The sequence below is a fragment of the Variovorax sp. GW821-FHT09A10 genome (genome assembly GCF_059418385.1).
This window is the reverse complement of sequence record NZ_JBWKPT010000013.1, coordinates 53895-108813: the sequence shown is the minus strand read 5'-3', so window position 1 is coordinate 108813 and position 54919 is coordinate 53895. Positions and strand designations below refer to the sequence as shown.

Annotated in this window: 53 protein-coding genes (2 of these 53 only partly in view); 30 read left to right on the top strand and 23 right to left on the bottom strand. The window is 69.8% G+C overall.

All coding sequences use genetic code 11. The features are described 5' to 3' along the window. Both AC07Q9_RS29930 and AC07Q9_RS29925 read left to right on the top strand, forming a co-directional pair. A protein-coding gene (locus tag AC07Q9_RS29930; RefSeq protein WP_495312779.1) for a DUF3829 domain-containing protein crosses the window boundary here: on the top strand, nt 1-908 show its 3' portion. The gene continues 88 nt to the left of window position 1, outside the view; 908 of the gene's 996 nt are visible here — the last part of the coding sequence; the start codon falls outside the window, past its left edge; the stop codon is at nt 906-908. A gap of 8 nt (nt 909-916) precedes the next feature. Further along, nucleotides 917-1264, top strand: coding sequence for a hypothetical protein (locus AC07Q9_RS29925; RefSeq protein WP_495312778.1), 348 nt, complete (start codon nt 917-919; stop codon nt 1262-1264). A gap of 19 nt (nt 1265-1283) precedes the next feature. Here the strand turns inward: AC07Q9_RS29925 and AC07Q9_RS29920 are convergent, their stop codons facing one another. Continuing rightward, nucleotides 1284-2495, bottom strand: coding sequence for a hypothetical protein (locus tag AC07Q9_RS29920; RefSeq protein ID WP_495312777.1), 1212 nt, complete (start codon nt 2493-2495; stop codon nt 1284-1286). A gap of 236 nt (nt 2496-2731) precedes the next feature. Here AC07Q9_RS29920 and AC07Q9_RS29915 point away from each other — a divergent pair, with 236 nt between their 5' ends. The 10 genes from AC07Q9_RS29915 (at nt 2732) to kdpE (ending at nt 12330) form a co-directional block, all read left to right on the top strand. Further along, on the top strand, nt 2732-3382 hold the full coding sequence (locus AC07Q9_RS29915) for a hypothetical protein (RefSeq protein WP_495312776.1): 651 nt from the start codon (nt 2732-2734) through the stop codon (nt 3380-3382). A 214-nt stretch (nt 3383-3596) separates the two neighbouring features. After that, entirely contained in the window at nt 3597-3737 is a 141-nt protein-coding gene (locus AC07Q9_RS29910; protein WP_169805043.1) for a hypothetical protein, read from the top strand. Then, nucleotides 3734-3832 (top strand): K(+)-transporting ATPase subunit F, encoded by a 99-nt coding sequence (gene kdpF, locus AC07Q9_RS29905; protein WP_056576794.1) that lies wholly within the window; start codon nt 3734-3736, stop codon nt 3830-3832. The genes AC07Q9_RS29910 and kdpF overlap by 4 nt, the downstream gene beginning before the upstream one ends. A 1-nt stretch (nt 3833) precedes the next feature. Then, nucleotides 3834-5633, top strand: coding sequence for a potassium-transporting ATPase subunit KdpA (gene kdpA / locus AC07Q9_RS29900; protein WP_495312775.1), 1800 nt, complete (start codon nt 3834-3836; stop codon nt 5631-5633). A 13-nt stretch (nt 5634-5646) separates the two neighbouring features. Continuing rightward, nucleotides 5647-7755, top strand: a complete 2109-nt coding sequence (gene kdpB, locus AC07Q9_RS29895) for a potassium-transporting ATPase subunit KdpB (RefSeq protein WP_495312774.1) — start codon at nt 5647-5649, stop codon at nt 7753-7755. Nucleotides 7756-7768: 13 nt separating this feature from the next. Further along, complete coding sequence (kdpC, locus tag AC07Q9_RS29890) at nt 7769-8368, top strand: potassium-transporting ATPase subunit KdpC (protein WP_495312773.1); 600 nt, start codon at nt 7769-7771, stop codon at nt 8366-8368. Between the two features lie 14 nt (nt 8369-8382). After that, nucleotides 8383-8739 carry a hypothetical protein gene (locus tag AC07Q9_RS29885; RefSeq protein WP_062473825.1) on the top strand — a complete coding sequence of 119 codons (357 nt, stop codon included), beginning with the start codon at nt 8383-8385 and terminating at the stop codon, nt 8737-8739. Next, entirely contained in the window at nt 8729-8860 is a 132-nt protein-coding gene (locus AC07Q9_RS29880; RefSeq protein WP_495312772.1) for a hypothetical protein, read from the top strand. Before AC07Q9_RS29885 ends, AC07Q9_RS29880 begins: the two co-directional genes overlap by 11 nt. Before the next feature lie 12 nt (nt 8861-8872). After that, the gene (locus tag AC07Q9_RS29875; protein WP_495312771.1) at nt 8873-11620 is read left to right on the top strand and encodes a DUF4118 domain-containing protein; all 2748 of its coding nucleotides are present in this window, start codon (nt 8873-8875) and stop codon (nt 11618-11620) included. An 8-nt stretch (nt 11621-11628) separates the two neighbouring features. Continuing rightward, nucleotides 11629-12330 (top strand): two-component system response regulator KdpE, encoded by a 702-nt coding sequence (gene kdpE / locus AC07Q9_RS29870; RefSeq protein ID WP_495312770.1) that lies wholly within the window; start codon nt 11629-11631, stop codon nt 12328-12330. A gap of 246 nt (nt 12331-12576) precedes the next feature. Here the strand turns inward: kdpE and AC07Q9_RS29865 are convergent, their stop codons facing one another. The 6 genes from AC07Q9_RS29865 to AC07Q9_RS29840 form a co-directional block, all read right to left on the bottom strand. Continuing rightward, the gene (locus tag AC07Q9_RS29865; RefSeq protein ID WP_159274788.1) at nt 12577-13698 is read right to left on the bottom strand and encodes a zinc-binding dehydrogenase; all 1122 of its coding nucleotides are present in this window, start codon (nt 13696-13698) and stop codon (nt 12577-12579) included. A gap of 89 nt (nt 13699-13787) precedes the next feature. Beyond that, nucleotides 13788-14327 (bottom strand): dual specificity protein phosphatase family protein, encoded by a 540-nt coding sequence (locus AC07Q9_RS29860; protein WP_495312769.1) that lies wholly within the window; start codon nt 14325-14327, stop codon nt 13788-13790. Next, nucleotides 14324-14824, bottom strand: a complete 501-nt coding sequence (locus tag AC07Q9_RS29855) for a hypothetical protein (RefSeq protein WP_307637607.1) — start codon at nt 14822-14824, stop codon at nt 14324-14326. The genes AC07Q9_RS29860 and AC07Q9_RS29855 overlap by 4 nt, the downstream gene beginning before the upstream one ends. Next, entirely contained in the window at nt 14821-15963 is a 1143-nt protein-coding gene (locus AC07Q9_RS29850) for an MGDG synthase family glycosyltransferase (RefSeq protein ID WP_492686938.1), read from the bottom strand. The genes AC07Q9_RS29855 and AC07Q9_RS29850 overlap by 4 nt, the downstream gene beginning before the upstream one ends. A gap of 84 nt (nt 15964-16047) precedes the next feature. Next, on the bottom strand, nt 16048-17493 hold the full coding sequence (locus tag AC07Q9_RS29845) for a nicotinate phosphoribosyltransferase (RefSeq protein ID WP_139700490.1): 1446 nt from the start codon (nt 17491-17493) through the stop codon (nt 16048-16050). Between the two features lie 65 nt (nt 17494-17558). After that, entirely contained in the window at nt 17559-18635 is a 1077-nt protein-coding gene (locus AC07Q9_RS29840) for a bifunctional nicotinamide-nucleotide adenylyltransferase/Nudix hydroxylase (RefSeq protein ID WP_070063035.1), read from the bottom strand. A 163-nt stretch (nt 18636-18798) separates the two neighbouring features. Between AC07Q9_RS29840 and AC07Q9_RS29835 the strand changes: the two genes are divergently transcribed. The 5 genes from AC07Q9_RS29835 to AC07Q9_RS29815 all read left to right on the top strand — a co-directional run bounded on the left by AC07Q9_RS29835 (nt 18799) and on the right by AC07Q9_RS29815 (nt 23333). Next, complete coding sequence (locus AC07Q9_RS29835) at nt 18799-19632, top strand: pseudouridine synthase (protein ID WP_495312768.1); 834 nt, start codon at nt 18799-18801, stop codon at nt 19630-19632. Nucleotides 19633-19642: 10 nt separating this feature from the next. Beyond that, nucleotides 19643-20755: a winged helix DNA-binding domain-containing protein gene (locus AC07Q9_RS29830; protein WP_495312767.1), complete on the top strand. Its 1113-nt coding sequence runs from the start codon at nt 19643-19645 to the stop codon at nt 20753-20755. 87 nt (nt 20756-20842) lie between these two features. Further along, nucleotides 20843-21499: a response regulator gene (locus AC07Q9_RS29825; RefSeq protein ID WP_495312766.1), complete on the top strand. Its 657-nt coding sequence runs from the start codon at nt 20843-20845 to the stop codon at nt 21497-21499. Next, nucleotides 21496-22854 carry a sensor histidine kinase gene (locus tag AC07Q9_RS29820; RefSeq protein ID WP_495312765.1) on the top strand — a complete coding sequence of 453 codons (1359 nt, stop codon included), beginning with the start codon at nt 21496-21498 and terminating at the stop codon, nt 22852-22854. Before AC07Q9_RS29825 ends, AC07Q9_RS29820 begins: the two co-directional genes overlap by 4 nt. A gap of 140 nt (nt 22855-22994) precedes the next feature. Beyond that, a complete protein-coding gene (locus AC07Q9_RS29815; protein ID WP_492683621.1) occupies nt 22995-23333 on the top strand; it encodes a hypothetical protein in 339 nt (112 codons plus the stop codon). A gap of 24 nt (nt 23334-23357) precedes the next feature. On the opposite strand, the gene aqpZ is transcribed toward AC07Q9_RS29815, so the two are convergent. Further along, complete coding sequence (gene aqpZ, locus AC07Q9_RS29810) at nt 23358-24062, bottom strand: aquaporin Z (RefSeq protein ID WP_095747097.1); 705 nt, start codon at nt 24060-24062, stop codon at nt 23358-23360. 188 nt (nt 24063-24250) lie between these two features. Beyond that, the gene (locus AC07Q9_RS29805) at nt 24251-25264 is read right to left on the bottom strand and encodes a zinc-dependent alcohol dehydrogenase family protein (RefSeq protein WP_495312764.1); all 1014 of its coding nucleotides are present in this window, start codon (nt 25262-25264) and stop codon (nt 24251-24253) included. A gap of 101 nt (nt 25265-25365) precedes the next feature. Between AC07Q9_RS29805 and AC07Q9_RS29800 the strand changes: the two genes are divergently transcribed. Then, nucleotides 25366-26274: a LysR substrate-binding domain-containing protein gene (locus AC07Q9_RS29800; RefSeq protein ID WP_495312763.1), complete on the top strand. Its 909-nt coding sequence runs from the start codon at nt 25366-25368 to the stop codon at nt 26272-26274. A gap of 67 nt (nt 26275-26341) precedes the next feature. Next, nucleotides 26342-27391: an ABC transporter substrate-binding protein gene (locus AC07Q9_RS29795; protein ID WP_495312762.1), complete on the top strand. Its 1050-nt coding sequence runs from the start codon at nt 26342-26344 to the stop codon at nt 27389-27391. Nucleotides 27392-27427: 36 nt separating this feature from the next. On the opposite strand, the gene AC07Q9_RS29790 is transcribed toward AC07Q9_RS29795, so the two are convergent. Beyond that, nucleotides 27428-27925 (bottom strand): DUF3761 domain-containing protein, encoded by a 498-nt coding sequence (locus AC07Q9_RS29790; RefSeq protein ID WP_495312761.1) that lies wholly within the window; start codon nt 27923-27925, stop codon nt 27428-27430. A 224-nt stretch (nt 27926-28149) separates the two neighbouring features. On the opposite strand from AC07Q9_RS29790, the gene htpG reads away from it, so the two are divergent. From htpG to AC07Q9_RS29750, 8 genes are read left to right on the top strand one after another with little or no spacing between them, the layout of a single operon-like run. Further along, entirely contained in the window at nt 28150-30186 is a 2037-nt protein-coding gene (gene htpG / locus AC07Q9_RS29785) for a molecular chaperone HtpG (protein WP_492683626.1), read from the top strand. Next, entirely contained in the window at nt 30183-30737 is a 555-nt protein-coding gene (locus AC07Q9_RS29780) for a hypothetical protein (protein WP_495312760.1), read from the top strand. The genes htpG and AC07Q9_RS29780 overlap by 4 nt, the downstream gene beginning before the upstream one ends. 58 nt (nt 30738-30795) lie before the next feature. Beyond that, a complete protein-coding gene (locus AC07Q9_RS29775) occupies nt 30796-32142 on the top strand; it encodes an SWIM zinc finger family protein (RefSeq protein WP_495312759.1) in 1347 nt (448 codons plus the stop codon). Next, nucleotides 32139-33698, top strand: coding sequence for a DUF5691 domain-containing protein (locus AC07Q9_RS29770; RefSeq protein WP_495312758.1), 1560 nt, complete (start codon nt 32139-32141; stop codon nt 33696-33698). The genes AC07Q9_RS29775 and AC07Q9_RS29770 overlap by 4 nt, the downstream gene beginning before the upstream one ends. Then, a complete protein-coding gene (locus tag AC07Q9_RS29765; RefSeq protein WP_495312757.1) occupies nt 33695-34774 on the top strand; it encodes an AAA family ATPase in 1080 nt (359 codons plus the stop codon). Before AC07Q9_RS29770 ends, AC07Q9_RS29765 begins: the two co-directional genes overlap by 4 nt. A gap of 13 nt (nt 34775-34787) precedes the next feature. Further along, complete coding sequence (locus AC07Q9_RS29760; protein WP_495312756.1) at nt 34788-37136, top strand: DUF5682 family protein; 2349 nt, start codon at nt 34788-34790, stop codon at nt 37134-37136. After that, nucleotides 37133-38347, top strand: a complete 1215-nt coding sequence (locus tag AC07Q9_RS29755; protein ID WP_062482648.1) for a VWA domain-containing protein — start codon at nt 37133-37135, stop codon at nt 38345-38347. The genes AC07Q9_RS29760 and AC07Q9_RS29755 overlap by 4 nt, the downstream gene beginning before the upstream one ends. Beyond that, nucleotides 38344-39333: a Bug family tripartite tricarboxylate transporter substrate binding protein gene (locus AC07Q9_RS29750; RefSeq protein ID WP_495312755.1), complete on the top strand. Its 990-nt coding sequence runs from the start codon at nt 38344-38346 to the stop codon at nt 39331-39333. The genes AC07Q9_RS29755 and AC07Q9_RS29750 overlap by 4 nt, the downstream gene beginning before the upstream one ends. 12 nt (nt 39334-39345) lie before the next feature. Here AC07Q9_RS29750 and AC07Q9_RS29745 read toward each other — a convergent pair whose 3' ends face one another. The 5 genes from AC07Q9_RS29745 to AC07Q9_RS29725 are packed head-to-tail and all read right to left on the bottom strand — an operon-like array spanning nt 39346 to nt 44690. Then, nucleotides 39346-40491 carry a CaiB/BaiF CoA transferase family protein gene (locus AC07Q9_RS29745; RefSeq protein ID WP_492745703.1) on the bottom strand — a complete coding sequence of 382 codons (1146 nt, stop codon included), beginning with the start codon at nt 40489-40491 and terminating at the stop codon, nt 39346-39348. Then, a complete protein-coding gene (locus AC07Q9_RS29740) occupies nt 40488-40934 on the bottom strand; it encodes a PaaI family thioesterase (protein WP_495312754.1) in 447 nt (148 codons plus the stop codon). Before AC07Q9_RS29740 ends, AC07Q9_RS29745 begins: the two co-directional genes overlap by 4 nt. A gap of 16 nt (nt 40935-40950) precedes the next feature. Continuing rightward, complete coding sequence (locus AC07Q9_RS29735; RefSeq protein ID WP_390348097.1) at nt 40951-41919, bottom strand: tripartite tricarboxylate transporter substrate binding protein; 969 nt, start codon at nt 41917-41919, stop codon at nt 40951-40953. 37 nt (nt 41920-41956) lie between these two features. Beyond that, nucleotides 41957-42946, bottom strand: a complete 990-nt coding sequence (locus AC07Q9_RS29730) for a Bug family tripartite tricarboxylate transporter substrate binding protein (protein WP_495312753.1) — start codon at nt 42944-42946, stop codon at nt 41957-41959. Nucleotides 42947-42980: 34 nt separating this feature from the next. Next, nucleotides 42981-44690, bottom strand: a complete 1710-nt coding sequence (locus AC07Q9_RS29725) for an acyl-CoA dehydrogenase family protein (RefSeq protein ID WP_495312752.1) — start codon at nt 44688-44690, stop codon at nt 42981-42983. Nucleotides 44691-44780: 90 nt separating this feature from the next. On the opposite strand from AC07Q9_RS29725, the gene AC07Q9_RS29720 reads away from it, so the two are divergent. After that, nucleotides 44781-45677 (top strand): LysR family transcriptional regulator, encoded by an 897-nt coding sequence (locus tag AC07Q9_RS29720; RefSeq protein ID WP_447747786.1) that lies wholly within the window; start codon nt 44781-44783, stop codon nt 45675-45677. Here AC07Q9_RS29720 and AC07Q9_RS29715 read toward each other — a convergent pair whose 3' ends face one another. From AC07Q9_RS29715 to AC07Q9_RS29685, 7 genes are all read right to left on the bottom strand, one after another. Continuing rightward, nucleotides 45678-46721: a serine/threonine protein kinase gene (locus AC07Q9_RS29715; RefSeq protein WP_487847447.1), complete on the bottom strand. Its 1044-nt coding sequence runs from the start codon at nt 46719-46721 to the stop codon at nt 45678-45680. It abuts the gene before it with no gap. Between the two features lie 33 nt (nt 46722-46754). Then, on the bottom strand, nt 46755-47873 hold the full coding sequence (locus AC07Q9_RS29710) for a DUF2855 family protein (RefSeq protein WP_495312751.1): 1119 nt from the start codon (nt 47871-47873) through the stop codon (nt 46755-46757). 179 nt (nt 47874-48052) lie between these two features. Beyond that, nucleotides 48053-48478 (bottom strand): organic hydroperoxide resistance protein, encoded by a 426-nt coding sequence (locus AC07Q9_RS29705; protein ID WP_495312750.1) that lies wholly within the window; start codon nt 48476-48478, stop codon nt 48053-48055. Between the two features lie 81 nt (nt 48479-48559). Continuing rightward, a complete protein-coding gene (locus AC07Q9_RS29700; protein WP_095950280.1) occupies nt 48560-49012 on the bottom strand; it encodes a MarR family winged helix-turn-helix transcriptional regulator in 453 nt (150 codons plus the stop codon). 777 nt (nt 49013-49789) lie between these two features. Further along, nucleotides 49790-50641, bottom strand: coding sequence for an ABC transporter permease (locus tag AC07Q9_RS29695; protein ID WP_495312749.1), 852 nt, complete (start codon nt 50639-50641; stop codon nt 49790-49792). Nucleotides 50642-50652: 11 nt separating this feature from the next. Then, nucleotides 50653-51618, bottom strand: coding sequence for an ATP-binding cassette domain-containing protein (locus AC07Q9_RS29690; RefSeq protein WP_495312748.1), 966 nt, complete (start codon nt 51616-51618; stop codon nt 50653-50655). Between the two features lie 38 nt (nt 51619-51656). After that, nucleotides 51657-52547, bottom strand: coding sequence for a LysR family transcriptional regulator (locus tag AC07Q9_RS29685; protein WP_495312747.1), 891 nt, complete (start codon nt 52545-52547; stop codon nt 51657-51659). A gap of 105 nt (nt 52548-52652) precedes the next feature. Between AC07Q9_RS29685 and AC07Q9_RS29680 the strand changes: the two genes are divergently transcribed. Together AC07Q9_RS29680 and AC07Q9_RS29675 are read left to right on the top strand one after the other, a co-directional pair. Continuing rightward, nucleotides 52653-53318 carry a glutathione S-transferase family protein gene (locus AC07Q9_RS29680; RefSeq protein WP_495312746.1) on the top strand — a complete coding sequence of 222 codons (666 nt, stop codon included), beginning with the start codon at nt 52653-52655 and terminating at the stop codon, nt 53316-53318. Continuing rightward, entirely contained in the window at nt 53315-54280 is a 966-nt protein-coding gene (locus AC07Q9_RS29675) for a flavin-nucleotide-binding protein (RefSeq protein WP_495312745.1), read from the top strand. The genes AC07Q9_RS29680 and AC07Q9_RS29675 overlap by 4 nt, the downstream gene beginning before the upstream one ends. Here the strand turns inward: AC07Q9_RS29675 and AC07Q9_RS29670 are convergent, their stop codons facing one another. Then, nucleotides 54281-54919, bottom strand: the 3' portion of a protein-coding gene (locus AC07Q9_RS29670; protein WP_495312744.1) for a cytochrome P450. It continues 525 nt past the right edge of the window; the window shows 639 of its 1164 coding nt (coding positions 526-1164); the start codon falls outside the window, past its right edge — the gene reads right to left on this strand; its stop codon occupies nt 54281-54283.

The following is a 54919-nucleotide window of genomic DNA, read 5'->3' as shown; positions in this document are numbered from 1 at the left end:
ACAGCAAGCCGACGCCGGCGGCGGCCTCGCCATCGCCATCCGCATCGGGCAAGACCCAGCCCGCCAAGGACCCGGCCCGCGTGCAGGCCGCGGCCCGCACCACCTACAGCCAGGGCTACAACCGGCTCATCGACGACAACCGCAGCGTGGGTGCCAAGTACAAGAGCTACGTGCAGATGAACGTGAACGGCAAGTCGCCGAGCGGGAACTCGTTCTATGGCAGCCCTTCCGATGTGCAGTCCATCGTGGACGACCTGAAGAAGGCACGTGCCGACGGCTCGGGCGACGCGGCGCTCGACGCGGCCGTCGACGGCGTGGTGGCCACGGGCGAGAAGCTCGTCGCCGTCTGGACGCCGATGGACCCGTACTACCGGTCCAAGAGTTTTCTCGAAGACAAGTGGGTCAAGGGCCGCGCGGCCGACGCCGACATGAACGCCGGCTTCAAGGGCCTGCTGGCCAGCATCGACAAGCTGGGCAGCGAGCTGGACCGCGTGCAGGAGGCGTCGCGCACCGAACGCATGGCCAAGCTCAAGGCCGAGGGCGACATGCTCAACTACCACACGCTGGCCTCGATGGCGGTGGCCAAGAAGTTCGTCAACGGCCTCGACCAGATCGACGGCCTGAAGAACAAGGACGCCGTCGCCAAGGTCGATGCAGCGGCCAGCGAGTTGCAGGCCTCGCTGGAAGAACTCTCCAAGGCGCTGGAAGAAGCCAAGGCCGCAGCCAAGGCCAAGGGGGAAGCAGGCAAGGCGCCCAACTACAACTACGAGTCGCTGCACGGCAGCCTGCTGAACATGATCGGCCAATGGCGCACGTTCAAGGACAGCAAGTTCCCGTCGACGTACAAGAACATCGTGAGCTACTACAACTCCGCCGTGGGTTCGTACAACCGCGGCTTCGGCCGCTGACCCGGGCCATGGGCACCGCGCGGGTTCTTTCGCGCGGCGGCGTCGCGGCCCTGGCGGTCGCGGCGCTTCTCGTTGCGACGGGGTTGGCGGGATGCGGCAGCGCCCGCGAGACGCAACAGATTCCCGTCACCGCATTCCGCAACTACGGCGCGTCGCCGCTGCAGCACACCTTCTACATCGGCTCCGACGCGCGCTTCCACCGCTTCCAATGGTCCAACGGCAAGCAGGGCGGCACCTGGCTGATCGCGCGGGCCGAGATGGACATCGTCAACGAAAAATCGGCAGACGACCCGCGCGCCGCCCGCGCCGGTTACTTCGTCAGCCGGCGTGACGACGGGCGGTGGATGGCGCACTGAGCCTGTCGCTCGCCCGGAATCATCGGGGCATCACGTCCATGACCACCGGGTAGTAGATGTCATAGACAGGGCCTCCGTCCGGGGTGTAGCGGAACTGAACCTGTGCGCTGTAGCGTCCAGGCGGCAGGCATCGGTCGTTGTAGCAGGCCTGCACCTGCGTACTCCAGCTGTAGCTCTTCGTCGCGTACCTGGGCAAGCCCGCTTCGTTGTAGAAGTAGTCATAGAGCCACAGGTTCGGCCCTGGGTACATGCTGGTGTCCACGCCGGGCGGTGTGTTCATCACCATGCCCATGTAGCGCATCTTGTCGCTGGTGTTGCCCGGGAAGAAGACCGCGTTGTCCTGTGCGGGCGCCAGGGTGGGCGTTCCTTCCTTGACCACGAAGTGCGCCTCCGGTTTGGCCAGGACGTAGGGCGCGTTGGAGGGGTTGGTCAGCACGCTCACTTCGAGCAGCCTGGACAGTTTCTGCCCGTCCGAGGTGATGGCGCTCACGCTGAAGCTGGCCTTGTACGACGTGGCGCTCGGCAGCAGCGCCGGCAGCGAGACCACGAGGTTCGGCGAGTCGTCGCCCGCCTTCTCGACCTTGAAGGTATCGGTCGACCCGATCGCCGGCGCGACGGCCCATGAGGCGGCGCCCTCGGGCAGCGTGACCGGAACCGTCACAGGCGCCACGGCGGCGCCGAAGGGGGTGACGAAGTCGACGTTCTTGCTGCCCAGGACCAGTCCGGTCTTGACGGTGATCGCATACGGAATCTGCGGATTCTCGACCCGGATTTCCGACTGGCATGCCGTGTCCAGGCAGGCCTTGATCGTCATGTTGCCCTTGTAGGTCTTGGGGCCGTCGGGTGCGATCTTGCCGGTCATGTTCAGCGAAGCCGACTGTGCCGCGGCATTGATGGCGATGGCGGGCTTCTCTTCGAACAGCGGATCGGGCATGACGACAAGGAGCACCAGCACCTTGCCGCTGAGCAGATTCACATCGCCCGACAGCGTGCCCGACACCAGGACGCTCGGGACCATCTGCCCTTCGTAGACCGTCTTGTCGATGCTGGCCGGCTGGTTGATGCGGATGGACAGGCCATTGACATAGTTCACAGGGGGTGCGACGGGCGCGATGCCGATCGGAAAACCGCCACCACCGCCTCCTCCTCCACCACCTCCGCCGCCACAAGCGGCGATCACCAGGGACGCAAGGCCGGCCGCAGCCGCCTGAAAGACACGCTTCAGTTTCATCTCTTCCTCTCAGTGGATTGCACTTTTTTGCGGGCCCGATCGATCGCTCTTTCGGTCCGCACCCTCTTTGGTTGGCGCTGGCTTCCTGCGCGCTCGTTTTCAGAGATTGTTGTCGATTCCACCTGGCGGCGGCAAACAACCTGACAGGCGTCACCGATCGCGCTGTCTTGGCAGACATGCACCCGACCCGATCGGCAGATAGCATGCGCGTTCATCCCCACCAACTTCGCCCCCGCATGACCCTCTCGACGAGAAACCTGAAGGCGCTTCCAGACATTCCAACGTTGAAGCGACTGACCCAGTCTCTTGCAATGCTCGACGCCATGCTCTCGCCGGAGTGGGAGTACCGGTACTACGCGTTCAACGCCGCGTGGTCGGATGAGGCGGCGATGGCATCGATGCGCAATGGTTCGGGCGATCATTGGTTTGCCATCTTCTGCCAGGCCGGCGCCGCGCTCCACGGGCTTGCGCACGAGGCTCCGGCATTCCGGCCGGGGACGCCATGGCCCGGAATCTTCGAACGGCTGCCGGCGGAGTTCCGCGCCAACCTGCTGGAAGAGCCGGCGTTCACAACCAGCGACAGCACCTTCTGTCTCTGGCGCCTGAGCCATGAAGAACGCTGGACTTGCGGACCGGTCGAGCTTCCGCCGGGTGAAGATCCGGATGGCTCCGCCGAGCTGCTTGGCATCCTCGCCGGCCGGCCCGAGCAGTACGTCGAATTCGCGACCGACTACTACGAATGCGACCTCGACCTGGGCGATGTCGAGGCGATCTATCGGCACCAACCGCTCAGCGACGCGCTCGTCCGGCGATTCAATCCCGACCTCGACATGGTGTCGCTCGGAAATGACATCGCCGAGATCGGGTATCCCCGGCAGGTGGACTGACAGGGCCGCGCCATCGGCAACAGCCTCGGCTGTTGGAACGGCCCCGGCCCCCTTGCTGGTGCTCGCCGAGACATTCGACGCGACGCACCAGGCGGGCCTCATCCTCTGCGTTGCCCGCGTTTTTACGCTTTCTTTACGCCCCCCCACCCACTCTTTCCCCCGGTTTTACGCACGCCTGCCGAGACTCGTTTCATCTTGTTTGCAGGAGTGATGAATGGACATCGTCTGGATGGGCGCCTTGCTGGCGCTGTGGGTCGTGGTGGCGGCCATGGTCGTCGGGTTGAACCGGCTCGAAGGGCCGCAGAAGCCGCACGCGGGCGTTGAGACAACACGCACGCCGGGGGATGCATCGTGATCGGCCTCGAAGTCCTGTACGGCTTCGGCGCGCTGGTCGCCGTGGTCCTGTTCGCGTACCTGGTGTTCGCGCTGATCTGCGCCGAGGAGTTCTGACATGGAAACCTCGGCCTGGGTCTTGCTGGCCCTTTTCCTCGGCGCGCTGCTCGTGCTGGCCTGGCCGCTGGGCAAGCTGCTGGCCGCGCTGTGCGCCGAGCGCGTGCCGCGCTGGATGCAGCGCGTCGAAGCGCCGCTGTACCGGCTCGCGGGCACGCAGCCCGAGCAGTCGATGCACTGGCTGCGCTACGCGCTGGCGCTGCTGGCATTCAACGCCATCGGCGCGATCTTTCTCTATGCCCTGCAGCGCCTGCAGGGCGGGCTGCCGTTCAATCCGGCCGGCATGGGTGCGGTGTCGCCCGACTCGGCCTTCAACACGGCGGTGAGCTTCGTCGCCAACACCAACTGGCAGGGCTACGCCGGCGAGTCGACCATGAGCTACCTCACGCAGATGCTCGGGCTGGCGGTGCAGAACTTCCTGTCCGCCGCCACCGGCATCGCGGTCGCCTTCGCACTGGTGCGCGGCTTTGCGCGCCGCGGTGACGGCAAGGGCCTGGTCGGCAACTTCTGGGCCGACGTGACGCGCGTCACGCTGTGGGTGCTGCTGCCGATCTCGTTCGTGCTCGCGCTGTGCCTGGCGGGGCAGGGCGTGATCCAGAACTTCGACGCCTACAAGAGCGTGCAGACGATCGAAGCCACGGCCTTCCAGCAACCGAAGAACGGCCCCGACGGCCAGCCGCTGAAGGACGACAAGGGCGCCCCCGTGATGGAAGACGCCACCACCCCCACGCAGACGCTGGCCATGGGCCCGGTCGCTTCGCAAGAGGCGATCAAGATGCTCGGCACCAATGGCGGCGGCTTCTTCAACGCCAACTCGGCGCACCCTTACGAGAACCCGACGGCGTTCAGCAACCTGCTGGAGATGCTGGCGATCTTCCTGATTCCGGCGGCGCTGTGCTTCGCCTTCGGCCGCGTGGTCGGCGACCTGCGCCAGGGCTGGGCCGTGCTCGCGGCGATGACAGTGCTGTTCGTGGTGGCGGTGCTGGTCGCCACGCCCGCCGAGCAGGCCGGCAACCCGCTGTTGGGCCCGCTGGGCGTGGACCAGATGGCGAGCGCATTGCAAAGCGGCGGCAACATGGAAGGCAAGGAAGTGCGCTTCGGCATCGATGCCTCGGCCCTCTTCGCCGCCGTGACCACCGCGGCCTCGTGCGGCGCGGTGAACGCCATGCACGACTCGCTCACGCCCATCGGCGGCATGGTCCCCATGGTGCTGATGCAGCTGGGCGAGGTCGTCTTCGGCGGCGTCGGCAGCGGCCTGTACGGCATGCTGGTGTTCGCCATGCTCGCGGTGTTCATCGCGGGGCTGATGATCGGCCGCACGCCCGAGTACCTGGGCAAGAAGATCGAGGTGCGCGAGATGAAGCTGATCTCCATCGCCATCCTGGTCACGCCCGTGTTGGTGCTGGCGGGCACGGCGCTGGCGGTGAGTGCGGGCGCGGGCAAGGTCGGCATTGCCAACCCCGGCGCGCACGGCTTCTCCGAGGTGCTGTACGCGCTGACCTCGGCCGCCAACAACAACGGCAGCGCCTTCGCGGGCCTGTCGGCCAACACACCGTTCTACAACGGCCTGCTCGGCCTGGCGATGTGGCTCGGGCGCTTCGCGATGATCGTGCCGGTGCTCGCCATTGCCGGCGCGCTGGCCGCCAAGAAGCGCCTGCCCGTCACCAGCGGCACGCTGCCCACGCACGGCCCGCTGTTCGTCTTCCTGCTGATCGGCACCGTGCTGCTGGTCGGCCTGCTCAACTACGTGCCGGCACTGGCCCTCGGGCCGATCGTCGAACACCTCGTGCTCTGGAAATAAGAAGGAGCGCACCATGACTGCCAAAACCAAAACTTCCCTCTCGCTGTTCGACGCAGCACTGGTCAAGCCCGCGCTGTGGGGCGCCTTCGCCAAGCTGAACCCGCGCACCCAGTGGCGCAACCCGGTGATGTTCATCGTCTACATCGGGAGCATCCTGACGACGCTGCTCTGGGTGCATGCGCTGAGCTTCCCGGGCGACACCGGCATGCAGCCCGCCTTCGTGCTGGCCGTGACCATCTGGCTGTGGTTCACCGTGCTGTTCGCCAACTTCGCCGAGGCGCTGGCCGAGGGCCGCAGCAAGGCGCAGGCGGCCTCGCTGCGCGGCCTGCGCAAGGACACCTGGGCCAAGAAGCTGAAGGACCAGCAGCAGCCGCACCACGGCGCGCCGTGGCTGCCCGAGCAGGCGCCGAACCTGCGCAAGGGCGACGTCGTGCTGGTCGAAGCCGGCGACGTGATCCCGCTCGATGGCGAAGTGATCGAAGGCGTGGCCTCGGTCGACGAGAGCGCCATCACCGGCGAATCGGCACCCGTGGTGCGCGAATCGGGCGGCGACTTCTCGGCCGTCACCGGCGGCACGCGCGTGCTGTCCGACTGGCTGGTGGTGCGCATCTCGGTGAACCCGGGCGAGTCCTTCCTGGACCGCATGATCGGCATGGTCGAGGCGGCCAAGCGCCACAAGACGCCGAACGAGATCGCGCTGACCATCCTGCTGGTCGCGCTCACCATCGTGTTCCTCATGGTCACCGTCACGCTGCTGCCGTTCTCGGTGTTCAGCGTCGAGGCCGCAGGTGCGGGCACCGTGGTGTCGCTCACCGCGCTGGTCGCGCTGCTCGTGTGCCTGATCCCGACCACCATCGGCGGCCTGCTCTCGGCCGTGGGCGTGGCCGGCATGAGCCGCATGATGCAGGCCAACGTGATCGCCACCTCGGGCCGCGCGGTGGAAGCGGCCGGCGACGTCGACGTGCTGCTGCTGGACAAGACCGGCACCATCACGCACGGCAACCGCCAGGCCAGCGCCTTCCTGCCCGCGCCCGGCGTGCCCAAGGGCCGCCTCGCACGCGCCGCCATGCTCGCCTCGCTGGCCGACGAAACGCCCGAAGGCCGCAGCATCGTCGAGCTGGCGCGCCGCGACGGCCTGGAGGCCGCCTCCGTCGACGTGTTGCGCTATGTGCCCTTCACCGCGCAGACCCGCATGAGCGGTGTCGACCTGCCGGCCGCAGCCAACAGCCTGGACACCGACGCCATCGTGCTGCGCAAGGGCGCGGTCGATGCGGTGCGCCGCCATGTCGAATCGTTCGGCGGCACCATGCCGGCCGAGATGCTGCGCGCCGCCGAAGAGACGGCACGCCGCGGCAGCACGCCGCTGGCCGTGGCCGAAGGCAACCGCGTGCTCGGCGTGGTCGAGCTCAAGGACATCGTCAAGACCGGCATCCGCGACCGCTTTGCCGAGCTGCGCCGCATGGGCATCAAGACCGTGATGATCACCGGCGACAACAAGCTCACGGCCGCCGCCATTGCGGCCGAGGCCGGCGTGGACGACTTCCTGGCCGAGGCCACGCCCGAGGACAAGCTCGCGCTGATCCGCAAGTACCAGGCCGAAGGCCGGCTGGTCGCGATGACCGGCGACGGCACCAACGACGCCCCCGCGCTCGCGCAGGCCGACGTGGCCGTGGCCATGGGCAGCGGCACGCAGGCCGCGAAGGAGGCCGGCAACATGGTCGACCTCGACTCCAACCCGACCAAGCTGCTCGAGGTGGTGGAGACCGGCAAGGCGCTGCTCATGACGCGCGGCTCGCTCACCACCTTCTCGATCGCGAACGATGTGGCGAAGTACTTCGCGATCATTCCGGCGATCTTCGTGTCGACCTACCCGCAGCTCGGCGCGCTCAACGTGATGCGCCTGGCCAGCCCGTCGTCGGCCATCCTGTCGGCGGTGATCTTCAACGCGCTCGTCATCGTGTTCCTGATTCCGCTGGCGCTCAAGGGCGTGCGCTACCGGCCCGTGGGTGCGGCCGCGCTGCTGCGCCGCAACCTCGCTATTTATGGCCTGGGCGGTTTGCTCGTTCCCTTCATCGGCATCAAGTTGATCGACTGGCTGCTGGTTGCAGTCCATCTGGTCTGAGGAGTTCTTCACCATGAAAAACAACAACGGCGGCATCGTTCGCCCCGCGCTCGTGCTCTTCGCACTGCTGAGCGCATTCACCGGCCTGCTCTACCCGGCGGCCGTCACCGGCGCCGCGCAGGCGCTGTTCCCCGCGCAGGCGGCGGGCAGCCTGGTGATGCGCGACGGCAAGCCCGTGGGCTCCGCGCTCATCGGCCAGAACTTCAGCGACCCGAAGCACTTCTGGGGCCGCCCGTCGGCCACCGCGCCGCAGCCCTACAACGCCAGCGCCTCGGGCGGTTCCAACCAGGGCCCGCTGAACCCCGCGCTGGCCGATGCCGTGAAGGCACGCGTCGAAGCGCTGCGCGCGGCCGATCCGGGCAACACCGCGCCGGTGCCGGTGGACCTCGTCACGGCCTCGGCCAGCGGGCTCGACCCCGACATCAGCCCCGCCGCCGCGAACTACCAGGCCGCCCGTGTGGCGCGCGAACGCGGCGTGCCGATCGATCAGGTGAACGTGTTGATCGTGCAGAACACCCAGAAGCCGCTGTGGGGCGTGTTGGGCGAATCGCGCGTCAACGTGCTGGCGCTGAACCTGGCGCTCGATGCTTCGACTTCTTCGACGGTGCGTTGAGGAGAAAGACAACCATGGCCTATGCCGCCTACCGTGAACATCCTGTCGCCGTCGTGCGAAGTCCGATCGCGCCGCGCACGACGCAGTTCCATGTGCTCGACGTCACCGTCTGCTGCGCCGACGCGCTGCGCGTGCGCCGCAGCATCGCGGCCTGCGCCGAGGCCGGCGTGGTGCGCTGCGAGCCGCTGCTGCATGCCTGCAGCTCGCAGGAAAGCGACGCGCCCTGCGTGCGCCTGATGATCCGTTTCCCGACCGCGCGCTATGCCGAGGTGCTGCACCGTCTCATCGAATGCGTGCCCTCGGGCGAGATCGGCCGGCTCATGAGCTGGCGCGATCACCTCGCGCGCTGCGGCCTGCGCCATGGTCACTGACCTGTTGCACGTGCTGCTGGCCATGGCGGCGCTGTTCGTGCCGCTGGGCTTCGCCTGGTGGGTGCTGTCGCGCACCGCGCGCCGACACCCACGGCGACGCAAGAACGGACCAATGCGATAACCTGCACCCCCCATGCCCGAGACCCGCCCCGACCCCGACGCCCTGCTCGCGCAACTGCGCAGCGACGAGGCGCGCGCGCTGCGCGGCAAACTGCGCATCTACTTCGGTGCCAGCGCCGGTGTCGGCAAGACCTGGGCCATGCTCAGCGCCGCCCGGCGCGAGCGCGAGGCCGGGCGCGACGTGCTCATCGGCGTGGTCGAAACCCACGGCCGCAGCGAGACCGCCGCGCTGCTCGCGGGGCTCGACACGCTGCCGCTGCGCGAGCTGCCCTACCGGGGGCGCACGCTCGCCGAGTTCGACCTCGATGCCGCCCTGGCGCGCAAGCCCGCCGTGCTGCTGGTCGACGAACTGGCCCACACCAACGCACCCGGCTCGCGCCACGCCAAGCGCTGGCAGGACGTGCAGGAGCTGCTGGCCGCCGGCATCGAGGTGTGGTCGGCACTCAACGTGCAGCACCTGGAGAGCCTTAACGGCACCGTCGGCGCCATCACCGGCGTGCGCGTGCACGAGACCGTGCCCGACACCGTGCTCGACGAAGCCGACGAGGTGGTGCTGGTCGACGTCACGCCCGACGAACTCACGGCGCGGCTCGCGGCCGGCAAGGTCTACCTGCCGCAGCAGGCCGAGCGCGCTGCACAGAACTTCTTCCGCAAGGGCAACCTGATCGCGCTGCGCGAGATCGCCCTGCGCCGCACCGCCGAACATGTCGAGGACGACGTGCGCGGCTGGCGTGTCGAACAGTCGGGCCCCGGCGGCAACGGGCAGGGCGGCGCGGCGCTGCAGGCCTGGAACACCTCGGGCGCGATCCTGGCCTGCGTCGGCCCGCACGAGGGCGCGGCGCAGACCGTGCGCACCGCCGCGCGGCTCGCAGGGCAGCTCAACGTGCGCTGGCATGCCGCGTACGTCGAGACGCCGCGGTTGCAGCGCCTCGATGCCGCGCAGCGCGACCGCATCCTCGCCGTGCTCAAGCTGGCGGAAGAGCTGGGTGCGGCCACGGCCGTGCTCACCGGTGCCGACGTGGCGGAGCAACTGTCCGAGCAGGCGCGGCGCCTCAATTGCGCGACGCTGGTCATCGGGCGATCGGAGCCCGTGCGCGGATGGCAGCGCGGGTGGGGCGCGTCCGCGGTGCCGCTGGCGCGCGCACTGGCGCAACAGGCGCCGGCGCTCGACATCCTCGAGGTCGGCCGCGCCGACAGCGCACGTCGCCTGTCGCAGGCGCCGTTCGCGGCGACCCGTGCCGACGACGAAGACGACGAGCGCGCGCAGTCCCGCTGGCCCGGCTACGCCTGGGCGGCTGCCACCAGCATCGCGCTCACGCTGCTCTGTGCGCCGCTGGCCAATGTGCTGGAGCTGACCAACATCGTCATGCTGTTCCTGCTCGGCGTGGTGGGCGTGGCGATGCGTTTCGGGCGCGGGCCGTCGGCGCTCGCGGCGATGCTCAACGTGGCGGCCTTCGACTACTTCTTCGTCGCGCCGCGCCTGTCCTTCGCGGTCAGCGACGTGCAGTACCTGCTGACCTTCGCCGTGATGCTCGGCGTGGGCCTGCTGGTGGGCCAGCTCACGGCCGGGCTGCGCTTCGCGGCCGGCGTGTCGACCAGCCGAGAGCGCCGCGCGCGTTCGCTGTTCGAGCTCACGCGCGAACTCTCGGCCGCGCTCGAAAGCACCCAGGTCGTCGCGCTCGGCGCCGCCGCCGTGCAGGCCCATTTCGGCGGCCATGCGCGCGTGCTGGTCACCGACGCGGCCGACCAGCTCGTGCCCCCCGCCGACCCGCCGCCCGGCTTCGACGCGCAGGTGGCCGACTGGGCCTTCCGCCACGGCCAGCCCGCCGGCCTGGCCACCGCCACGCTCGCCGCCCAGCCCTGGCACTACGTGCCGCTGCGCGCGCCCATGCGCGTGCGCGGCGTGCTCGCGCTGTGCCCGGCCCGCCCGCGCTGGCTGCTCATTCCCGAGCAGGCGCAGCAGTTGGACACGCTCGCGCGCCAGATCGCCATCGCGCTGGAGCGAGTGCACTACGTCGAAGTCGCGCAGCGCGCCGTGGTCGAGATGGAATCGGAGCGCCTGCGCAACGCGCTGCTCGGCGCCATCTCGCACGACGTGCGCACGCCACTCACTGCGCTCATCGCGCTGGCCGAATCGCTGCAGACCCTGCCGACCGAAGAACACGGCGAGGCCGCGCGCGCCATCGTCGCGCAGGCCCATGCGCTGCATGCGCTGGTCAGCAACCTGCTCGACATGGCGCGCCTCGAAAGCGGCGTGGCCGGCGGCGCGGTCAACCTGCGGCGCGACTGGCAGTCGGTCGAAGAGGTGGTGGGCGCCGCCATCCGCGCCGCACGTCCCGCGCTGCGCGGCATGACCGTGCAGACCGCGTGGGACCCGGAGCTGCCGCTGGTCGAGTTCGACGCCGTGCTCATCGAGCGCGTGCTCGTCAACCTGCTGGAGAACGCCGCCAAGTACGGCGCCGCGCCCATCGAGGTCGGCGCGCGCGCGGAGGCCGGCACGCTGGTGCTCACCGTGCGCGACCACGGCCCCGGCCTGCCTGCCGCGCTGCAGGGCCGCGAGCAGACCCTGTTCGACAAGTTCACGCGCGGCGAAGCCGAATCCGCCACGCCCGGCGTCGGGCTCGGCCTGGCCATCTGCCGCGCCGTGGTGAGCGCGCACGGCGGCGAGATCAGCGCGGCGAATGCGCGCGACGGCGGTGCAGAATTCACCGTCACCTTGCCGCGCCGCGAGCCACCCGAACCCGCTGAAGCCCAGCTCTGAAACCCGCCATGCCATCCCCCACCGCCATCGTGATCGAAGACGAGCCGCAGATCCGCCGCTTCGTGCGCGGCGCGCTCGAGGCCGAAGGCTGGCAGGTGCACGAGGCCGGCACCCTGCGCGACGGCCTGGCCGCCGCCGGCACGCGGCAACCCGACCTGCTGGTGCTTGATTTGGGCTTGCCCGACGGCGATGGCGTGTCGCTGATCCGCGATGTGCGCGGCTGGTCGCAGGTGCCGATCATCGTGCTCTCGGCCCGCACCGACGAAGCCGACAAGATCGCCGCGCTCGACGCCGGCGCCGACGACTACCTCACCAAGCCCTTCGGCACCGGCGAACTGCTCGCCCGCGTGCGCGCCAACCTGCGCCGTCCACGCGCCGCGGGCGGCAACGGCGACGAGCCGGCCGCAGAGGCCGTGTTCCGCTTCGGCGAGATCGAGCTGGACCGCGCCGCACGCATCGTGCGCCGCGCCGGCGTCGAGGTGCACCTCACGCCGACCGAGTACCGGCTGCTGTCGGTGCTGGTGGCCAACGCCGGCCGCGTGCTGACGCAGCGGCAGCTGCTGCGCGAGGTGTGGGGCCCGTCGCACACGGACCAGAGCCACTACCTGCGCATCTACATGGGGCATCTGCGGCAGAAGCTGGAGGCCGATCCGGCGCAGCCGAAGCATCTGTTGACGGAGACGGCGGTGGGGTACCGGCTGGTCGTCTAGTCGAAGCAAAGGGAAGGGTTCTTCACCACCCACAAAGCCCGGCAGACGGTGCGGTGTGGACGGCCCCTCTGTGCCGCCGAGGAGCGCAGCGTTTCGCGGATCAGGGCTCGCAGCTGTTTGAGCGAAGCGAGTTCTGCGAGACCCCGCGAAACGCGAGCACCGCAGGGGAGCCCGAAGGGCCGGCACAGTGGGGCCGACCGCGCCGCACCGCCTGTCGGGCGCGCCCCCGAGAGAGCGCGCACCCGATCACCCCTTGTTCGGATTCAGCAGGAATTTCTCCCCGGTCGCCTGCTTCCCATACACCCCGATCGCATCCAGCTGCAGCGCCTCGACCAGCGACACCTCCCGCGTGTAGTGGCTCGCAAACGTCGTCTTCAACTCAGCCACCACACGCGAACGCAGCCGCTGCGTGCCTTCATCGCCCAGCTTCTGCAGGAACGGGAACAGCAGCCAGCCGCCCATGCCCCAGGCCATGCCGAAGTTGCGCACGAACTCGGTCGGGCTGCGGTCCAGGCCGCCGTAGATGTAGACCTGCTTGTGCGTGGTCGAGCCGTAGCGGCTGTATTCCTTGGCCGTGCGGTTCAGCGCCGCTTCCATGCAGCCGAGGATCTGGCCGGCCAGCTTGCCGCCGCCCGTGGCGTCGAAGGCCAGCGTGGCGCCGGTGGCGACCAGTGCGTCGGTCAGCTGCTCGAGGAAGTCCGGCGAGCTGGCGTTGCAGACGTACTTCGCGCCGATGCCGCGCAGCAGCGCTTCCTGCTCGGGCTTGCGCACGATGTTGACGAGGTCGATGCCGTCCTTCTGGCAGATCTTGTTGAGCATCTGGCCCAGGTTGGACGCGGCTGCCGTGTGCACCAGCGCCTTGTGGCCTTCGCGCTTCATGGTCTCGACCATGCCCAGCGAGGTCAGCGGGTTCACGAAGCACGACGCGCCCTCGGCCGGCGTGGTGCCGGCCGGCAGCTCGAGGCACATCGCCACGGGCACCGCGCGGTACTGCGAGTACATCGCGCCGCCGATGGCCGCCACGGTCTTGCCCAGCAGCGCCTGCGCAGCCGGCGACGATCCGGCCTTGACCACCACGCCCGCACCCTCGTTGCCCACCGGCATCGACTGGTCGAGCCGCGCCGCCATCGAGGCGCGCGCGCGTTCGGGCACCGTGGCCGTGACGACGGGGCGATCGGCGGTGCCGGAGGCCACGGCGGTGCTCATGTCGGCGGCGCCGAAGAGCAGGCCCAGGTCCGACGGGTTCATCGGCGAGGCCTCGACGCGGATCACCACCTCGTGGGCCTGCGGTTCGGGCATCGGGTCGTCGTGCAGGGAGAGTTCGAGTTCGCCGTTGGAACGGACGAGGGAGCGCAGTTGGAGTGCCATGGGAAAGCCCCTGTGAAAGGTCGTTCGGAGATGGCCATCGGCCACGGGGCGGCCAGTATAGGAGCGGGTGCGCGCGCCTGCTGGCGCCTTCAAGACACCATGGGGATCACCGGGGCATGGGCCAGCGCGTGGCGCATCCGCAGCGGATCGAGCCGCTCGATGTAGCGCGGGATGTTGCGCCACAGCGTGTGGTACCCATAGCCGCCGCGCAGCATCTCCTGGCGCGCGCTGTCCTTGTCCCAGTCCTGCACGGCCATGCGGTAGACGGCCGCCACCACGCCCGTGCGGTCGGCGCCGTGCATGCAGTGGATGAGCACTGCCCCTTGCTTCTCGGCCTCGCGCATCGCGACCAGCGCGCGCAGCACCTTGGCATCGTCGATCGACCAGGTGTTGATCGGCACGCGCACCAGCCGGATGCCGCTGCCGGCAAACACCTTCCGGTCGTCGTTGAAGGAACGCAGGCTCACGACGGTGCGGATGCCCAGCGACTGCAGCGCCGCCACGTTGGCGCGGCGCGGCTGCGCGCTGCGGTACAGCGTGGGCGTGATGCGGTGCAGGTTCTCGACCTGCAGGGCGTCGAGCGGATCGGCCCAGTGGTCGGGGCGCAGGTCGGCGGTGTCTTGCTTCATCGTGCGCGGCGCGGCCAGTGTCGGCGCACCAGGATCAGCAGCGCCACCGCGAGCCCGCCCCAGTAGTCGACCGGCGCGCCCCACAGCCAGTGCTTGTGCCAGAAGGCCTTCACGGGATTGAAGTTCTCGAAGCCGAAGGCCGGGTTGATGAGAAACCACAGGAAGTCTTCGCAGACCCAGAACACGATCAGCCCCGCGAGCGCCAGCCCCCAGTCGCGCAGCGTCCAGCGCCCCTGGAAGGCCAGCGGCGAGAAGAACACCAGCATCATGAAGGTGAACACCCAGGCGTGGTACCCCGTCATCGCGCGCCCGCCCCAGAACAGGTCGAGCCAGATGTTGTTCTCGATGCGCCAGGTGGGCAGCGAGGTCGCCCAGCCGGCGCCGCCTTCGATCTGGATCTCGGCGTTGGCGAAGAAGAACGCCATCGTCACGACCCACGCGAGGTAGACCAGCGTGCGGCCGATGTGCGGCCGTGGCTCCGTAGCGTTGCCGCTCATTCGGCAACGCCCAGCACGCGCTGCAGCACCGCGCGCGCGGCCTGCGGCTTGCCCAGCGCGCGGCTGCGCGCGGCCATGGCCGCGAGCTTGGCGGGGTCGGCCATGAGGCGCGCGACCTTGTAGTCCAGGCCGATGGCGTCATACGCCAGCCAGGCGGCGCTTTCTTCCATGAGGAAGCCGGCGTTGTGTTCTTCCTGCCCCGGAATCGGCGAGATCAGCAGCATCGGCTTGCCCAGCGCCAGGCACTCCGACACCGTGAGGCCGCCGGGCTTGGTCACGACCAGGTCGGCCGCGGCCATCATCTTGTGCATCTCGTTCGTGAAGCCGACGGCCACCACGCGGCCCGGATGGCGCTGCGACAGCGCCTCGAGCCGCGCGTGGGCTTCGGCATTGCGGCCGGCCACCGCGATCACCTGGAACGGCGTGTCGCCGCCCAGCGCCAGCACGCGCTCGACCATGCTCGGCAGGTCGCCCACGCCGGCACCGCCCGAGGCCATCAGCAGCACCGGGCGCGCAGGGTCCAGGCCCAGCGCGCTGGCGCAGGCCGCGTGCGCGAGTTCGGGCGCATCGGGCTCCGAAAAGGCCGGCATCACCGGAATGCCCGTGACATGCACGCGCTCGGGCGGAATGCCGCGCGCGCGCAGCCGGAAGGCGACTTCTTCCGTGGCCGCGAGGTAGCCCGTCATGCCCGGCACCAGCCACATGTTGTGCAGGTCGTAGTCGGTGATCTGCAGCCACACGGGGCACTCGATGCGGCCCCGGTTGCGCTCGCGCATCAGCAGCTCGGCCGGCAGGAAGTGGGTGCAGATCACGGCATCGGGCTTGGCGCGTCGGATCTCGCGCACCAGCGCCCCGGTGCTCAGGCGCTCGATGCCGCGGCGCAGCCGCTGCGAGGGCGCGTGGTGCGGCGTGACGTCGGTGCGCTGGTGCAGGTACGACCACAGCTCGGGTGCGCGGTTCACCAGCTGCAGGTACCAGTCGGTGTACACCTTGCGAAAGCCCGCCGGCACATGGGCCATGGCGTCGACATGCACCGCGGTGTGCGGCGCAAACGACTGGGCGAGGGTGGCTTCTAGCGCCTGGGCGGCGCGCACATGGCCGTTGCCGGCGCTCACACTGAGGATCAGTAGTTTGGTCATGGATTCGGCGGTCTGGTCGCCGGATTATGGACATGCCATGTGGCACGGCCGGTGCACACGCGCCGTGCTGGAAGGATCACCGCCTCAGAGCGGCGCCCGCGACGTGACGAGCTGATTCACGCCGGCGGCCGCCCGCTCGCGAATCGCCTCGAAGGTGGTGTTCGCGACGATGCGTCCGTTCTCGAACACCGTTTGCAGCAGATCGACCTGGCCGCTCGCCAGCGCTTCTTCGCGCAGCGTCTGCACTTCGCCGCGCGCGTTGCGCACCAGCGCGAGCCGCCCCTTCTTCGAGGCCTTGTTCACATCGCCCACCGGCGACTTGTAGACATCGCGCCACTCGCCGTTCACCTGCATCGCCGAGCACTTCATCGCCCATTGCATGGTGTCGCGGTTGACCTGCTGCAGCAGGCCGCCGCCCATGCCGAAGGAGATGTTCTCGGTCGAGAAGCCGTTGTGGAAGAAGTTCGAGAGGCACAGCCGCAGCGAGTCGAGGTTCACGCCGTCGCCCTGGATGATGCGCACGTTGTTCAGCACGCGGAACCCCTTGGCATTCGTCGTGGTGCCGAAGCGTTCGGCCAGGATCTGCGCCACCTTGAGCGTGGTTTCGGCCGGGTCGCCCGAGTCGGGCCGCACCACCAGCGTCGCGCCCGAGGCCACCACCTTCGCCTTGAGCTCGTCGCCCCAGATGCGTGCGCAGGCATTGAAGATGTCGTAGCTGTCGCTCACCACGGCGAAGGTCGTGCCGGGCTTGGCGAACTGGTCGACCATGTTGCTGTACGCGTCGGACTCATGGTCGCGGCCCCAGCCCGTGATGGTGCTGTGCTCGGCCGCGGGAATCGAGAAGCCCGCCACGTCGCAGTCGTAGTAACGACGCGCCGCCACCAAGGCGGCCAGCGTGTCGGTGCCCATGAAGTTGACCAGGTGGGCCATGCCGCCGAGCGCCGCCGACTCCAGGCTCGACACGCCGCGCGCGCCGAAGTCGTGCAGCCTGAACGCGATCTGGCCTTGCGGGTCGTCGCAGGTCGCTTCGAGGTAGCGCAGCAGCGTGGTGCGTGCGGCGGCCGAGAGCGTGGCCACCGTGGTCGGATACCAGATGGCGCGCAGCAGTTCGGTTTCGAGAAAGCTCGTGACCCAGAAGAACTCGGGGTCGGTGTTCTCGATGGTCGCGAGGACGTTGTGCACCGGCAGCACGCTGCCCTCGGGGACCGCGCGGATGCGCACGGGCATCAGTCCGTCGTGCTTCTCGATCAGCCGCAGCCAGCCTTCGCGGTTGAAGGGTTCGCCGTGCACGGCCATCATCGCGGCGGCCTCCTCGACGTCGCTGCGCGTCACCGGCGTCTGCAGGTACTCGCGCAGGTACGCCTGCAGGCCGAAGAACAGCGAATGGCTGAAGAGCCCGCCGCGCGATTCGATGTAGCTGTGCACGGTCTGCGTACCGGGCGGGTACTGCATCCAGTGCGACACCTTGTAGGAGTCGGTGCGCAGCAGCAGGTTGTTGCCCAGGGGCGAGGAGGTGAGGTTGCGGTTCATGTGAAAGCTCCTTTCACGTGGGCCCCGTCAACCGGAGCCCGTTCTTGCTGACAAAGCCTGGTCGTTCAGTTCTTGCCCAGGCCACCCAAAAAATGGTTTGCGATGAAGTAGTGGTCTTCGTAGATGCGGTCCGGCATCCCGAGGAACTCGGCAATCGGCACCCACCGCACCGCGGCCGCGTCGTCGTCGGCACGCACGTCCGACAGGCCCGTCCACTGGTTGTGGGCCAGCTCGAAGAAGAAGCCGTGCGTGATCGTGCGGCCGCGCTGCGAGCGGTCGGGGGCATCGAACACATGGCTGGCCTTCATGCTGCCGTTGAGCACGGGCACGGGCACCTTGAGGCGGGTTTCTTCCTTCAGCTCGCGGATGGCCGCGTCCTGCAGCCGCTCGTGCTGGCCGACGAAGCCGCCGGGCAGCGCCCACGTGCCCTTGCCAGGGTGGAACTTGCGCTGCACCAGGAGGATGTGGCCGGCCTCGACCACGATGGCATCGACCGTGGTGTAGATCGGCGGAAAGTCGCTGCCCGCATAGCGGTACTTGTCGCGGTAGTCGACGAGGAAGGCGCGCTCGTCGCAGAGCTCGGCATAGTCGGCGGTGCCGGTGAACTTGTCGAGGAAGGCGGCGGTGCCGTCGGGCAGGTCGGCGCGTGCGAGCTGGCCGCGGTTCTCGGGGTCGAAATAGAGGTTGCGCACGTCGGTGGCGTTGAGGCTTTCCACGCTGTGCTGGCCCACGAACTCCCAGTGCGGGAAGAGCTTGAGGTAGTAGCTGGAGCTGTCCTTCAGGTGCCCCACCAGCGCGACCTTGGCCTGCGCCGCGGGCACATGGCCATCCTGCTGGATCAGCCGCTCGACGGCAGACTGGATCGACGCGATCCAGATCTGGTCGTTGTAGGGCGAGTCGCCGACGCCGACGACGCTCACGCGCATCTGCTCGGTGCCGCGCAGGCACGCGCGCACCATGCGTTCGCGTTCATCGAAGGTGAAGGGGTCCTTGACGCTGCGCGGCTTGCGGTCGGAGCCGACCACCACGATGACCCGATCGGCGGCGCGAAGGCCTTCTTCGATGAGTCGCTGGTGACCGAAATGAACGGGCTGGAAACGCCCGATGACGATGGCGTACTGAAACTTGCGTGTGTTTGGCATGCTCACTTGGGAATCCCCCAAAAAGGGCGCAATCAACTTGCGCCTGGATTCAGGATAGCACCGGTGTGACGCATCGATCAAGTGTTCCTGGCCCCACGGGGCAGGCGGCCGATGGCAAACGGCCAGATACTCGCAGGGCGCATTTGCTAGGATTTGCCCCCCCATGACCGAGCCCTCCACCTCCCCCCACGCGCCCGTGCGCCTCAACAAACGCATGGCCGAACTCGGCCTGTGCTCGCGCCGCGAGGCGGACGACTGGATCGCGCAGGGCTGGGTGCGGGTCAACGGCAAGCCTGCCGAGATGGGCGTGAAGGTCACGCCCAACGACCGCATCGAGGTCGACAAGGCCGCCAAGGGGCAGCAGGCGAACCAGGTCACGATCCTCATCAACAAGCCCATCGGCTACGTGAGCGGGCAGGCCGAAGACGGCCACGAGCCGGCGGTCACGCTGTTCACGCCGCAGAACCGCTGGGCGGAAGACAACGCGCGCTTCTTCTTCGGCCCGCAGCAGCTGCGTGGCCTGGCGCCCTGCGGGCGGCTGGACATCGACTCCACCGGCCTGCTCGTGATGACGCAGGACGGCCGCATCGCGCGCCAGCTCATCGGCGAAGACTCGACGATGGACAAGGAATACCTCGTGCGCGTGGCCTACCACGGCCTGGACCAGCCCGCGCCCACCGGCCAGCTGGTGCGCCTGGACGACGACGACCCGGTCACCACCAACGTGCAGGCGGTGTTTCCGCCCGCCATGCTGGCCCGGCTGCGGCACGGCCTGAGCCTGGACGGCCAGGCGCTCAAGCCGGCGCGCGTGGAGTGGCAGAACCCCGAGCAGCTGCGCTTCGTGCTCACCGAAGGCAAGAAGCGCCAGATCCGCCGCATGTGCGAGCTGGTCGGCCTCAAGGTGGTGGGCCTGAAGCGCGTGCGCATCGGCAAGGTGATGCTGGGCAACCTGCCGGTGGGCCAGTGGCGCTACCTGGCGCCGCACGAAAAATTCTGACGACCCGCCCATGGCCGCGGTGCTGAGCCGTCGCGCGCTGAACCGGGCCACGCTCGCGCGGCAGATGCTGCTGGCGCGGCGCAAGGCGAGCGTCGTGCAGGCCATCGAGAAGCTGGCCGGGCTGCAGGCGCAGGCGCCCAACCCGCCCTACATCGGCCTGTGGAGCCGGCTCGAAGGATTTCATCGCGCGCAGCTGACCGACGCGCTGAAGAACCGCCGCATCGTGCGCATGTCGACGCTGCGCGCCACCCTGCACCTGATGACCGCCGCGGATGCATGGGCCTGGCGGCCGTTGCTCGAACCCGTGCACCAGCGCGGCCTGTCGGGCCTGCATGCGCGGGCCCTCGAAGGCGTCGACCGCGCGGCCGTGGTGAAGGCGGGCCGTGCACTGCTGGGCGACGGACCGCTCACCGGCACCGCCCTCGGCCAGGCGCTCGCGGCGCGCTGGAAAGACCACGCGCCGGCCTCGCTCGCCGCGCTCATCCGCAACAACGTGCCGCTGGTCCACCTGCCGCCCGCGGGCAGCTGGAACTCGCACCAGAACGCGCTGCTGCAGCCGCTCGGCGATTGGCTGGGCGATGCCACCGCCGAGATCGCCACCGCCACGCAGGACGACCTGCTGCTGCGCTACCTCGCCGCCTTCGGCCCCGCGACGCTGGCCGATGCCGGCGCGTGGTCGGGCCTCACGGGCTGGAAGGCCGTGGCCGATCGATTGAGGCCGCAGCTGCGCGTGTTCACCGGCGACGAGGGCCAGGAACTCTTCGACCTGCCACGCGCGCCGCGCCCCGACCCCGACACGCCCGCGCCGCCGCGCCTGGTCGCCGAGTGGGACAACCTGCTGCTCTCGCACGCCGACCGCCGCCGCGTGCTCGACGAGGCACACCGCGCCCGCGTGTTCACCATCAACGGCATCGTGCGCGGCACGGTGCTGCTCGACGGTTTCGTGGCGGGCACCTGGAAGGTCGAGCGCGCGACGCAGGCGGCCACCGTGGTGCTGGAGCCTTTCACGCGCTGGTCCGCTGCCGACCGGCGCGGCGTGGAAGAAGAGGCGCTGCGCCTGCTGGCCTTTGCCACGGACACAGAGGACGAGCGGCACGCGGTCCGCGTCCTAAGCCCCGCCTAAGTCTTCGCGCCTACGCTGCGCCGAGGCGCAGGGCCCCTGACGATCATCCCGGTCGCGTGCTACCTTGCGCGCAAAGGAGTCGCCGCGATGCGCGTGCTGCTGGTGGAAGACGACGAAATGATCGGGCGCAGCCTGAAGCAGGCGCTCGAGGGCGCGGGCTGGTCGGCTGACTGGGTGCGCGACGGCGAGCTGGCGCACAGCGCGCTCGGCGACGGCGGCTACACCTGCGTGCTGCTCGACCTGGGCCTGCCCCGCCAGGACGGCACCGAGGTGCTGCGCCGCGCGCGCGAACGCGGCGACGCCACGCCCGTGCTGGTGCTCACCGCGCGCGACGGCCTGGACGACCGCATCCACAGCCTCGACCTCGGCGCCGACGACTACCTGCTCAAGCCCTTCGAGTTCCGCGAGCTGCTCGCGCGCATGCGCGCCGTGGTGCGCCGCCGCGACGGCGCCGCGCATTCGCTGGTCGGCACCGCCGCGCTGCAGCTGGACCTCACGACGCGCGAGGTGGCCGTGAACGGCGTGCGCGAGGCGCTCACCGCGCGCGAGTTCGCGTTGCTGCATGCGCTGCTGGAGCGGCCCGGCGCCATCCTCTCGCGCGAGCAGCTCGAGAACCGCATCTACGGCTGGGGCGACGAAGTGACCAGCAACGCCATCGACGTGCTGATCCACGGCATGCGCCGCAAGCTCGGCGCCGACGCGATCCGCAACGTGCGCGGGCTGGGCTGGCGAGTGGCGACATGACCGGTGACCGCCGCTGGTGGCGCCCGCGTTCGCTGCGCACCCAGCTGCTGCTGTGGCTGGTCACGCTGCATGTGGTGGCGGCGGTGCTCACGGCGTGGTTCTCCTTCCTGGCCTACGGCAACCTCGTGCACAACGCACTCGACGACCAGATGCGGCTGGTGGCCGAGTCGTACGCGGGCAACGACCCGCCCAAGACCCCGCGCGCGATGGACGGCGAGGCGGCCTTCTCGCGCGGCGCCTTCGTGGTGCAGCTGTGGAGCGCCGATGGCGCCACCTTGCGCGCGAGCTCGTGGCCTGCGCTGTCGGTGCCGCTGCAGCCCGGCAGCGGCTTCAGCGACGTGCACGCCGAAGGGCCCGCGCATTCACGCTGGCGCGTGTTTACGGCCGAGCCCGCGCCGCATGCCGACGCGCTGCGCGTGCAGGTGCTGCAGAACGAGGACTACCGCCATCGCCGCGCACTGCGCCGCGCCCTGCTCGAAGGCCTGCCGATCGCGCTGCTGCTGCCGGCGGCGCTGCTGGTGCTGTGGCTCATCGTGTCGGCCGCCTCGCGCTCGCTGCGCGGCGTGGCGCGCGACGTGGCCTCGCAGGACGAGCGCCGCCCCACCGAACTGTCGCTGGCGCGCGTGCCCGACGAGATCACGCCGCTGGTGGGCGCCTTCAACCACCTGCTGTCGCGCGTGCGCAGCGCCTTCGCCACGCAGCGGCGCTTCGTGCAGGACGCGGCGCACGAGCTGCGCACGCCGATGGCCGCCATCGGCCTGCAGATCGAGAACCTGCGCGCGCACGTGCCGGCCGGCGAAGCCACCGAGCGCTTCAACCAGCTCGAGGCCGGCGTGACGCGCGCGCAGCACCTCATCGAGCAGCTGCTGCAGCTGTCGCGGCAGGACGCGCCGCCCTCGGATGCGCCGGGCGAGCGGGTCGACATCGAGGCGCTGCTGCGCGAGAGCCTGGGCCAGCGCATGGTGCTGGCCGACGCGCGGCGCATTGACGTGGGCTTCGAAGGTCTGACCGGTGCGGTGGTGACTGCGCCCGCCGCCGAGCTGCGCAGCGTGTTCGACAACCTGATCGACAACGCGCTGCGCTATGCGCCCGAAGGCGGCGTGGTCGATGTGCGGCTGCACCGGGTCGACGGGCAGGCGGTGGTCGACGTTCTCGACAACGGGCCGGGCATTCCGCCGGCCGAACTGGAGCGCGTGTTCGACCGCTTCTTTCGCGTGCCGGGCGCGGCGGCGGGCGGCAGCGGGCTGGGCCTGGCGATCGCGCGCACGGCGGCCGAGCGGCATGGCCTGCGCATCGAGCTGCGCAACAGGGACGACGGGCCGGGGCTGAGGGCGCGGGTGCTGCTGCCGATGTAGCCGTTGGGGTGCTCACTCCCCGCTCATTCTTCGCTCACGCTGGCCTCAGTCAGGCTGCCTAGAGTGGCTGCAGGTCCTGCTGCGCGCGGTCCGCGCGACGGCACCGGACCGGAGACAACCTGCCCTCAGGAGAACACACCATGCGCACTTCGTTCCAACTTCTTGCCGTTGCTTCCTTCGCCGCGTTCGCGGCGCTGGGCACGGTCAATGCCTCCGCCGAAACCACCGACGGTTCGGACTTCCACCCGCTGCAGATGAATTCGCCGGAGAACCCGGAGGTGCAGGCCGGCGCGATGGCGGCGGCACGTCCGAGCGGCACGGAGCCCATTGGCCAGTCGACGTCGGCGCCGGCAGTCAGTGCGATGACCCCGGTGTCCGACATCCAGGCCGGCGCCTATGCGGCCTCGCACCCGACGGGCACCGAGCCCATCGGGCAATCGACTTCACTGCCGATGGTGAAGTCGGGCAGCGGAAGCTGATTCCGCTGCCGGGGACTTACCAGCTCAGTCGTCGTTGCTGCTGAGCAGTGCGCGGTAGATCACCGCGCCGATGATCGCGCCCACGATCGGGGCGACCCAGAACAGCCACAGCTCCGACACCGCATACGACGGGCCGAACAGGGCCGGGCCGGTGCTGCGCGCCGGGTTCACCGAGGTGTTGGTCACGGGGATCGACACCAGGTGGATCAGCGTCAGGCACAGGCCGATGGCCATGCCCGCGAAGCCGGCCGCCGCGCGCTTGGCGGTGGCACCCAGGATCACGATCAGGAACACGGCGGTCATCACCACTTCGCTGATGAGTGCGGCCGTCATGCCGTACTTGCCGGGCGAGTGCTCGCCGTAGCCGTTGGTGGCAAAGCCGCCGATGTCCGCGCCCGGTTTGCCGGTGGCGATCAGGTACAGCACGCCGGCCGCCGCGATGGCGCCCAGCACCTGCGACACGATGTAGCCCGGCAGCTGCCCGGCCTTGAAGCGGCCCGCGGCTGCGAGGCCGATCGACACGGCCGGGTTGAAGTGGCCGCCCGAGATCGGACCGAGCGCATAGGCGCCGGTGACCACCGTCAAACCGAAGGCCAGCGAGACGCCGAGCAGGCCGATGCCGACGCCCGGAAAGGCCGCCGCCAGAACTGCGCTTCCGCAGCCTCCGAGCGTGAGCCAGAAAGTACCAATGAATTCTGCAGACCACTTTTTGTAGGTACTGTGTTCCATAACGCTCCATCCTGAAGTTGAGAAAGCACGCTCGGCGGGGGCCGAACGCGGGCCGCATTCTAGGAACGGGAATTGGAGGCGTCGAGCAAACCGGCGCGCTTAGCGGCAACTGTTCACGAATGCTGTGGATTTGTGCCCTGCAGCATTTGCAAATGGTCGGGCGAAGGCGAGGCCGCGTCACATCGCCGTCATGCCATCGTCACGACGACCTTGCCGAACGCGCCGCGTTCCAGGTGGTCGAGCGCGGCGGGCAGTGCGTCGAAGCCGTAGCGCGCGGCGATCACCGGCTTGAGTGCGTTCGCATCGACCGCGCGCACCAGCTCTTCGAGCGCGCGCCGGTGGCCGACGCCGATGCCCTGCACCGTCACGCGGCCGAGCACCATCGCGTAGAACGACGCGCTCAGCGTGTCGCCACTGAGCATGCCGATGATCGACACACGCCCGCCCTGTTTCACGGCCTGCAGCGAGCGGTCGAGGTCGGGGCCGCTCGACAGTTCGAGCACGTGGTCGGCGCCGCGCCCGTGCGTGAGCCGGCGCACCTCGGCGGGCCAGTCGCTGTCGCGCGCCAGAACGTGCGTGGCGCCGAGCGCGCGTGCCGCGGCCTGCTTGTCGGCGCTGCCCGTCACCACGATGGCCTGCGCGCCATGCAGCCGCGCGAGCTGCAGGCCGAACAGCGCGACGCCGCCGGTGCCGTGGACCAGCACCGTCTCGCCCGCGCGCAGGGCGCCGGTCTCCACCAGCGCGAACCACGCCGTGAGGCCGGCGCAGGGCAACGTGCTCGCTTCCTCGAGGCTCAGCGTGGCGGGCGCGGCCACGGCCCAGTTCGCATCGATGCACACGTGCGAGGCCAGCATGCCGGGCCCGGGGCCGCCGAGCAGCGTGGTGTCGGCGTGCCTGTGGCTGTCGGTCCAGCCGCCCCAGAAGGTGTTGATCACGCGGTCGCCCACGGCAAAGCGGCGCACGCCGGGGCCCACGGCCACCACGGTGCCCGCCATGTCCGAGCCGGGCGTGAAGGGCAGCTCTAGAGGCATGCCCATGCCGTCGCGCACCATGAGCAGGTCGCGGTAGTTGAGCGCCACCGCGCCCACGCGCACGAGGATCTGGCCCGCGCCCGGCGAGGGCATCGGCGCTTCGGCCTGTGCGAGGTGGGCGCGGCCCAGTCGGGGAAGCTGCCAGCGGCGCAGCACATCGGGTTCTTGCATCGGAAAAGGCTCCATCGGAAAAGATCGGCTTCGATGCTATTGACGATGAAAACGATCCGGTGGAGGATAATTTTCCGAAGAATGGTGCTTGAAAGTATCCAATGAGCCAACGCCTGCAAGGCATCGAGGAGTTCGTCGCGGCGGTGGAGGCGGGCAGCTTCGCGCTCGCCGCGCAGCGCCTGCACGTCACCCGTTCGGCCGTCGCCAAGAGCATCGCGCGGCTCGAAGCGCGGCTGGACACGCGCCTCTTCTTGCGCACCACGCGCAGCCAGAGCCTCACCGAGGAAGGGCACGGCTACTACGAGCGCTGCCGCCGCGCGCTGGCCGAGCTGGAGGCGGCCGAGGCGCTCACCGACGCCGCGCGCCACACGGCCAGCGGCCTCGTGCGCCTGAGCATGCCGGCGATGCTCGGGCGGCTCAAGGTGGGGCCGCTGCTGCTGGCCCTGGCGCGCCAGCACCCGCAGCTGTCGCTGGAGCTGGCCTTCAACGACCGGCGCGTCGACCTCGTGGAGGAGGGGCTCGACCTGGCCATCCGCAGCGGCGAGCTCGACGACAGCGCAGGCCTCGTGGCGCGGCCCGTCGGCGTGCAGTGGATGCTGCTGTGCGCCGCGCCCGCGTACCTGGCCGAGCGCGGCCATCCGCGCGACCTGCACGCACTGGTCGCGCCGCACGAGGCCGTGTACTACGCCCGCGACGGGCAGGTCTCGCCCTGGCGCTTTCGCGAGGGCGACACGGAGGTGGAGGCCGCGCTGCCCTCGCGGCTGCGCTGCGACAGCGCCGAGGTGCTGCTGGAGGCCGCCATCGGCGGCATGGGCCTGGCGCGGCTGCCGGCCTGGCTGGCGGCCGACGCGCTCGCGGCCGGCACGCTGGTGCGCGTGTTCGACGAGCCCGAGCCCTTCGGTTTTCCGCTGCACGTGATCCGCACGCCGAGCCGCTACCTGCCGCTGAAGACGCGCGTGGTGATCGACTGGCTGGTGGAACACCTGCCGCCGCTGCTGGCGGCGCGCTGACCTCAAGCACCCACGCCGGCGCTATCCTGCGCTGTCATACAACGTCGAACAACGAGGAGACCTGCCCATGCCTTCATCCGCCCCCCGGCACACCGTGCGTGCCCTTGCCACCGCCTGCCTGGGCACGGCGCTCCTGCTCGGGGCGCCGCTGGCCGCCGCGCAAGGCACCGTCAACGCGCTGTGCAGCACCGACGTGGGCTGGTGCGAGGCGGCCGCCACGGCCTTCACGCGCGAGACCGGCATCAAGGTGCAGCAGGCCCACAAGGGCACCGGCGAAATCGGTGCGCAACTGCGCGCCGAAGCCGCCAACCCCAAGACCGACCTCTGGTGGGGCGGCACCGGCGACCCCTTCCTGCAGGCCGCCGAGCAGGGCCTGCTCGAGCCCTACCGCCCGGCCTACATCAACGACCTGCACGACTGGTCGGTGCGCCAGTACGCCATGTCGCAGAACATGGTGGGCGGCTTCTACACGAGCGCCATGGGCTTCGGCTTCAACACCGACCTGCTGAAGAAAAAGAAGCTCGCCGAGCCCAAGTGCTGGGCCGACCTCATCAAGCCCGAGTACAAGGGCGAGATCGAAATCTCGCACCCCGCCACCAGCGGCACGGCCTACACCGTCATCGCGGGCCTGGTGCAGCAGATGGGCGAGGAGCCCGCGTTCGAGTACCTGAAGAAGCTGCACAAGAACGTCACCAGCTACACGCGCAGCGGCCAGGCCCAGGCGCCCAACGTGGCCAAGGGCGAGGTGGCGATCGGCGTGAGCTTCATCTTCGGCTTCGAGCGCTGGCGGCACGACAAATTTCCGGTGAAGACCGCCGCACCCTGCGAAGGCACGGGCTTCGAGATCGGCGGCATCGCGCTCGTGAAGGGCGCGCGCAACAAGGAGAACGCCAAGCGCTACTACGACTGGCTCATGAGCCCCGCGGGCCAGTCCATCGGTGCCAAGGCCGGCAGCCTGCAGTCGCCGGCCAACAAGACCTTCAAGCCCGATCCGCGCATTCCGTCGATGGAGAGCGTGAAGCTCATCAAGTACGACTTCGAGAAGTACGGCAAGGCGGCCGAGCGCAAGCGGCTCATCGACCGCTGGACGCGCGAAGTCGAGTCGCAGCCCCGGTAGCCCGTCGCCGGACTCCGGGGCCGCAACAGGCGTGCCTTACGAGCAGGCCTTGTTGTGCGCGGCGTGCATGCCCTTGGCCTTGGCATCGGCCTCCGTCAGGTACTCGCCCTTCTTGGTCTTGCCGTAGTAGCGGTCGCCCATGCAGTGGTAGACCTTGGTCTGGTCGTTGGCCCAGACCTTGCCGGCGCCGCCACCGGGTGCCGCAGCCATCTTCGAGGGATCAGGCGCGCCAGGCGCCTTGGTCGCGGCACCCGCGGTCGGGGCCGGCGCTGCCGGGGCGGCGGGTGCAGCCGCAGGCGTGGGGGCGGTTGCGGGTGCCGCAGCTGCTGCCTTGGCCTCCTTGCCGTACCAGGTCTGGATGCCCTTGTGGCCGCGGCAGGCGCCCGACTTCGTGTCCGGCGAGGCATAGCTGCCGTCCTTGCACTGCACCGTGGTGCCCGCCGGTGCATCGGCCGGCACCTGTGCATGGGCTGACAGGGCGGTGAAGGCCAGGCCCGCGCAGGCCAGGAACAAGGCGTTGAAATTTGTCGTCATGAGAATCCCTTCGGGGGCAGGTGGTAAGGCGGCCGAGCTTCCGCGTCCGATCCCAGCAGCACCTGACTTGCGGTGCCATCGGGGGCCGCGGCGTGAACTGCGCCACGGATGGGGAAGAATGCTGCTTTCCCGTGCCCGGCCGCCTGCTTGCCAAGCGGGCGATCCGGGCGTGCCGCCGAGGCGACCCGGCTTAGAATTTTTCGGCTCCGATATCCTTCTTTCCCATGGCTGATTCCTCCAATACCAAACTCCCGTTCCAGGCTGAAGTCGCGCAACTGCTGCACCTCGTCACGCATGCGCTGTACTCCAACAAGGAAATCTTCCTGCGCGAGCTGATCTCGAACGCGTCCGACGCGTGCGACAAGCTGCGCTTCGAGGCGCTCGACCACCCCGAGCTCTACGAAGACCAGCCCGATCTCGACGTGCGCCTGTCGTTCGACAAGGCCGCGCGCACCCTCACCATCACCGACAAGGGCATCGGCCTGTCGCGCCAGGAAGCCATCGACAACCTGGGCACCATCGCCAAGAGTGGTACCAAAGACTTCATGAGCCGCCTGAGCGGCGACCAGAAGGCCGACGCACAGCTCATCGGCCAGTTCGGCGTGGGCTTCTATTCGGGCTTCATCGTGGCCGACAAGATCACGGTCGAGTCGCGCCGCGCGGGCCTGCCCGCCGACCAGGGCGTGCGCTGGGTGAGCGGCGGTGCCGGCGACTTCGAGGTGGCCGACATCACGCGCGCCGCGCGCGGCACGAGCATCACGCTGCACCTGCGCGACGACGCCGACGAATACCTCAACGCCTGGAAGCTCAAGCAGATCGTCGGCAAGTACTCCGACCACATCTCCCTGCCCATCCTGATGGAAAAGGAAGAGTGGAAAGACGGCGAGAACGACCAGCCTGGCGACATGGTGAAGACCGGCGAGTGGGAAACAGTGAACAAGGCCAACGCCCTGTGGAGCCGCCCCAAGAAGGACATCACCGCCGAGCAGTACGAAGAGTTCTACAAGAGCATCAGCCACGACTTCGAGGCGCCGCTGGCCTGGAGCCACAACCGCGTCGAAGGCAGCACCGAGTACACGCAGCTGCTGTACATCCCGTCCAAGGCCCCGTTCGACCTGTGGAACCGCGACAAGAGCGCGGGCGTCAAGCTGTACGTCAAGCGCGTCTTCATCATGGACGACGCCGAGGCGCTGCTGCCCAACTACCTGCGCTTCGTGAAGGGCGTGATCGACTCGGCCGACCTGCCGCTCAACGTGAGCCGCGAGCTGCTGCAGGAAAGCCGCGACGTGAAGGCCATCCGCGAAGGCAGCACCAAGCGCGTGCTGTCGATGCTCGAAGACCTCGCGAAGAAGCAGAAGACCGCGCCCGATAGCAACGAAGGCAAGACCGACGTGGGCTCGGGCGAATCGGTGCCGGCCCCCGAGCCGACCGAAGGTGTGACCGATGTGGTCGACAAGAACACGCCCACCGCCGCCGAAACGGCCGCCGCAGCCGCCGACGAATCGGGCAAGTTCGCCAAGTTCTACGCCGAGTTCGGCGCGGTGCTCAAGGAAGGCCTGGGCGAGGACATGGGCAACCGTGACCGCATCGCCAAGCTGCTGCGCTTTGCCTCCACCACGAGCGACGTCGCGAGCGTGAGCTTCGCCGACTACAAGGCGCGCATGAAGGAGGGCCAGGACGCCATCTACTACATCACGGCCGACAACCTTGCCGCCGCCAAGAACAGCCCGCAGCTCGAAGTCTTCAAGAAGAAGGGCATCGAGGTGCTGCTCATGACCGACCGCGTCGACGAGTGGGCGCTGAACTACCTCAACGAGTTCGACGGCACGCCGCTGCAGAGCGTGGCCAAGGGCGCGGTCGACCTGGGCAAGCTGCAGGACGAGGCCGAGAAGAAGGCCGCCGAGGAAGCCGCCGAGTCGTTCAAGCCGCTGCTCGAGAAGCTGAAAGAAGCGCTCAAGGACAAGGCCGAGGACGTGCGCGTGACCACGCGCCTGGTCGACTCGCCCGCCTGCCTCGTGGTGGAAGACGGCGGCATGAGCACGCAGCTCGCGCGCATGCTCAAGCAGGCCGGCCAGCCCGCGCCCGACCTCAAGCCCGTGCTCGAAGTCAACGCCGAGCACCCGCTGGTGAAGAAGCTCGAAGGCTCCGCGCATTTCGACGACCTCGCGAACATCCTGTTCGACCAGGCGCTGCTGGCCGAAGGCGGCCTGCCGGCCGACCCGGCCGCCTACGTGAGGCGCGTCAACGCGCTGCTGGTGTGAACGCCCGGCCGCGCATCGTTCGTCGCGCAGCGGCTGCCACCTCGGCGCTGCTGCTGTTGCTTCTGGTGGGCGGCTGTTCGCACTATCACATCGGCATTCCGATCGTGCCCGGGCTCTCGCTCGGGCTCGGTGCCACCAAGGACGGCAATTTTTCCGTCGGCCTGAACACCGGCTGGGGCCCGCTCGGCGCGGGCGTGTCCCTGCACGACAACGGCGCCGTCACCGGCTCGGCCGGTGTCGGCGTGGGGGTCGGCGTCGGACCGGTCGGCACCGGCGTGGGCGTCGGCAAGAGCGTGGTGCTGCACAACCCGTACGAGGCCGCGCCGGCCGCGCCCGGGCAGGCCACGCCGGCCGTGGTGGTGCCTGCCGGCACACCGGCCGCCACGCCCGTCACCGTCACCAAGGCCGGCGTCACGCGGCCGATGTCGCCGTCGCCACCGATCGCCGCCGCACCTGTGCCGGCGGCCCGCGTGTCCTACCGCGCGCCTGCCGCGACCACGGCCGTCGTGGCCGGCGAAGCAGGCACGCCCGGCAACCCCATCGCGCCCTGATGGTCGCGCCCCTCCCACCCCTGACCGCGCCGCGGCCCGGCGCGAGGCTGCCCTTTCCATGAGTCTCAGTACCGAAGCCGTCCTCGCGCTCGCGCCGGACGACGCCTCCGCGAAGGCCGCCAAAGGCCTGCTCGCGCCCGCCAAGTGGCCCACGCTCGCGCACTCCGACGACGCCGTCTGGGGCGAATGCCAGGGCAGCGGCAGCAAGCCCTACCAGACGCAGGTCGACCTGTCGGGGCCCGTGTTCCGCTGCTCCTGCCCGAGCCGCAAGTTCCCCTGCAAGCACGGCCTGGCGCTGATGCTGCTGCGCGCGCAGAGCGAAGCCAGCTTCACCGCCGCCGCGCCGCCGCCCTGGGTGGCCGACTGGCTCGCCTCGCGCCGCGACAAGGCCGAGAAGAAGGAAGCCCGCGCCGCCGAACCCGCTGCCGCGCCCGATCCTGCTGCCGCCGCCAAGCGCGACGCGCAGCGCTGGAAGCGCATCGAGGCCGGCGTGCAGGAGCTCGCGCGCTGGCTCGACGACCAGACCCAGCGCGGCCTGGCCGCGCTCGGCAGCGAGCAGGCCGAGGGCTGGACCGCCATGGCCGCGCGCATGGTCGACGCGCAGGCGCCGGGGCTCGGCCAGCGCATCACGCAGGCGGCCGAGCTGATCGGCGCCGGCGAAGGCTGGCCCGCGCGCCTGCTCGACCGGCTGGGCCGGCTGCAACTGATCGTCGATGCGGTGCCGCGCCGCGACAGCCTCTCGCCCGCCACGCGCGCCGACCTGCGCGCCGCGCTCGGCTGGCCGCAGGACCGCGAGGCGCTGCTGGCCGAGGGCGAACGCGTGAGCGACCACTGGCTCGTGCTGGGCCAGTGCCTGGACGAGCGCGACACCAAGCTGGTCGAACGCCATGTGTGGCTGCAGGGCCGCGCGAGCGGACGCCGCGCGCTGCTGCTCGACTACTCGCACGGTGGACGCGGCTTCGAGACCGGCTGGGTCAGCGGCAGCGAACGCGCGGCCGTGCTGTGCTTCTATCCCGGCCACGCCTCGCAGCGCGCGGTGGTGGCCGAGCTGCCGGCCGAGGCCGCGTCGACCGCAGCGCCTGTCGCAGCCAATGACGAAGCCGGTGAATGGCAACGCATGGCGCAACAGATCGCGGCCAACCCGTGGCAACCGCTGCTGCCCCTGGTGTGGGCCGATGCCGTGCCCGCGCGGCACGGCGACCAGTGGTGGCTGCGCCTGGGCGCCGCGTCGCAGGCCTTGCCGATGCAACTGGCCGCAGCCGAAGCCTGGCAGCTGCTGGCGCATTCGGGCGGTGCGCCGCTGCGCGTGTTCGGCGAATGGGACGGCGAGCAGTTCGCGCCACTCACGGCGTGGGCGGCTGAGGGTGGCACACCCGTCTGGACCTTGAGCGGAGCACGCGCATGAGCCACTGGAACACCTTGCTGCAGACGGCCCTCGTCGGCACCGCACGCCAACCCGTGCCGGCCGCCGACGGCATGGCCGGCGATTTCGGCGCGCTGCTCCAGGCGCTGCAACAACCCACCGACACCGCGCAGGGCGTGCTGTTGCGCGTCGCGGGCGCCGTGGCCGTGGGCCGCCGCGCGGGCTTCGTCGCGCCGGGCCTGCCGGCCGACGACGCACCGCCCGCTGCCAACGATCCTTCTCCCGCGCTCGGCGATCCCGCCTTGCTCGCCGTGATCGCCGATGCGCTCGCCAGCGGCCCGCAGCGCCTGCAGCACGAAGTGCTGGCCGTGCTCGCTGCTGCCGGCTGGCGCCTGCCGCCCAGCCTGCTGCCCGCCGCGCTCGATGCCGGCCGCCGCGACACCGCGCTGCGTCCCGCCGTCGTCCTCGCACTCGGCGAACGCGGGCGCTGGCTGGCCGCGCGCAACGACGACTGGCGCTACGCCGTCGGCGCCAGCGCGCAGGCCGACACGCAGACCCGCTGGGACGAAGGCAGCATCGACCAGCGCCGCGCCGTGCTGGCCGAGCAACGCCGCGACGACCCGGCCGGCGCGCGCGAACGCCTCGCCGCCGAGCTGCCGCAGCTGCCCGCCAAGGAGCGCGCCGTGCTGCTCGGCGCACTGGCCGAGAACCTCGGCCCCGACGACGAAGCGCTGCTCGAAGCCCAGCTGAAGGACCGCGCGCGCGACGTGCGCCAGACCGTGGTCGAGCTGCTGCAGCGCCTGCCGGCCAGCGCCCATGTGCGGCGCATCGAAGCCTTCCTAGCGCCCTTGCTCTCATCGCAAGGCGCGACGTGGCAACTCAACGCCCCCGAGGCCGCCGACCCGCGCTGGAAGGACGACGCCATCGACGCCGCGCGCCCCACGCACGACAGCCTCGGCGAGCGTGCGTGGTGGCTCTACCAGCTGGTGCGCCAGATGCCGCTGGCCTGGTGGACCGCGCGTACCGGCCTGACGCCCGCTGCATTGCTCGACTGGGCCGCCCAGGGCGACTGGTACGACGCGCTGCTGCGCGGCTGGAACGAGGCCGTGCTGGCCGCGCCCGATGTCGACTGGTGCGACGCGCTGCTCGACCGCCCGCGGGCCCACCGCGGCGGCGTGGGCCCGCTGCTGGCGCTGCTGCCGCGCGAACGCCGCGAGCGCCACTGGGCGACGCAGCTCGGCGATGCCGGGCAGGGCGTGCAGGACGTCGTCGCGTTCGCCGACCAGGCCTGCGCACCCGGCGACACGCCCTCGGCCGCGCTGTCGCTGCGCATCGCGCAGGCGCTGCGCATGCGCGTCGAGCGCGGCGACCTCGTCAACGACTACGTGCTGCGCCAGGTGCTCGGCACCGCCGCTGCGCTGCTGCACCTGGATGCAATGGCGCTGCTGGCCGACCTGCCGCGCGCGGCCGAGGAAAGCCCCGGCCTCGCCAACGCACTGGCCGACACCGCGCGCATCGTGCGCGCGCGCCGGCTGGTCGCCACGCTTCCTTCTTCCTCTTCTTCTTCACTTTCAACCTCTTCCCAAGGCCGTCCATGAGCAATGTCCTGCGCCAGCATGCCGAACAGCAATTCGCCGAAGAACTCGAAGCGCTCCAGAAGGTCGACGACCGCCAGCGCCCGGCCAACTGGAAGCTCTCGCCCTGGGCCGTGCTCACCTACCTGATGGGCGGCAAGCTGGCCAACGGCTTCGAGGTCAGCCCCAAGTACATCGGCAATTCGCGCCTGATGGAAATCGCCGTCTCCACGCTCGCCACCGACCGCGCGCTGCTGCTGTACGGCGTGCCGGGCACGGCCAAGTCGTGGGTGTCGGAGCACCTGGCCGCCGCCGTGAGCGGCGACTCGACGATGCTGATCCAGGGCACCGCCGGCACCAGCGAAGAGCAACTGCGCTACGGCTGGAACTACGCCGAGCTGCTGGCCCATGGCCCTTCGGAAAAGGCGCTGGTGCCGAGCCCGCTGGTGCACGCCATGCGCCTGGGCAAGATCGCGCGCGTCGAAGAACTCACGCGCATCCCGGCCGACGTACAAGACTCGCTGATCACCGTGCTGTCGGAAAAGACCCTGCCCGTGCCCGAGCTCGGCATCGAGGTGCAGGCCACGCGCGGCTTCTCGGTGATTGCCACCGCGAACAACCGCGACAAGGGCGTGAACGAACTGTCGAGCGCGCTCAAGCGCCGCTTCAACACCGTGGTGCTGCCGGTGCCGTCGAGCGAGGCCGAGGAAGTGCAGATCGTCGTCAAGCGCGTCGGCGAACTGGGCCGTGCGCTCGCGCTCCCGGCCGAGCCGCCCGCGCTGCAGGAAGTGCGCCGCGTGGTGCAGATCTTCCGCGAGCTGCGCAACGGCCAGACCGAAGACGGCAAGACGCGCATCAAGTCGCCCACCTCGACGCTCTCGACCGCCGAGGCCATCTCGGTCATCAACAGCGGCATGGCGCTGGCCGGCCACTTCGGCGACGGCGTGCTGCGCTCGGCCGACGTGGCCTCGGGCCTGATCGGCGCGGTCATCAAGGACCCGGTGCAGGACCAGGTGGTGTGGAAGGAATACCTGGAGACCGTGGTGAAAGAACGGGCCGATTGGAAGGACCTGTACCGCGCCTGCCGCGAACAGCTTTGACGCGAGCCGGCGCATGAGCACGAGCGCGGCGCCTTCGCCGCTGCACTACTTCGGCATCCGCCACCACGGCCCCGGCTGTGCGCGCAGCCTGCTGCGCGCCTTCGAGTCGCTGCAGCCCGACTGCATCCTCGTCGAGGGTCCGCCCGAGGCCGAGCCGCTGCTGTCCTTTCTCGCGCATGCCGACCTGCAACCGCCGGTCGCGGTGCTGATCCACGCGAGCGAGGACACCGGCCTGGCCGCGTTCTATCCCTTCGCCACCTTCTCGCCCGAATGGCAGGCGCTGCAGTGGGGCGCCGCGCGCGGCGTGCCCACGCGCTTCATCGACCTGCCGCAGGCGCACCGCATGGCGATCGAGCAGGCCGCGCGCGCGGCCGACGAGGCCAAGGCCGCAGAGCCTGAAGACACACCACTCGACGATGACGAGACCGACACGGTGCCCGTCGCCGAAACGGTCGAAGCCCCCGAGGAAGAACAGGCCGCCAACACGCTGCCCGACGACCCCTTCGACTGGCTCGCCCATGCCGCCGGCTATGCCGACGGCGAGAGCTGGTGGAACCACATGGTCGAGGAGCGCGGTGACGGCGAAGACCTGTTCGGCGCCATCGCCGAAGCCATGACGGCCGTGCGCGCCGAAACGCCCGAAGACCGGCGCGGCGTGCCCGCGATGGAACGCGAGCAGCGGCGCGAAGCCTTCATGCGGCAATCGATCCGCGAGGCCGTCAAGGCCGGTCACCAGCGCATCGCCGTCGTGTGCGGCGCCTGGCACGTGCCCGCGCTGCAGGGCGCGGCCACCGCCAAGGCCGATGCCGCGCTGCTCAAGGGCCTGCCCAAGCTCAAGGTGCTCGCAACCTGGGTGCCGTGGACCTACCGGCACCTCACGAGCGCCAGCGGCTACGGCGCCGGCATCGATTCGCCGGGCTGGTACGAGCACCTGTGGCAGCAGGGGCACGAAGTGGCGGGGCGCAGCACCGGCTGGCTCGCACGCGTCGCGCGCCTGCTGCGCGAGCACGACCTCGACTGCTCCTCCGCCCACCTCATCGAGGCCACGCGCCTGGCCGACACGCTGGCCGCATTGCGCGAGCGCCCCGCGCCCGGCCTGCCCGAGCTCGACGAGGCCGTGCGCAGCGTGATCTGCATGGGCGAGCAGGCGCCGCTCACGCTCATCCGCGAACGCCTCACGGTCGGCGACCGCATGGGCCAGGTGCCGGCCGACGTGCCCACCGTGCCGCTGCAGCGCGACCTCGAACAGGCGCAGAAGAGCCTGCGCCTGAAGCCCGAGGCCACCGCGAAGACGCTCGACCTCGACCTGCGCCAGCCCAACGACCTGGCACGCAGCCACCTGCTGCACCGCCTGCGCCTGCTCGACCTGCCGTGGGGCGAGGTCACCGCCGGCCAGCGCGCGAGCCGCGGCACCTTCCACGAGGTGTGGCAGCTGCAGTGGCAGCCCGAGTTCGCGCTGCGCGTCATCGAGGCCAGCCGCTTCGGCGCCACCGTGGCGCATGCCGCCAGCGCGCGCGTGATGGAAGGGCTCGCGGCCGAGACCTCGCTCACCGCACTGGCCGAGCAGGTCGACACCGTGCTGCTGGCCGACCTGCCCGTGGCCGTGCAGGCCGTGACCCGCGCGCTCGAAGACCGCGCCGCGCTCACCGGCGACGCCGTGCAGCTCATCGGCGCCGTGCCGCCGCTGGCCAACGTGTTCCGCTACGGCAGCGTGCGCCAGACCGACAGCGCGCTGCTCTCGCACGTGCTCGACAGCCTCATCGTGCGCGGCGCCATCGGCCTGCCGATCGCCTGCGGCGCGCTCGACGCCGAAGCCGCCGAGTCGCTGCGCACCCGCCTCATCGGTGCGCACGACGCGGTGCGCCTGCGCGACGGCGAAGAAACGACCACCGCCTGGCGCAACGCATTGCGATCCATCGCCTTCGGCGAAACCGGCGCGCCGCTGCTGCGCGGCGTGAGCTGCCGGCTGCTGCTCGACGATGCGCAGATCGACAGCGACGGCGCCTCGCAGCAACTCGCGCGCAACCTCTCGGCCGGCGCGCCGCCCACCGATGCGGCGGCCTGGCTCGAAGGCTTTCTCAACCGCAACGCGATGGTGCTGCTGCACGACGATGCCGTGTGGTCGCTGGTCGATGGCTGGCTCGCGGGGCTCGGCGAGGAGCACTTCGTGCAGGTGCTGCCGCTGGTGCGGCGCAGCTTCGCGGACTTCTCGGGCGCCGACCGGCGCGCGCTCGGCGAACGCGCCAAGCGCGGCGCCGTCGGCGGCACCTTGCCGTCCGCCGTGGCCGCCACCGACTGGGACGAATCACGCGCGGTGCTCGCGCTGCCGCTGCTGCGGGAACTGCTGGGAGTGAAGGCATGAGCGCGAATCCAACACCCATCGACGAAGAAGAAACCCTGCCGCCCACCGACCGCCTGCAGCGCTGGCGCCTCGTGCTCGGCAGCGAAGCCAACGCCAGCTGCGGCGCCATCGAAGGCCGCGTGCGCGAGATCGACCAGGCGCTGGCCGCGCTCTACGAAGCCGACGGCCGGCGCGGCCTGGGCCAGGGCGGGCAGCGCGGCGGCCGGGGCGATTCGGCGCCCAGCGTGGCGCGCTGGCTCGGCGACATCCGCAAGTACTTTCCGAGCCAGGTGGTGCAGGTGATGCAGCGCGATGCGATGGAGCGCCTGAACCTGCGCCAGATGCTGCTGCAGCCCGAGATGCTCGAGAACGCGCAGCCCGACGTGCACCTGGTGGCCAACCTCGTGGCGCTCGCGAGCGTGATCCCGGCCGGCACCAAGGACACGGCGCGCGCCGTGGTGCGCAAGGTGGTCGACGAGCTCATGAAGAAGCTCGAGGAGCCGATGCGCAGCGCCGTGAGCGGCGCGCTCAACCGCAGCCAGCGCAACCGCCGCCCGCGCCATTCGGAGATCGACTGGCACCGCACCATCCGCGCCAACCTGCGCCATTGGCAGCCCGAGTACCGCACGGTGGTGCCGCAGACGCTGGTGGGCTACGGGCGCAAGGCGCGCCAGCCGCAGCGCGAAGTCATTCTGTGCATCGACCAGAGCGGCTCCATGGCCGCGTCGGTGGTCTATTCGAGCATCTTCGGCGCGGTGATGGCGAGCCTGCCGGCGGTGTCGACCAAGCTGGTGGTGTTCGACACCGCCGTGGTCGACATGACCGAGCAGCTGCAGGACCCGGTCGACCTGCTGTTCGGCGTGCAGCTGGGCGGCGGCACCGACATCAACGGCGCCGTGGGCTACTGCCAGACGCTGGTGCGCGAGCCGCGCAACACCATCCTCATCTTGATCTCCGACCTGTACGAAGGCGGCGTGGAAGACGGCCTGCTGCGCCGCGCCCACCAGCTGGTGGAGGCCGGCGTGCAGTTCATCGCGCTGCTGGCGCTCAGCGACGAGGGCGCGCCCTCGTACGACCGCGACCTGGCCGCCAAGCTCGCTGCCCTGGGCGTGCCCTCGTTCGCCTGCACGCCCGATGCGTTCCCGGGCCTGATGGCCGCGGCCATCAAGCGCGAGGACGTGTCGACCTGGGCCGCGGGGCAGGGCCTGAAGACCAGCCGGGCCGCCCCGTGACGCAGCGCCGCCTGCCTGACCTGAGGCGACGGCGTCTGGCCGCGCTGCTGGGTCTGGTGGCGGGCACGGCCTGGGCGCAGCAGCCCGACGACACCGCGCGCCCGATCCGCTGGATCGTGCCCTTTCCGACGGGCGCGATCGCCGACGTCGTCGCGCGCGCCATCGGTGCCCAACTCGCCATCGACACGGGCCAGCCCGTGCAGATCGAGAACCGCCCTGGCGGCAACACCGCGCTCGCCGCCCTCGAAGCCGCGCGCGCGCCGGCCGACGGCCACACCGTGCTGTCGGCCGACAACGGCATGTGGGTGTTCAACCCGGCGCTGTACCGCAGCCTGAGCTACAGCCCGTCGCGCGATTTCACGCCCGTCACGCAGCTGGTGCGGCTGCCGATGGTGCTGCTGGTCGGTCCGGCCAGCGGCGTGCGCGATGCGCGTGCCTTCATCGAGGACGCGCGCGCCTTTCCGGGCCGCTTCAGTTTTGCGTCGGCCGGCAACGGCAGCGCGCAGCACCTCGCGATGGCGCTGCTGGCGCGCGAGGCCGGGCTGGAGATGGTGCATGTGCCGTACCGCAGCGCCGGGCCGGCGCTGGTCGAGGTGGCGGGCGGCCAGTTGCCGTTCGCGATGGGCGAGCTGGCGACGGCGCGCCGCTTCATCCAGGGCGGCCGGCTGCGCGTGCTCGCGGTGGCGAACCCCGCGCGCCTGGCCCAACTGCCGGGCGTGCCGACCTTCGCGGAACTGGGCTTGCCGAAGGTCGAGGCCGCGATCTTCCACGGCCTCGTGGCGCCGGCGGGCACGCCGCCCGAGGTGGTGGCGCGGCTGCAGCGCGCGGTGGCCAGTGCCCTGCACAACCCGGTGGTGCAGCGCCGCCTCGCCGAGGCCGGCGTCGAGCCGGTGGGTGGCACGCCGGCCGAGTTCGAAACGCTGCTGGCGCGCGAGTCGGCGCGCTGGCATCCGCTGATCCGCGCGCTCAAGCTCTCGCTCGACTGAGCGCGCGACAGGTCAGCGCGCCGCGTCGTCGTTGGGCAGGAAGGCGTCGCCCGGCGTCAGCGGCGCATGGCGGTAGCTGGCCGGCGTGCGGCTGAGCTTCACGGGCGCGCCGATGCCGCGGTAGCCGCCTTCCATCTCCACCACCATCTCGCGGTGCAGCGTGTGCGGGTGCTGCAACGCCGCCGCCACCGGCAGCACCGGCGCGGCGGGCACGCCGGCGGCCATCAGCTGGTCGACCAGCGTGCGGCCGTCGAAGGCGGCGAGCGCGGCTTCGAGCTGCTGCTTGAGGCCGTCGCGGTTCACCGAGCGCGCGCCGGCGGTGCGGTACAGCGGATCGTCGGCCAGCGCGGGCAGGCCGATGCAGCGGCAGAAGCTCGCGAACTGGCGGTCGTTGCCCACGGCCACGAAGATCGGGTCGGTGCCCGTGGCCAGCGCGTCGTAGGGGTAGATGTTGGGGTGCGCGTTGCCGGTGCGGCGCGGCGCCGTGCCGTCCATGAACCAGTTGGCCGCGTGCGGGTGCAGCAGCGACAGGCCGCTGTCGTACAGCGCCGCCTCCACGAACTGGCCGCGTCCGCTGCGCTGGCGCTCCTGCAGCGCGAGCAGCACGCCGATCACCGCGTTGAGCCCCGTCACCATGTCGACCACCGGCAGGCCCACGCGCAGCGGGCCGCCGTCGGCCTCGCCGTTGATGCTCATGATGCCGGTCATGGCCTGCACGGCGGCGTCGTAGCCCGGCAGCGCGCCCAGCGGGCCGTCGGCGCCGAAGCCCGACACGCGGCACCACACGAGGCGCGGAAAGCGCTGCGACAGCGTCTCGTAGCCGATGCCCCAGCGCTCCATCGTGCCGGTCTTGAAGTTCTCGATCAGCACGTCCGCCTCGGCCACCAGCGCCAGCAGCGCCTCGCGGCCTTCCTCGGTCGAGAAGTCCAGGTGCTGCACGCGCTTGTTGCGGTTCAGCCCGTGGTAGTACGAAGCCACGCCCTCCTTGAAGGGAGGGCCCCAGGTGCGCGTGTCGTCGCCCTGCGGCGGCTCGACCTTGAGCACGTCGGCGCCGTGGTCGCCGAGGATCTGGCCGCAGTAGGGGCCGCCGAGGATGCGCGAGATGTCGAGCACGCGGATGCCCGCGAGGGCGCCGGTCGAAGGGGAAGCGGTGGTCATGGGGTGGACTCGGAAGAAGGAGAAGCGGTGCGCGGCACCAGCTTGAAGGTGCCGGTGGCCAGCGCGAGCAGCTCGCCGTCGGCGTTGCGCGCCTCGCCGCGCGCGAAGCACATCGCACGGCCGCGCCGCTCGCACACGGCGGTGGCGATCACGTCGCCGGCGCAGGGCGCGGTGTAGTGCACCGTGATGTCGACGGTGACCACGCCGAAGGCCGTGGGTGCGTGCGAACGCACGGCGCTGGAGAGCGCGCAATCGAACAGCACGGCGATCGCGCCGCCGTGCACGTCGCCGCGGCTGTTGGTGTGGTCGGCGCTGTAGGGCATGCGCACGCGCGCGCGCTCGTCGCCGATGGCCTCGCCGCGCAGCGCGAAGGCGCGGGCCATCGGCATGGGCAGGCCGAACAGCACGCCCGGTGGTTCGTCGACGAAAGCGGTGTCCGACATGGTGTGCGTGTGGGGGTCAGTCGAGCAGGCCGCGTTGGCGCAGGCGCGCCACGCGTTCCTTCTCGCGCGCGGTCGTGGCCAGCGCGTAGCGGCGGTACTGCTCGGGGTCCATCGCGTTGGCCTGCTGGTTCAGCTGCTCCAGCACGCGCAGGCCGGCGGGCGACGCCAGCGCCTTGCGGAAGGCGTCGTGCACGGTCTTCACGCGCGCCGGGTCCATGCCGGCGGGGCCGGCGATGCCGTAGGGCGAATCGATGACCGCGTCCACGCCCTGCTCGCGCAGCGTGGGCACCTGCGGGTAGCGCTTGACGCGCTGCGGCGTGAGCATCACGAGGTAGCGCATCTTGCCGGCGTCGATGTGCGGCACGGCCACGCCCGAGAGCGGCGCGGCGTCGATGTGGCCGCCGAGGATGGCGTTGGTCACTTCGGCGTCGCCCTTGAAGGGCACCATGTTGAGCTGGACCTTCGCCATCTCGGCGGCTTCGTCCATCACGATGCGCGGCGTGCCCACGGCGCCGGTGGCGCCCACGTTGAGTTTGCCCGGGCGGCGCGCGGCGTCGGCCGCGAAGTCCTGCCAGGTCTTCCACGGCGCGTCGGCCTTCACCGCGAGGCCGAAGGTGTAGTCGGACAGCATCACCACGTACGAGAAACTGCGCGCGGGGTCGAAGGCCACCTTGTTGATGAAGGGCTCGCGGTACACCGAGGCCGGCAGCACGGCCAGCGTGTAGCCGTCGGGCGCGGCGCGCACCAGCGCGGCGGCGCCGTTGGTGCCGCTCGCGCCGGGGCGGTTGTCGAGCACCACGGGCTGGCCGAGGGCCTTGCCGGCTTCTTCTGCCACGGCGCGCAGGTGCTGGTCGGTGGGCCCGCCCGCGGCGTACGGAACGATCAGCGTGACGGGGCGTTGCGGGTAGGTCTCTGCGGTGGCGGCGCCGGCTGCGGTGAACAGCGCGGCGAGGGCGACCAGGCGTGACAGCCGTTGCGTTTTCATCTTCTTGTCTCCTTGTTTTTCTTGTGCGTCGTGGCGGTCAGTCGAGCTGCGCGCCGGACTTCTTCACCACGTCCTTCCACTTGGCCGTTTCGCTGCCGATGAACTGCGCGAGCTTCTGCGGCGAGGTGTCCGCCGTGGCTTCCAGGCCCTGCGCGGCGAACATCTGCTTGACCTTCGGCGAGTTGAGCACCTCGGCGAACGCGTGGTTGAGCTTGGTCACGCGGTCGGCCGGCGTGCCGGCCGGCGCGACGATGCCGAAGAACACGCTCACGTCGTAGGGCTTGTGCAGCTGCTCGGTGATGGTGGGCACCTCGGGCAGCGCCTGCGAGCGGGCCGAGGTGGCCACGCCCAGCGCGCGCAGCTTGCCGGCCTTGACGTAGGGCAGCGCGGTGAGGATGTCGGTGAAGGTCATGCTGACCTGGTTGCCCAGCAGGTCGTTGAGCGCCGGGCCGGTGCCCTTGTAGGGCACGTGCAGCAGGTCGGTGCCGGCCACCGAGTTGAACAGCACGCCCGCCAGGTGCGACGAGGCGCCGTTGCCCGACGAGGCGTAGCTGAGCTTGCCCGGATTGGCCTTGGCGTAGGCGACCAGCTCGGCCACGTTCTTCACCGGCAGGGCCGGGTTCACCACCAGGATGTTCGGCAGGTAGCCGACCTGGATCACGGGCGCGAAGCTCTTCGTCGGGTCGTAGCTGATCTTGCGGTACAGGCTCACGTTGATGGCCAGCGGGCCCGAGGTGCCGAACAGCAGCGTGTGGCCGTCGGCCTCGGCGCGCGCCACGTAGTCGGCGCCGATGTTGCCGCCCGCGCCCGCGCGGTTCTCCACGATCATGGGCTGGCCGAGCTTGTCGCGCAGCTCGGCGGCCAGCGTGCGCGCCATCGCGTCGGTCGGGCCGCCGGGCGGGAAGGGCACGACCAGCGTCATGGGCTTGGTCGGGAAGGCGCCGGGCTGGGCGTGCACGGCGGGCGTGGCTGCGAGCAGCAGCGCGGCGCAGGCGGTGCCGAGGATGAGGCTGAGTCGTTGTCGCATGGGTGGTTGTCTCCGTTGTTCTCGAAAAGGGGGCTCAAGCGGCCGTGCGCACCAGGGCGGCGTGCCAGTCGGCGGGCAGCGCGTCGGGCGCCAGCGGATCGCGCGGCAGCACGCGGTGCAGCAGCACCAGCTGGGCCCAGCGCAGGCGCGCGGCGGAGCCGCCGGCCGAGGCTTCCCAGGCCATCGCGGCGGCGCTGGTGCAGTGGTACAGGGCCGAGGCGGCCTGGCGCGCGAGCACGTCGCCGCCTTCGCGCGCGGCGGTCTCGGCCAGGGCGCAGGCGCGCGCCATGGTGTCGCGCAGCGCGGCGGCAAAGGCCGGCGTGAGCGTGGTGGCGTCGCCGATGAGCTTCTCGACGTGCGCGCGCAGCACGGGCAGCGAGCCTTCGCGCTTCACGGCGCGGATCACGTCCAGCGCCACGATGTTGCTGGTGCCTTCCCAAATCGAGCCCAGGTGCGCGTCGCGCACGAGGCGCGGGTCGCTCCACTCTTCGATGTAGCCGCAGCCGCCGCGCACTTCCATCGCATCGCCCGTGACCTGGCGCGCATCGCGGCAGGCGCGGAACTTGATGAGCGGCGTGAGGATGCGCAGCAGCGCATACGCATCGGGCTCGCCGGCGTCGGAGCGTGCCAGCGCCTGCGCGGTCTGGCAGACCATGGTGCGGGCCTGTTCGGACGGCACGCGCAGCTTGTCGAGCTGGCGCTGCATCAGCGGCATCTGCTCGAGCGCGCGGCCGAAGGCGCGGCGCTCGGAGGCGATGTACTCGGCCTCGGCCACCGCGCGGCGCATCAGGCCGGCGGAACGCACGCCGTTGGACAGGCGCGAGTTGTTGACCATGTCGGCCATCTGCTGGAAGCCGCGGCCTTCCTCGCCCACGAGGTAGGCCACGGCGCCTTCGAGGCGGATCTCGCCGCTGGCCATCGAGCGCGTGCCCAGCTTGTCCTTGAGGCGGATGATGCGGTAGTGGTTGAGGCTGCCGTCGTCGAGTTCGCGCGGCAGCAGGAACAGCGACACGCCCTTCATGCCCGCGGGCGCATCGTCGGCGCGCGCCAGCACCATCGCAAAGCCGGCGTCGGGGTTGGAGCAGAACCACTTGTCGCCGGCCAGGCGCCAGCTGCCGTCGGGCTGGCGCTGCGCGGTGGTGGCGGTGGCGGCGATGTCGGAGCCGGCGGCCTGCTCGGTCATGAACATCGCGCCCTGCGCGAGCTCGTCGAAGTCGAGCGAGGTCAGGCGCGGCAGGTACTTGGCGACCAGCTCGGGTGCGCCGAACTTCTTCAGCGTGCGCGTGAGCGAGTCGGTCATCGAGACCGGGCAGCACAGGCCGAACTCGGCCTGCACGAACAGGTAGGTCAGCACGTACTTGACCAGCGGCGGCATCTTGCCGGCCCAGCCCAGCGTCTCGTCGCGGTGCGAGATGGCGGCCAGGCCGAACTCGCTGAGCGCCAGGCGCTCCATCTCGACGTAGGCCGGGTGCTTGATGACCTTCTGTTCGTCGATGCCGGTGCGCGTGCGCTGCTTCAGCGTGGGCGGGTTGCGGTCGGCGGTGCCGGCCAGGTCGTCCAGCAGGCCGCCCGCCAGGCCGCCCAGGCGCTCGAAGTGCGGGCGCATGTGGGTGCGCAGGGCCTCGGGCAGGTACAGCGCGAGCAGCGTGTGCAGCTCGGTGTCGGTGGTGAAGAGGTTCTGGCCGTGGCGATCGGGGATCGGGTGCGCGGCGGCTGTGGCAGCGGAAGCAGCGGGTGTGGGCATGCGGGCGTCTCCTGGTTCGCCGCATTGTTGAGTTGGCAATGATCCGTGTCTAATATTGATTTGGTCTTGTACGATTTGATTTAGCTATTTATGGAACTGCGGCACCTGCGCTACTTCTCCGTGCTCGCGGAAGAGCTGCACTTCGGGCGCGCCGCGCGGCGGCTGGCCATTTCGCAGCCGCCGCTGTCGGTGGCGATTCGCCAGCTCGAAGACTCGGTGGGCGCGCGCTTGTTCGAGCGCAACAGCAAGGAAGTGCGGCTCACGCCCGCCGGCGAGGCACTGCGCGTGTCGGCGCGGCGCGTGCTGCTGCAGGCCGAAGAGGCCGCGCTGGAGGCGCGCGACGTGGCCACCGGCTCGGCGGGCCGGCTGCGCATCGGCTTCGTGGGCGCCATGCTCTACCGCGGCCTGCCGCCCGCGCTGCGCGCGTTCCAGGCGCGGCATCCGGCGGTGCGCATCACGCTGAGCGAACTCAATTCGGGCGTGCAGATCGCTGAGCTGCTGCACGACCGGCTCGACCTGGGCTTTGTCCACACCAGCCGCATGCCGGCCGAGCTGCAGCACCGGTTGCTGTTGTCGGAGCCCTTCGTGGCCTGCCTGCCCGCGGGCCATGCGCTGGCGCGCAAGCGCGTGCTGGCGCCGGCCGACCTGCGCGATCAGCCCTTCGTGCTGTTCTCGCGCGAAGCCTCACCCGACTACCACGAGCGCATCCTGTCGATCTGCGCCGAGGCGGGCTTCCTGCCCGAGGTGCGCCACGAGGTGCGGCACTGGCTGGCCGTGGTGTCGCTGGTGTCGCAGGGCATGGGCGTGGCGCTGGTGCCGCAGGCGATGCGGCACTCGGCGCTGCGCGGCGCGGTGTTCCGCCCGCTCGACCGCGCGGTGGCGCAGTCGGAGGCCTACGGCGTGTGGCGCAGCGGGCCGGTCAATGTGCTGGTCGAGCGGCTGCTCGAAGGCGTGGCGCAGAGCCTGGCCGCGAACGCCGCTCAGTGATCACGCGTAGAGCGGCTCTTCGGCCATCTGCTCGCACTGGTCTTCCAGCACGAGGATCTGGCCCTTCCAGTAGTCGCTGGAGCCGAACCACGGGAAGTTGATCGGGAAGATCGGATCTTCCCAGCGCCGTGCCAGCCAGGCGCTGTAGTGGATGAGCCGCAAGGTGCGCAGCGGCTCGATGAGCGCCAGCTCGCGGCGGTCGAATTCGCGGAACTGCTCGTAGCCGTCGAGCAGGCCCGACAGCTGCGCCGTGCGCTGCGCGCGGTCGCCCGACAGCAGCATCCACAGGTCTTGCACCGCGAAGCCCGTGCGCGCGTCGTCCAGGTCGACGAAGTGCGGGCCGCCGCCGGGGCGGTCGGTGGGCGTCCACAGGATGTTGCCGGGGTGCACGTCGCCGTGCAGGCGCAGCTTGCGGGGCTTGAAGTCGGAGGCCGGCGGCTGCAGTGCCAGGGCGGTGGCGCGGACCATGTCCAGCGCTTCGTTGCAGGTCTTTTCCCATTCGCGTTGCATGTCGAGCGGGATCTTGTCGTTCTCCAGCAGCCAGTCGCGCGAGTCCAGCCCGAAGGTCTGCAGGTCGAGCGCGGGGCGGGCCTCGAAAGGCTTGGCGCTGCCCACCGTGTGGATGCGCGCCAGGAAGCGGCCCACCCATTCGAGCACCTCGAAGTTGTCCAGCTCGGGCGCGCGCCCGCCGCGGTAGGGGCTCACGCTGAAGGCAAAGCCGGCGTGGTGGTGCAGCGTCTTGCCGTCGAAGGCCAGCGGCGGCACGGCCGGCACCTCGCCGGCGGCCAGTTCGAGCGAGAAGGCGTGCTCTTCGAGGATCTCGGCCTCGCTCCAGCGGCCGGGGCGGTAGAACTTGAGCACCACCGCCGGATGGGGATTCGGGTCTTCCAGGTAGACCTGGTAGACCCGGTTTTCATAGGAGTTCAGGCCGGTGAGCCGGCCGTCGCCGTGCAGGCCGAGTGTCGCGAGCGCGTCGAGCACCACGTCGGGCGTGAGGCTCTCGTAAGGATGGGTGTTCGCGGGCGCGACAGAAGAAGGGGTCATGCGGCGATTGTCGCCACATGGGCCCCGTGCGGGTCAGCGAGCGCCCGCTTGTTTGTAAAGCGAAAGGATATGGCCGGTGCGCGGGTCGCCCTTGCCCGCCAGCACCTGCGCGTAGGCGGCCTGCACCGCCTGGCCGCCGTGGTGGTGCTCGGTGTGCAGCCAGGGGTTGCTGGCGTCGGTCACCGTGGCCAGGAAGCGGTGCCACGCGGCCACCATGCGCCGCCCGAACTCGTCGGCGCCCCATTCGGTGGTGCGCTTCTTGATCTGCGCCGGCGCGAAGAACAGCGTGGCGCGCGGGCCGGTCAGGCTCTTGCCAGCGCCCTTGGCGGCGAGCTGCTCCACGTGCGTGCCGCCGATCGAGCTGCTGTACTTGAGGTTGGTGAAGCGCTCGTGGATCGCGGTGCGCAGCTCGCCGTTGCCGGCGAAGTCGATGTACACGCAGGGCGTGTCGGCCGCGATGGTGTCCAGGGCGTCGTAGGTCACCACGCGGTCGTAGCAGCCCAGGCTCTGGCAGAAGGCCATGTTGGCGGGCGAGGTGAGGCCGACCACCTCGATGCCGTCGCGCTGGTGCAGCTGGAAGGCCGTGCCGTAGGCCGTCTTGCTCGAGGCGCTCGACAGCAGCATGGTGGTGGCGCCGAAGAAGTCGTTGTCGGCCATGAAGTCGTCGATCAGCCACGAGGTGATGAACAGCGGGCGCAGCAGCGCCTGCAGGTCTTCGGTGTCGGTGGTGTACAGCGGGTCGGCGTTGCAGCGGAAGTACTGGTTGTAGACCGCGGGCAGCTCGGCGCGGTGCGCCGCCGCGTCGGTGAAGCGCGAGGGCGAGAGCCGGTCGGGGCTGAGCACCGCGCTCGTGGACATCGGCCAGTAGCCGTACAGCCGTTCGCCCACGGCCACGCCCGGGTGCTGCGACTGCACCACGCTGGCAAAGCCCCACACCGGGATGCTGCCCCAGCCTTCTTCCTCGGAGGGAAAGAACAGCCAGTAGCTCATCGCATCGCCGAAGGCGGCGTAGGTGATGTTGTTGGAGGTGAGCGCAAAGCTGTCGATGCGCACGCGCACCTGCCCGTCGGCCAGTGGCCGTTCGGTGGTGTCGGTGTGCAGGCGCGCGGTGGCCAGCTGGTCTTTGCGGATCAGGAGGTGGGTGGTGCTCATGGGGTCGATCTCCACGGGTGTGTGTTGAAGACGGGTGGGCGGGACGTGCGGCCACGTTAGCCAAGCTTGGTGAAAGGCGCTACCACGGCATTCGTTTTGGCGTCACCCGTGAGACAGACATGAAAAAAGCGCCCGGGCTTGGGGCCGGGGCGCTTTTTCGTGAAGCCGTCAGAGCGGGATCAGACGATGGTCAGTTCCACGTCGATGTTGCCGCGGGTGGCGTTCGAGTACGGGCAGACCTGGTGGGCGGTGTCGACCAGCAGCTTCTTCTGTGCGTCGTCCAGGCCGGGCAGCGTGATCGCCAGTTGCACCGAGATGCCGTAGGCCGAGCCGCCGTTCGTCGGGCCGAGGGACACCTTCGAGTCGATGGCGACGTCTTCCGGCACCTTGACGCTGATCTTCGGGCCGACGGCCTTCATGGCGCCGATGAAGCAGGCGGCGTAGCCGACCGCGAACAGCTGTTCGGGGTTGGTGCCGGGCTTGCCCGAGCCGGGCGAGCTCAGCTTGACGTCGATGGCGCCGTCGCTGGACTTGCCGGCGCCGTCACGGCCGCCGACAGTGTGGGCTTCTGCGGTGTAGAGAACTTTGTCGAGCTTGGTGGTCATGGTGATTTCCTTTGGTCAGGGGAGTGGTGATGAAAGGGCTTCTTCTCACGAAGCCGGGGAGAACTCTGGATGGGTTGTGTGTCAGGCGGCTTTGCGGATGCGGTCGCGCAGGGTCTGGATCTGCTGCGTGAGGGCGATCAGCTCGGGGACGGAGCATTCGGCGGCGGCCATGAGGCACTCGGGGACGTTGGCGGCACGGGACTTGAGCTTGCGGCCTGCGGTGGTGAGCGTGATGTGGACGCGACGCTCGTCCGCGACGTCGCGGACTCGGGCTACGTAGCCGTTGGCTTCGAGGCGCTTGAGGAGCGGGGTGAGGGTGCCGGAATCTAAAGAGAGACGTTCGCCGAGGGCGGAGACGGTGGGGCCGTCTTGCTCCCAGAGGGCGAGCATCACCAAGTATTGAGGGTAGGTGAGCTGGAGCTTTTCTAGCAACGGCTTGTAGAGGCGGGTCATTGCCAAGGAGGCGGAGTAGACGGCGAAGCAGAGCTGGTTGTCTAGCTTGAGAAGGTCGTCTGTGTTGGGTTTCGTTGGCATGGGGGAATTGTAGTTCGCAATTGAATTGTGTGCAATGTAGTTGTTTTGGGTGACTTGGGATGGTGGTCGTTTTGCTTCCCGAGGCCGGGTCTCGCCCCGGCAGGCGACCTACTTTTCTTTGCTTCGCCAAAGAAAAGTAGGCAAAAGAAAGGCGACCCCACTGTCTGCGACCCTCCGCTTCGCTGCGGGCAACCTGCGGTGCTCACGTTTCGCGGGGTCTCGCAGAACTCGCTTCGCTCAAACAGCTGCGAGCCCTGATCCGCGAAACGCTGCGCTCCTCGGCGCAGCCAGAGGGGCTTGGATACCGGGCGGGCCGTCGCTTCGCTCGGCCCGGGAACCTCCAACAGCCGGATGCAACGACTGTGCTCGCACTCATGCCGGCGCTGGTGCTCGCAGGAACATCTGCATGAGCGCACACGCCAGCGGCTCACGCAACGACCAACGCCACGACCAATCCCCGCCGCAGCAGGCGCGAAGCGCCTGCTGCGGCCCTCAGGCCGAGCGAAGCGATGGCCCGAGAGGTTCCCCAATCCCTTCTGTATGCGCCGAGGAGCGCAGCGTTTCGCGGATCAGGGCTCGCCCTTGTTTGAGCGAAGCGAGTTTGGGCGAGACCCCGCGAAACGTGAGCACCGCAGGTTGCCCGTAGCGAAGCGGAGGGACGCAGACAGCAGGGTCGCCTTTCTTTTGCCTACGTTTCTTTGGCGAAGCAAAGAAAAGTAGGTCGGCCGCCGGGCCGAGACCCGGCCCCGGGAAAGAACAAGACCCACGCCCCAGGAATCACCCCCGAAACCGCTTCCGAGTCAAAGCCAACGCAATCCAAAAAGCAACGACCGCATACAAAACCAACACACCCGTATGCACCCACCACCCCTCAGGCCACCGATCCATAAACAGCGGCCGCACCAAAGCCACAGCATTGGTCAAAGGCAACCAGGCAGCCACAGAACGCACCACAGAAGGCAACTGCTCCAGCGGAAAAAACACCCCACTCAAAAACATCATCGGCGTCATGAACAGCGTGAAGTAATAGGTAAAAAAGTCATACCCCTTAGCCAACGCATTGAAGATCAACGCCACAGAAGAAAACGTGATCCCACACCCAATCAACACCATCCAGGCCACGATCAACTTGGGGCTGTGACTGATCCCAAGCCCAAGCATCACAAACAAGATCGCAGTCACAGTAAAAATCGACTTGAACGCCGCCCACAGCATCTCCGCAAGCACGATGTCATCCAGCCCCACCGGCGCATTCATGATCCCGTCCCACGTCTTCTGCACATGCATCCGGGAAAACGCCGAATACAGCGCCTCGAAGCTCGCCGCATTCATCGCGCTCATGCAGATCGACCCACTCGCCAGGAACAGGATGTACGGCACCTGCGTGCCGTCCACGGTCACCTGCCCAACGAGAGCGCCCATCCCGTAGCCAAACGCCACCAGCCAGATCAGCGGCTCCGCGATGTTCCCGATCAGGCTAGGTAAAGCAAGCTTGCGCCACACCAGCAGGTTGCGCAAAAACACCGGCCACCATCGCATCGACAGTTCAGGCGCACGCCACACAGAGGGTGAAGGCGGCACAGGTGCCTCGGGAGAAACAGCAGCAGAAGAAGCAGTGGTTGTGTTCATAGAAAGAAGGCCTAGCCATCCTGGCGAATCTGCCGACCGGTGAGCTTGAGGAAAAGATCCTCCAGATTGGCCGGCCGATGAAAGGTGCGCAGCCCGCCGTGCTGCGTCAGCGCGTCGAGCAGGCGCCGCGCATCCTGCGTGTAGAAGAACACGGTCTCACCGCTCACTTCCACGCGCGCAGCCAGCGCCTGCAGCTCGGCCGACCCGGCCAGCGACAGCGCCCCGTTGCCATACACCTCGACCACATCAGGCTCCAGGTGCTCGGCAATGAGGTCGCGCGGCCGGCCCTCGGCGATCTTGCGGCCATGGTCGAGCACCAGCAGCCGCGAACACAGGCGCTCCGCCTCGTCCATGAAGTGCGTGGTCAACAGGATCGACTTGCCCTGCTGCAACAGCACCTGCAGCCGTTCCCACATCAGGTGCCGCGCCTGCGGGTCGAGCCCGGTGGTGGGCTCGTCGAGCAGCAGCAACTTGGGGTCGTTCACCAGCGCACGCGCCAGCGACAGGCGCCGGCGCATGCCGCCCGACAGCTCGCCGGGCTTGGCGTCGGCCTTGTGCGAGAGCGCGGCGAACTCCAGCAGCTGCGGCACGCGCGCACGCACATGCGCCTTGCTGAAACCGAAGTAGCGGCCGTACACCACGAGGTTCTCGGCGCAGCTGAAGTCGGGGTCGAGGGTGTCGAACTGCGACACCACGCCCAGCTGTGCCTTGATGGCCAGCGCGTCGCGCGGCATCTGCAGGCCCAGCGCGTCGATGCTGCCGCCGTCGGGCGCGGTGAGGCCCAGGCACATGCGGATGGTGGTGGTCTTGCCCGCGCCGTTCGGCCCGATCACGCCCAGGCACTCGCCGGGCGCGATCTCGAACGAGAGGTCGTCGACGACCGTGGTCTCGCCGTAGCGCTTGCGCAGCCCACGGACCTGGAACAACGGGGAAGAAGACGAAGCGGAAGGCGAGGAGGGGGTGGTGTGGGATGGCACGCGGCCATTCTGACGCAGCCGGCCGATTGGCGCAGCAGCTACATGCGCAAGCCGCTGAACTCGCTTTTCATCCAGTCGATGAAGGCCCGCGTGCGCGCCGGCAGCAGCCGCGCATTCGGGTAGATCACGCTCACGGGGCGGGGCGCGGGCTCGTAGTCTTCGAGCACCAGTTGCAGCCGACCCTGCGCCACGTGCGGCAGCACCTGGTAGGAGAAGAAGGTACCGAAGCCCATGCCCGCGGCGCAGGCCTCGATGGCGGGTGCGAGGTGGTTGAACTCCAGGCGGTTGTCGGGCGTGACGTGCACGGTCTTGCCGCCGTCGCGGAACGCCCATTGCGGCGGTGCATCGATGCGCCCGCGCACGCAGGGCGCACCCGCCAGGTCGCGCGGATGGCGCGGCACGCCGTGCTGCGCCAGGAAGGCGGGGCTGGCCGCCACCACGCGGCGGATGGTGCCCAGCGTCTGCGCCACCAGCGACGAGTCTTCGAGCGGGCTGATGCGGATGCCGACATCGATGCCTTCTTCGAGCAGGTTCACCGTGCGGTCGTGCAGCCGCACGCTGCAGCGCACCTTCTCGTGGCGCTGCATGAAGCGCACGATGGCCGGCGCCACGTACATGTGGCCGAACAGCACCGGCGCGGTGATGACCAGCTGCCCCGCGGGCTCGCGCGCCTCGGCCTTCAGCGCCTGGTCGGCGGCGTCGGCCGCGAGCAGCACCTCGCGCGCGCTCGGCAGGTAGTGGCGGCCCTCCTCGGTGAGCGACAGGCGCCGCGTGGTGCGGTGGAACAGGCGCACGCCCAGGTGCGCCTCGAGCGCGGCGAGCGCGCGCACCACGGCGGGCAGCGAACTGCCGAGCGCCTCGGCGGCGCGGGTCAGGCTGCCCTGGTCGGCAATCTGCACGAAGGTCTGCATGGCTTTGAAGCGATCCATGGCGCGATTAAACCGGAAAACGCAGCAGTCAAATCCGGTAAAGGCTATTCATTCATTTGGTGGAAGAGAGAAGAATCGAGGCCATACCCACCCGAAGGACTCTTCATGACCGAGAACAGCACCAACACCCGTCAGCCCGCCCAGCCCATCCAGCTCTTCGGCAGCGCCATCTCGGGCCACGTGCACCGCGTGCGCTTCTTCCTCTCGGTGCTGGGCCTGCCCTTCGAGATCGTCGAGCTCAACCTGCGCCAGCGCGAGCACCGCACGCCGGAGTTCCTGGCGCGCAACCCCTTCGGCCAGGTGCCGGTGATCGAGGACGGCGAGGTCACGCTGGCCGACTCCAACGCCATCCTCGTGTACCTCAACGAACGCTACGCCCCCGACCCGGCGCGCTGGATGCCGCGCGACCCGGTGGGCGCGGCGCGCGTGCAGCGCTGGTTCTCGGTGGCGGCGGGCCCGCTGGCCTACGGCCCGGCGGCGGCGCGCATCATGGTGCTGTTCGGCGTGGACGCCGACCGCACCGAGACCGTCAAGCGCTCGCACGCGCTGCTCTCGGTGATGGAAACCTGCCTGTCCGAACAGCCCTTCCTCGCGGGCCCGTCGGCCACGCTGGCCGACATCGCGAACTACGCCTACGTCGCCCATGCGCCCGAAGGCAGCGTGTCGCTCGACGCCTATCCACAGCTGCGCGCCTGGCTGGCGCGCGTGGAAGCCTTGCCGGGGTTCGTGCCGATGGTGCGTTCGTCAGTAGGCCTGGCGGTGGCGTCATGATCGCCGCGCCCTTCCACGCCGGCGAGCGCGCGCTGCAGTCGCTCGTGGGCTCGCGCGAGCAGATGGAGGTGGCGGGCCCGCGCGTGATCCGCGACTACATGCCTGACCAGCACCGCGAGTTCTTCGCGCTGCTGCCGTTCCTCGTGGTCGGCAGCCTTGATGCCGAGCTGCAGCCGTGGGCCAGCATGCTCGCCGCGCCCGCCGGCTTCGCGCACTCGCCCGACGCGACCCACCTGCGCATCGATGCGCTGCCGGGCGCCGGCGATCCGCTCGCGGGCCAACTCGCACCTGGCGCAACGCTCGGGCTGCTGGGCATCCAGCCGCACACGCGGCGGCGCAACCGCATGAACGGCACGGTCGAGGCGCTCGACGCGGCGGGCTTCATGGTCGAGGTGCAGCAGAGCTTCGGCAACTGCCCGCGCTACATCCAGGCGCGCGAGCCGGTGTTCGCCGCACCGCCGGCCAACGAGCCCGCCGTGCAGTGGCTCGACACGCTCGACCTCGCGGCCGAACGACTCATTGGCGCGGCCGACACGCTGTTCATCGCCACGGCGTACCCCGACGCGGTGGCGGAGGGCGACGCGGCCGATGCGCGCTCGCACGGCGTCGACGTGTCGCACCGCGGCGGTCGGCCGGGCTTCGTGCGCGTCGATGCGGGCGGCGTGCTCACGGTGCCCGACTTCAACGGCAACCGCTTCTTCAACACGCTCGGCAACCTGCAGACGCATCCGCGCGCGGGCCTGCTGTTCGTCGATTTCGACACCGGCGAGCTGCTGCACCTGAGCGCCACGGCGGAGATCGTCACGGACGGCCCCGAGGTGGCGGCGTTCGAGGGCGCGGAGCGGCTGATGCGCTTTCACGTCACGCGCGCGCTGCGCCGTCCGGCCGCGCTGCCGCTGCGCTGGGGCGAGGCCGCGTTGTCGCCGCACCTGGCGGGCACGGGGCGCTGGGCCGCGCACTGACTAGTCGAAGACGGGAATGCGCCCGTTGACTGACGGTCGATAGTGCCAACTGAGCGCATCGAGATCGGGTGCGCTTCGTTGGCGCAGCAGTGCTTCGAGGCCCGCCGCAGCCAGCGTGCAGGCCAGCGCCTGCCCAGGGCACGCATGCAGGCCATGGCCGAAGCCAAGCACGCGGCGCTGCGCGCGCACCGGCATGAAGCGGTCGGGCTCGGGGTTGAACGCCGGATCGCGGTGCGCCGAGGCCAGCAGCACCAGCACCGCATCGCCCGCCGCCAGCGAGGTGCCGGCGATCTCGACGGGCTCGATCGCGAAGCGGCGCGTGTTCTGCACCGACGGATCGTGGCGCGCCGTCTCTTCGACGATGGCGAGCAGCCCGTCGCGCGTGCGCGCCAGCGGGCGCAGCGCGGGCTCGCGCACCAGCGCGATGAGGCTGTTGCCCAGCAGGCCCGCCGTGGCGTCGCAGGTCTGCGAGAGCAGGCCCACGAGGTTCGCCAGCAGCGCGCGCGAGAGCGGCGCGCTCGCCGCGCTTTCGGTCAGCACTGCCGCCAGCAGCGTGCCGTCGCGCGGCGAGGCGTTCGCGCTCAGGGTTTCGAAGCGGTTCATCAGCGCGTCGGCCGCCACGCTCGCCGCCTGCAGCTG

Excerpts from the sequence above, each read along its gene's own strand:
- AC07Q9_RS29925 (WP_495312778.1), top strand. The coding sequence starts at position 917 with ATGGGCACCGCGCGGGTTCTTTCGCGCGGCGGCGTCGCGGCCCTGGCG.
- AC07Q9_RS29920 (WP_495312777.1), bottom strand. The coding sequence starts at position 2,495 with ATGAAACTGAAGCGTGTCTTTCAGGCGGCTGCGGCCGGCCTTGCGTCC.
- AC07Q9_RS29915 (WP_495312776.1), top strand. The coding sequence starts at position 2,732 with ATGACCCTCTCGACGAGAAACCTGAAGGCGCTTCCAGACATTCCAACG.
- AC07Q9_RS29910 (WP_169805043.1), top strand. The coding sequence starts at position 3,597 with ATGGACATCGTCTGGATGGGCGCCTTGCTGGCGCTGTGGGTCGTGGTG.
- kdpA (WP_495312775.1), top strand. The coding sequence starts at position 3,834 with ATGGAAACCTCGGCCTGGGTCTTGCTGGCCCTTTTCCTCGGCGCGCTG.
- kdpB (WP_495312774.1), top strand. The coding sequence starts at position 5,647 with ATGACTGCCAAAACCAAAACTTCCCTCTCGCTGTTCGACGCAGCACTG.
- kdpC (WP_495312773.1), top strand. The coding sequence starts at position 7,769 with ATGAAAAACAACAACGGCGGCATCGTTCGCCCCGCGCTCGTGCTCTTC.
- AC07Q9_RS29885 (WP_062473825.1), top strand. The coding sequence starts at position 8,383 with ATGGCCTATGCCGCCTACCGTGAACATCCTGTCGCCGTCGTGCGAAGT.
- AC07Q9_RS29880 (WP_495312772.1), top strand. The coding sequence starts at position 8,729 with ATGGTCACTGACCTGTTGCACGTGCTGCTGGCCATGGCGGCGCTGTTC.
- AC07Q9_RS29875 (WP_495312771.1), top strand. The coding sequence starts at position 8,873 with ATGCCCGAGACCCGCCCCGACCCCGACGCCCTGCTCGCGCAACTGCGC.
- kdpE (WP_495312770.1), top strand. The coding sequence starts at position 11,629 with ATGCCATCCCCCACCGCCATCGTGATCGAAGACGAGCCGCAGATCCGC.
- AC07Q9_RS29865 (WP_159274788.1), bottom strand. The coding sequence starts at position 13,698 with ATGGCACTCCAACTGCGCTCCCTCGTCCGTTCCAACGGCGAACTCGAA.
- AC07Q9_RS29860 (WP_495312769.1), bottom strand. The coding sequence starts at position 14,327 with ATGAAGCAAGACACCGCCGACCTGCGCCCCGACCACTGGGCCGATCCG.
- AC07Q9_RS29855 (WP_307637607.1), bottom strand. The coding sequence starts at position 14,824 with ATGAGCGGCAACGCTACGGAGCCACGGCCGCACATCGGCCGCACGCTG.
- AC07Q9_RS29850 (WP_492686938.1), bottom strand. The coding sequence starts at position 15,963 with ATGACCAAACTACTGATCCTCAGTGTGAGCGCCGGCAACGGCCATGTG.
- AC07Q9_RS29845 (WP_139700490.1), bottom strand. The coding sequence starts at position 17,493 with ATGAACCGCAACCTCACCTCCTCGCCCCTGGGCAACAACCTGCTGCTG.
- AC07Q9_RS29840 (WP_070063035.1), bottom strand. The coding sequence starts at position 18,635 with ATGCCAAACACACGCAAGTTTCAGTACGCCATCGTCATCGGGCGTTTC.
- AC07Q9_RS29835 (WP_495312768.1), top strand. The coding sequence starts at position 18,799 with ATGACCGAGCCCTCCACCTCCCCCCACGCGCCCGTGCGCCTCAACAAA.
- AC07Q9_RS29830 (WP_495312767.1), top strand. The coding sequence starts at position 19,643 with ATGGCCGCGGTGCTGAGCCGTCGCGCGCTGAACCGGGCCACGCTCGCG.
- AC07Q9_RS29825 (WP_495312766.1), top strand. The coding sequence starts at position 20,843 with ATGCGCGTGCTGCTGGTGGAAGACGACGAAATGATCGGGCGCAGCCTG.
- AC07Q9_RS29820 (WP_495312765.1), top strand. The coding sequence starts at position 21,496 with ATGACCGGTGACCGCCGCTGGTGGCGCCCGCGTTCGCTGCGCACCCAG.
- AC07Q9_RS29815 (WP_492683621.1), top strand. The coding sequence starts at position 22,995 with ATGCGCACTTCGTTCCAACTTCTTGCCGTTGCTTCCTTCGCCGCGTTC.
- aqpZ (WP_095747097.1), bottom strand. The coding sequence starts at position 24,062 with ATGGAACACAGTACCTACAAAAAGTGGTCTGCAGAATTCATTGGTACT.
- AC07Q9_RS29805 (WP_495312764.1), bottom strand. The coding sequence starts at position 25,264 with ATGCAAGAACCCGATGTGCTGCGCCGCTGGCAGCTTCCCCGACTGGGC.
- AC07Q9_RS29800 (WP_495312763.1), top strand. The coding sequence starts at position 25,366 with ATGAGCCAACGCCTGCAAGGCATCGAGGAGTTCGTCGCGGCGGTGGAG.
- AC07Q9_RS29795 (WP_495312762.1), top strand. The coding sequence starts at position 26,342 with ATGCCTTCATCCGCCCCCCGGCACACCGTGCGTGCCCTTGCCACCGCC.
- AC07Q9_RS29790 (WP_495312761.1), bottom strand. The coding sequence starts at position 27,925 with ATGACGACAAATTTCAACGCCTTGTTCCTGGCCTGCGCGGGCCTGGCC.
- htpG (WP_492683626.1), top strand. The coding sequence starts at position 28,150 with ATGGCTGATTCCTCCAATACCAAACTCCCGTTCCAGGCTGAAGTCGCG.
- AC07Q9_RS29775 (WP_495312759.1), top strand. The coding sequence starts at position 30,796 with ATGAGTCTCAGTACCGAAGCCGTCCTCGCGCTCGCGCCGGACGACGCC.
- AC07Q9_RS29770 (WP_495312758.1), top strand. The coding sequence starts at position 32,139 with ATGAGCCACTGGAACACCTTGCTGCAGACGGCCCTCGTCGGCACCGCA.
- AC07Q9_RS29765 (WP_495312757.1), top strand. The coding sequence starts at position 33,695 with ATGAGCAATGTCCTGCGCCAGCATGCCGAACAGCAATTCGCCGAAGAA.
- AC07Q9_RS29760 (WP_495312756.1), top strand. The coding sequence starts at position 34,788 with ATGAGCACGAGCGCGGCGCCTTCGCCGCTGCACTACTTCGGCATCCGC.
- AC07Q9_RS29755 (WP_062482648.1), top strand. The coding sequence starts at position 37,133 with ATGAGCGCGAATCCAACACCCATCGACGAAGAAGAAACCCTGCCGCCC.
- AC07Q9_RS29745 (WP_492745703.1), bottom strand. The coding sequence starts at position 40,491 with ATGACCACCGCTTCCCCTTCGACCGGCGCCCTCGCGGGCATCCGCGTG.
- AC07Q9_RS29740 (WP_495312754.1), bottom strand. The coding sequence starts at position 40,934 with ATGTCGGACACCGCTTTCGTCGACGAACCACCGGGCGTGCTGTTCGGC.
- AC07Q9_RS29735 (WP_390348097.1), bottom strand. The coding sequence starts at position 41,919 with ATGAAAACGCAACGGCTGTCACGCCTGGTCGCCCTCGCCGCGCTGTTC.
- AC07Q9_RS29730 (WP_495312753.1), bottom strand. The coding sequence starts at position 42,946 with ATGCGACAACGACTCAGCCTCATCCTCGGCACCGCCTGCGCCGCGCTG.
- AC07Q9_RS29725 (WP_495312752.1), bottom strand. The coding sequence starts at position 44,690 with ATGCCCACACCCGCTGCTTCCGCTGCCACAGCCGCCGCGCACCCGATC.
- AC07Q9_RS29720 (WP_447747786.1), top strand. The coding sequence starts at position 44,781 with ATGGAACTGCGGCACCTGCGCTACTTCTCCGTGCTCGCGGAAGAGCTG.
- AC07Q9_RS29715 (WP_487847447.1), bottom strand. The coding sequence starts at position 46,721 with ATGACCCCTTCTTCTGTCGCGCCCGCGAACACCCATCCTTACGAGAGC.
- AC07Q9_RS29710 (WP_495312751.1), bottom strand. The coding sequence starts at position 47,873 with ATGAGCACCACCCACCTCCTGATCCGCAAAGACCAGCTGGCCACCGCG.
- AC07Q9_RS29705 (WP_495312750.1), bottom strand. The coding sequence starts at position 48,478 with ATGACCACCAAGCTCGACAAAGTTCTCTACACCGCAGAAGCCCACACT.
- AC07Q9_RS29700 (WP_095950280.1), bottom strand. The coding sequence starts at position 49,012 with ATGCCAACGAAACCCAACACAGACGACCTTCTCAAGCTAGACAACCAG.
- AC07Q9_RS29695 (WP_495312749.1), bottom strand. The coding sequence starts at position 50,641 with ATGAACACAACCACTGCTTCTTCTGCTGCTGTTTCTCCCGAGGCACCT.
- AC07Q9_RS29685 (WP_495312747.1), bottom strand. The coding sequence starts at position 52,547 with ATGGATCGCTTCAAAGCCATGCAGACCTTCGTGCAGATTGCCGACCAG.
- AC07Q9_RS29680 (WP_495312746.1), top strand. The coding sequence starts at position 52,653 with ATGACCGAGAACAGCACCAACACCCGTCAGCCCGCCCAGCCCATCCAG.
- AC07Q9_RS29675 (WP_495312745.1), top strand. The coding sequence starts at position 53,315 with ATGATCGCCGCGCCCTTCCACGCCGGCGAGCGCGCGCTGCAGTCGCTC.